Here is a 57,671-nt window from a genome sequence, read left to right on the forward strand (position 1 = left end):
AGGTCGGTGATGAGGGTCAGCTGGCCCTCGATGAGCGACTGGTTGCGGCGCGAGAGGTTGGTGAAGATCGCGTTGACGTTCCCCCGCAGCATCGCCTGCTCGGAGGCGAGCCGGACGGCCTCGCGGTGCACCTGGTCGAAGGCGCGGGCGACCTCGCCGATCTCGTCGCTGGTGTTGATCGGGATGGGCTTCACGCGGGTGTCGACCCGGCCCGGCTCGGTCCGCGACAGCTGGTCGACCAGCGACGGCAGACGCTGCTCGGCGACCTCGAAGGCGGCGGTACGCAGCCGGCGCATCGCCCGGCTCATCTGGCGGGCCATGAACCCGGCCACGACGAACGCGGCGAGCAGGGCGACGACGACGATCGAGGCGTTGACGATGGCGTCGGTCTTGGCGTCGGAGGAGATCTGCGCGGCCTCCTCCACCGCCTTGTCGACGAGCTCGTCCGTGACGGTGGCGTACCCCTCGAACTTCGCGGTGGCGGCGGCCGTCCAGGTCTCCGGGGTGATCCCCTTCGCCTTCAGCTCGGACGGCGACAGCCCCCGGCCGATCTGCGCGGCCATTCCGTCGAAGACGGAGCCGTCGACGCTGGGCGGGGTCACGAACGGAACCCCGGCCGCCTCGGCCTTCTCCTTGGCGGCCTTCAGCTGCGTGGCGCCCTCGGCGGCCTTGCCGACCATGACCTCCTTGAGGCGGTCGACGTCCGCCTGGGTACCACCGGAGTTGAACTCGCCGAGGGCGATCTGCTCCAGGTAGTTGTACGAGCCGAAGGCCTTGACCTGGGCGTTGAAGGTGTCCTCGTCCTCGCTCGGGCGCACCAGCAGGTGCAGGCCGATCGAGCGCTGGAGGGACTCCGCCGCCTGCGAGAGTTCGAGCGCGTAGACGGTGCGGCCGTAGCTGGTGACGTTGCCAGTACCCAGGCCGAGCTCGTTGGCGAACTCCATCAGCGAGTGCTGGATCTGGGTGTAGCCCTCCTCGGTCTTCACCGGGTCCAGGCTCTTCGTGTACGCGGCCTTGCGCAGCGCGGCGAGCTTCGGCTCCTCGCTCTTGAAGAGCTTCAGCCGGCGCTGGAGACCGGGGGTCTGCGGCATGCTCGCCACCGCGTCGGTGAACCCCGAGGCCGCGGTGTCGGTGGCGGCGCGGGTCTGCGTCACGGCCGAGGCGGTGGACTCCTTGGACAGGAGCGGCTGGGCGGTGAGGTCGCGCTCGTTCAGCAGCGCCTGTCCGTAGACGGAGGCCGACCTGACGATGAGGGCGGTCTTCTCCGCCTCCTGGGCCTCGTTCCAGGTGTCGATCGACCCCTTCACCTGGAAGCCGCCCATGGTGAGGCCCACCAGCGCGGGGATCAGGAGGATCGCGTTCAGCCGCGTCGCCACACGCCAGTTGCGCGGGGACAGCTTGCTCGTGCTGCCGACGGGCGATCCGTCGTCGGCCGCGTCCGCGCGGTCGGCGCGCTCCCCGGGGGATACAGCGGTGCGCGGCGGCGTGAAGTTGCCCCGCTCTGGCTGCGTCGGGGAGCCCTCGTTGCTTCGCCTCACTCGACCAACAACCTCTCGGCGTCGGCACCTACGTTGTGCCGGTAAATTCGTTCAGGGCCGTACTACTCGGGAGTTCGCCGCATTCCAGCATGGGGAGCTGCCGCGTTCCAAACACTCGGACCCGATCGGTCCGAGTGGTGCAAGCCTCAGATAAAACGGGCATAAAGAACGAGCCCCGCCAAAAGGCGAGGCTCACATGAGCGGAGCGGCACCGGGCGGATGCGTCGGGTGTCGGACCACGGGAAATTCTCTGTCGAAACGTTATGAACGCGGGGGCGGATCGTGTCGAAGGACACAGGGGCCACCCCCGCGTGACTACGGCAACTTGCCTATGCCAATACCGACTTATGCCTACTTCAGCCGGGCCATGAGGGCGTGCTCGACGAGGGTGATGAGGGCGCTCTTGGCGTCCGCGCGGTGGCGGGCGTCGGTGGTGAGGATCGGGGTGTCGGGTCCGATCTGGAGTGCTTCTCGTACTTCGTCGGGGGTGTAGGGCTGGTGTCCGTCGAAGCCGTTGAGGGCGATGACGAAGGGGAGGCCGCTGTTCTCGAAGTAGTCGACGGCGGGGAAGCAGTCGGCGAGGCGGCGGGTGTCGACCAGGACGACGGCGCCGATGGCGCCGCGTACGAGGTCGTCCCACATGAACCAGAAACGGTCCTGCCCGGGGGTGCCGAACAGGTACAGGATCAGGTCCTGGTCCAGGGTGATGCGTCCGAAGTCCATGGCCACCGTGGTGGTGGTCTTGTCCCCGGTGTGGGTCAGGTCGTCGATGCCCGCGGATGCGGACGTCATCACGGCCTCGGTGCGCAGCGGGCTGATCTCCGAAACGGCACCGACAAACGTGGTCTTACCCACGCCGAAGCCCCCTGCCACCACGATCTTCGCCGAGGTGGTGGAGCGGGCCGAACCGCCGCTAGAGCTTGCGAAGTCCACTGAGCACCCTTTCGAGCAGTGTCACATCCGGCGTTCCGCCGGCCTCTCCGTTGCCCGGCTGGTGGATGGCCACCATGCCGGCTTCCGCCAGGTCCGCGACCAGGATCCGGGCCACACCGAGCGGCATGGACAGCAGAGCCGAAACCTCGGCCACCGACTTGACCTCGCGGCAGAGGTGGCAGATCCGCTGGTGCTCGGGCAGCAGCGTTCCCAGGTGCGCGGGGTCGGCCGTCGTACTGACCAACGCCTCGATGGCGAGCTGGTAACGCGGTCGTGTCCGTCCGCCGGTCATGGCGTACGGACGAACCAGCGGCTGGTCGCCCTCCCCGTCGTACGACGCGTGGTGCAGAGCGCCGTACGGATCGGGTGAGGCGGGTGGCGGGGTCATGAATCCTCCGGGCGTGACAGCGAGGTGTCTACTCGCCGTCTGCAAGGGGCCGGTGGGGGCGGTGAGCGGCCGGACGAGTGAGGGTGGTGGGCAGTACCTGAGGAGATCTCGAGAGATCCCCACTGCGTGGCCGCCTAGTGGAGCAGACTTCCTTGGAGCTCGGCGCGCAGGTCGGGCGTGAGGACAGTGCCGGCACGGTCGACGAGCAGAGCCATTTCGTAACCGACGAGACCGATGTCGGCCTCGGGGTGGGCGAGGACGGCCAGCGACGAGCCGTCCGAGACCGACATCAGGAACAGGAAGCCGCGCTCCATCTCCACCACCGTCTGGCTGACGGCACCGCCCTCGAAGATCCGGGAGGCGCCGGCGGTCAGCGAGGTGAGCCCGGAGGCGACCGCGGCCAGCTGGTCGGCGCGGTCGCGCGGGAATCCTTCGGACATCGCCAGCAGGAGTCCGTCCGCCGACACCACCACCGTGTGCGACACCCCAGGGGTGTTGTCCACGAAGTTGGTGATCAGCCAGTTCAGATTCTGCGCGGCCTGACTCATGGGGCTCAACTAACGCTCCTGCTGGTGAGTGGGGCCGAGTTGGAAGCTTCCGGTCGACTGGCTGTTCGCCTGCCGACCCTGCTGGATGCCCCGGCGGAGATTGGTCAGACGCCCGCGCACGTCATCGGGCGCACGCGAAACCTGAGGTCCGGACTGGTGATTCTGCTGCTGAGCGGTACCCGGAACCAAATTGGCACGCGGAACCCGCCGGGGAAGCCCCGAAGTGGTGACACCGCCCGCGGCCGGCTTCTTGACCCGCTCGGCCTGACGTACGAGTTCGTCGTTGGGCGAAGGCCGCCACGGACCCGCCGGGCTCGCGTCGCCGGAGGAGCGCCGGGGCGCCGCCGGAGCCGGAATCCCACCGGGCTGTGAGGGAGCCGCCTCCTCCTGCGGCCGGCCGCCCTGCTGCGGACCGTGGAACCAGTTGGTCTCCAGCGTGTCGTACAGCGGGGTGCGGCCGTCGCCAGGACCGGCCGGCGGCAGCGCCTCGGGCGCGGACCGGCGCGGCGGCAGCGAACGCTGGGGCGGCTCGCCGGCCGGAGCCGGACGCGGCACACCCTGCTCGCCGCCGTTGCCGTACTGGCGCGGGGCGGGCAGTCCCTGGTCCGGAGCCCCGAAGTCGGGACGGGCGAACTGCGCGGTGCTCGCGGGGTCCTGCGGCTGCGGGACCTGCGGCGCCGAGAAGTCCGGGCGGGCGAACTCCGAGGTGGCACCGGGTCCCTGGCGGTCGTCGCCCGGAGTGCGCCGGTTCAGCGGGGAGTTGAAGTTCCGGTTCGGTACGGGGCCCGCCGGAGCGGGGAACTGGCCCGTGGCCTCGGCCTCTTCGTGCCCACGCGGCGCGTCGGCGGGCCCGCGGCGCTGCGCGCCCCGGTCCTCCATGCCCCAGGTGGTGGTCTGCGGCTGCGGGTGCTGCGGCTGCGGGTTGCCCCCGGGCAGCTCGGCCCGCGGACCGCCGGGCGGCGGCAGCTGACGGCCGGGCCCGGTGGGCTGCTGGAACCCGCGCTGACCCTGACCGCCCTGACCCGGACCGCCCTGGCCCCGCTGGGGCTGCATGCCCTGCTGGTTGCCCAGGCCCTGCTGGTTGCCGAGACCCTGGTTCGGGTTCTGGCCGAACGCCGGCCGGCCGCCCTGGCCCTGGTCCATGCCCTGGCCCTGGTCCATGCCCTGGCCGAACTGGCCGGCCGGAGCACCCTGGTTGCCCTGGATGGACTGGTTGCCCTGGTTGTTCTGGCCCTGCCACTGCTGCTGCGGCCCGGTGGAGCCGAACACGTCCTGCCGTACCGGACGGCCGCCCTGGTCCGGCCGGGTCATCGGGGCCTGCTGGGCCGGGGCGCCGTGCCCGAAGAGGTTCGTCTGGTCCTGCTCCGAACCGCCCTGCGCACCGCGTGCGCCCAGCCGGGCGCCACCGCCCTGCCGCTGCGGCTCGGGCCGCCCGAAGTCCTGCGGACCCTGCTGGCCCTGCGGCGCCTGCGGACGACCGGCCTGCGGTCCTCCCTGCGGTACGGACGGTCCGCCGGGCTGCCGCTGAGGCCCGCCGGCCTGCGGGCCGGACGCCTGAGGTCCGCGCGCGGCGGTGTCGCGCGAGGGCAGTGCCGCACGCGGACCGGAGCCCGCACCGACCTGGCCCCGGGCGGGAGCCGAAGGGCCGAGCCCCTTGGCACCGGCCTGCGGGCCGCCGAGACCGGCGCGCGGAGCACCGGCACCACCGAGCAGACCGCCGGGCGCGGCCCCCTGCTGGCCCGCACCCTGCTTGGACGGCGGCTGCTTGCCACCGTGCGCGACGTCCACGGGCAGCATGACGAGCGCCGTGGTGCCGCCGGAGTCGGAGGGCCGCAGCTGGATGCGGATGCCGTGACGGAGGGAGAGCCGGCCGACCACGAACAGACCCATGCGCCGGGAGACCGACACGTCCACGGTGGGCGGCGAGGCGAGTCGCTCGTTGATCGCCGCGAGGTCCTCGGGCGAGAGGCCGATACCGGTGTCGTGGATCTCGACGAGCACCCGTCCGTCCGGCAGGGCGTGACCGGTGACCCGGACCTTCGTCTGCGGCGAGGAGAACGACGTGGCGTTCTCCAGCAGCTCGGCGAGGAGGTGCACGAGGTCGTTGACGACCCGGCCGGCCACTTCGGTGGCGGGCACCGCGGCCAGTTCGATGCGCTCGTACTGCTCCACCTCGGAGGCGGCGGCGCGGAGCACGTCGACCAGCGGGACGGGGCGTGTCCAGCGGCGGCCCGGTTCCTCACCGGCGAGGACGAGGAGGTTCTCGCCGTTCCGGCGCATACGGGTCGCGAGGTGGTCGAGCTTGAAGAGCGAGGACAGCTGGTCCGGGTCGGCCTCGCGGGACTCCAGCTCGGAGATGAGCGAGAGCTGACGCTGGATGAGGCCCTGGCTGCGGCGCGAGAGGTTGGTGAACATCGCGTTGACGTTCCCTCGCAGGAGCGCCTGCTCGGCGGCGAGGCGGACGGCCTCGCGGTGCACGTCGTCGAAGGCCGCGGCCACCTGGCCGATCTCGTCACGGGAGTGGACGCCGACGGACTCGACGGAGGTGTCGACGTCCTGCGGGTCGGTCTCGGAGAGCTGACGGACGAGCTCGGGCAGCCGGTCCTGGGCGACCCGGGTCGCGGTGTCCTGGAGGCGGCGCAGCGAGCGGATCATGGACCGCGCCACGACGAAGGCGCCGACGAGCGAGACGCCGAGCACCAGCAGGATGATGGCGCCGTTGAGGATCGCCTCGCGCTGGGCGGACTCGCGCAGCTCGCGGGCCTTGCCCTCCATGTCGCTGAGGAGGGTCGCCTCGATGGTCTCCATCGCCTGGATCTTGGTGGAGCTCTGGTCGTACCAGTCGAGGTAGGAACGCGGCTTGCGCCCGCTCAGGCCGACCGTGGTGTCGAGCACCTGCTTGGCGTAGGTGTTGGCCGCCTGGATCTCGGGGTTGCCGCTGGTCAGCGGTGCCGTGAGGTCGGACGCGCTGTTCCCGGTGGCCGCGTAGATGGTCTCGAAGGAGTTCATCGCCAGGCTCTCCTTGCGGAGCGCGTTGCGGCCGAACTGCTTGTCGTTCTCACTGAGGTTGGTCTTCGTGCTGTTTCCGCCCGGCAGCGCGGCGGCGATGATCGCCCGCTGGACCGAGGCGTACTCCTTGGCGGAGGAGAAGGCCGCCAGCGCACGGGTGCGCTTGATCATCTCGGGGCTGGAGGTCGCCTGCGCCATGTCCTGGGAGAGGCTCAGCAGCGAGGTGATCAACTGGCTGTACTGGTCGATCGTGTTGACGCTCGGGGAGCCCTTGGCGTACGCGGTCTTGCGGATGTCGCGGATCTGCCCGAGCTGCGTCGCGATCATGTTGACGCTGGCGTGGATGCCTTCGAGGGCCTCGTCGCCATCGGTGTCCCCGATGGCCATGGTGGCGTCGAGGAAGGCGTCCTTCGCCCGGTCCGTCTTCTTCCGGGGTTCGGTGACCTTGTAGTTGGTCGCCTTCACGCCGTTGGAGAGCGGTCCCGCCGACTCGTCCCGCTCGACCTGCAGGGCCTGCGCGAGCGCGGTGGCCTGCTTGGTCATCTGCGTCAGCAGCTGCATGTGCTCCAGCTGCTGGATGTCGTTCATCGACTCGTTGATGCGGAGTCCGCCCAGCGAGGTCGCCGCGACCACGGGGAGTGCCAGGAGGGAGACCAGGCGGGTACTGATGCGCCAGTTACGCAGGGCTACGCGTGAACCCGTGCTCACCGGGTCCCGGGGTTTCGCCGCCGCTGCCGGTTCGGCACTTTCGCTCGTCGTGGAACCCGGGCGCGCGGTCTGCTCCGCGCCGTCGCCGGCGCCTGCCGACCCGGGGTTCTGGGCGTGCTGGGGCGAGGAACCGCGGTCGGTCCCGCCGCGCGGCTCCTGTTCCGCCGGAGCACTGCCATCCCTCTTGAAACGTCCCTGCACTAGCGTCGCAACCTCTGGACCAGGCGTCCCCCCGCATGCGCGGCGGTGACGGTGTCGGCGTCGTGGGGCGCTGGACGCGCCCCATGGTGGTCGTTGAACGACCGGCGTTCTTGAACCCCCTCCGCCGCCACTCGGCGCTGCGTTGCTGCGTTGCGCCCCTGCGCGCCGGTCTCTACCCGTGGCGGTGCGTGGAATTCCAGCACAGTGCCGGACCTCCAACAAGGCCCGTGGGTTCCCCATGGGTAGGTGTCACAGGGCGTGATGGCCGTGTGACCAGCCGTGCAGCGTGTTCATGCGGAAAGTGGATCATTACGGACAGGTCAGTCGGACGAGTGCGGTGTCCCAGTCCTGATGATCAGGAGCGGAATAGAACATTCAGTGACGCAATGTCCGTTTCCATATGCGTGATCATCATTCCGATATGCGGCATTTATGGTGCTGGTCGTGAGCAAACTCACATGATGATCGCCGTCTCATCCGGGGCAAGGCCGGGAATCCGATGTTTAGCCTGACGCTTTACTGGGATGGCGAACCCGACCAACTGGGCGCACCCCGGGGTGCGCCCCCGGCGACAAGGTCCCCACGGAAGATGAACACGACGCAGTCCCGCAGCCTCGCCAACCCCCGGCGCACCACGCTGGCGCACCTCACGGACGCCTCCACGCTGCGCGCCCCCGAGCTCTCCGAGCGGCCCGAGTACACCACCGCGCTGCCCACGCAGACGGCCAACCCGCGCCGCACCATCCTCAGGTAGGCACCCCCGCCGGGAGTCCGGCCGACCCGCCCGTCCCGCTGTCCGCACCTTCCGGAGGGACGGGCGACGATCCGCCGGACACTCCCCGGTCCCCGCACGGCGAGGCGATAGCCTGGAGCGTCAGTCTTCAGCCAGCCAGCAAGTGAGGGGCGACAGCATCCCGTGCGCATCGCCAGGTTCTCCATCGACGGCAATGTCGCCTTCGGCGCCGTCGAGGGTGAGGGCACCGTGGAATCCGGTGGCCTCGTCCTCGACATCATCAAGGGCATTCCGTACGCCGACTTCGAGCTCTCCGGCACCAAGGTCCCGCTGAGCAAGGTCAGGCTCCTGCCCCCCGTGCTCCCCAACAAGGTCGTGGCCATCGGCCGCAACTACGCGGAGCACGCCGCCGAACTGGGCAACGAGGTCCCGGACGTCCCGGTCGTCTTCTTCAAGCCCACCACCTCGGTGACCGGCTCCGGCGACGCCATCGAGTACCCCTCCTTCTCCGACGAGGTCCACTACGAGGCCGAACTGGCCGTGGTGATCGGCCGGATGTGCCGCGAGGTCCCCCGCGAGCGGGTCAAGGACGTCATCCTCGGCTACACCTGCGCCAACGACGTCACCGCCCGCGACGCGCAGAAGCGTGAGAAGCAGTGGGGCCGGGCCAAGGGCTTCGACACCTCCTGCCCGCTCGGCCCCTGGGTGGAGACCGACCTGGACCCGTCCGACCTGACGATCCAGACGACGGTCAACGGCGAACAGCGCCAGCTCGGCCGTACGAGCGAGATGATCCGCTCCATCGAGGACCTGATCGTCCACATCACCGAGGCGATGACGCTCCTCCCCGGCGACGTCATCCTCACCGGAACCCCCGCGGGGGTCGGCCCCCTGCACGTCGGCGACGAGGTCGCCGTCACCATCGAAGGCATCGGCACTCTCACCAACAAGGTGATCAAGCGTGGTTAACGGCTCCTCCCCCCGTGTCCGGTTCTGTCCCTCCCCGACCGGCAACCCCCACGTGGGCCTGGTCCGGACGGCCCTCTTCAACTGGGCCTTCGCCCGGCACAACGAGGGCTCGCTGGTCTTCCGCATCGAGGACACCGACGCGGCGCGCGACTCGGAGGAGTCGTACCAGCAGCTGCTCGACTCGATGCGCTGGCTCGGCTTCGACTGGGACGAGGGCCCCGAGGTCGGCGGCCCGCACGCCCCGTACCGCCAGTCGCAGCGGATGGACATCTACCGCGACGTCGCCGAGAAGCTGAAGGCCGGCGGATACGCGTACGACTGCTACTGCACCACCGAGGAGCTCGACGCCCGCCGCGACGCCGCCCGCGCCGCCGGCAAGCCGTCCGGGTACGACGGCCACTGCCGCGAGCTCACCGCCGGGCAGGTCGAGGCGTACGAGGCCGAGGGCCGCGCGCACATCGTGCGCTTCCGGATGCCCGACGTGCCGCAGACCTTCACCGACCTGGTGCGCGGCGAGCTGACCTTCCAGCCGGAGAACGTGCCGGACTACGGCATCGTCCGCGCCAACGGCGCCCCGCTCTACACGCTGGTCAACCCGGTCGACGACGCGCTGATGGAGATCACCCACGTCCTGCGCGGCGAGGACCTGCTCTCCTCCACCCCCCGCCAGCTCGCCCTGTACGCGGCCCTCACCGAGCTGGGCATCGCCAAGGCCACCCCGGTCTTCGGCCACCTCCCCTACGTCATGGGCGAGGGCAACAAGAAGCTGTCCAAGCGTGACCCGCAGGCCTCGCTCAACCTCTACCGCGAGCGCGGCTTCCTCCCCGAGGGGCTGCTCAACTACCTCTCGCTGCTGGGCTGGTCGATCGCCGAGGACCGCGACATCTTCTCGATCGAGGAGATGGTGGCGGCCTTCGACATCGCGGACGTCAACGCCAACCCGGCCCGCTTCGACCTCAAGAAGGCCGAGCACATCAACGCCGAGCACATCCGCCGGCTCGATGTGAAGGACTTCACCGACGCGTGCGGTCCCTGGCTGGTGGCGCCGTACGCGAACTGGGCCCCCGAGTCGTTCGACGCGGAGAAGTTCGCCGAGATCGCGCCGCACGCCCAGACCCGGGTGACCGTCCTCTCCGACATCACCGCCAACGTCGACTTCCTCTTCCTCGACGAGCCGGTCGAGGACGAGGCGTCCTGGACCAAGGCGATGAAGGAGGGCTCCGACGCCCTGCTGACCACCGCCCGCGCCAACCTGGCCGACGCCGAGTGGAACGCCGAGTCGCTGAAGAACGCCGTCCTCGCGGCGGGCGAGGCCCACGGCCTCAAGCTCGGCAAGGCCCAGGCCCCGGTGCGCGTCGCCGTCACCGGCCGCACGGTCGGCCTGCCGCTCTTCGAGTCCATGGAGATCCTGGGCCGCGAGAAGACCCTGTCCCGGGTGGACGCGGCTCTCGCGAAGCTCACCGCGTAGCGCGGCGCCGTACGCACGTCCCGAGGGGCGGACCACCGGAAGTCCGGTGGTCCGCCCCTCGGGCGTTCCCGGGCCTCCCAGGCCCCTTCGCGCGGGTCTCGCGCGGTCCCGCGCGGCTCTTTGGCCGGTTCTCGCCGAGTGGGGCCGGAGAAGCGCCGGTAGCGTGGCGTACATGCAGATCCGCGCGGTGCTCTGGGACGTCGACGACACACTCTTCGACTATTCCGGCGCCGACCGCGTCGCCATGGCGCGGCTGCTGGAGCTGGAGGGGCTGCCCGGCGGCTGGACCACCCCCGACGAGGCGCTGGACGGATGGAGGGCGCTCACCGCTCGCCACTGGGCGCGGTTCGCCGCGGGGGAGACGGACTTCGAGGGGCAGCGCAGGGACCGGGTGCGGGAGTTTCTGGGGCGGGACCTGGAGGACGCGGAGGCCGACGCGTGGTTCCGGCGGCACGCGACCCACTACGAGGCCGCCTGGAGCCTCTTCCCCGACGTGCTCCCGGTCCTCGACCTGCTGGGCGGCTACCGCCACGGAGTCCTGTCCAACGCCGGCGCCGTGCAGCAGGACCGCAAGCTGAGCGCGCTGGGCGTACGCCACCGGTTCGAGGCGCTGCTCTGCGCCGTGGAGCTCGGTGTCGCCAAACCCGATGCCGGCGCCTTCCACGCCGCCTGCGAGGCGCTCGCCCTGGAACCGCACGAGGTGGCGTACGTGGGGGACGAGCCCGACATCGACGCCGCCGGCGCGGTCGCGGCCGGGCTGACGGGGATCTGGCTGGACCGGGCGGAGCGGGGCGGCAGGGCCGATCTCGTACGGATCACGGGCCTCCACCAGCTGCCCGAGGTGCTGTCGCGGGATACCCGTTTTGGAGCGTCGGACACCTTCGGGTAATGTTCTTTCTGCGCCGCCCGAGCGGGCCGAAAGATCCGGCCGGGAAGCGCAGACAGAGACAAAACCTCCAGAGGTTGCGTTTCAGTGGGCTATGGTGTAATTGGCAACACTACGGTTTCTGGTACCGTCATTCTAGGTTCGAGTCCTGGTAGCCCAGCGCAAGACCGAAGTTCGCAAGACTTCAAGCAACAAGCCCCCGTTGTGTAGCGGCCTAGCACGCTGCCCTCTCACGGCAGTAGCGCCGGTTCGAATCCGGTCGGGGGTACAGATCCTTCCCGCGGGAACAATCCGGGTCGCACCCGATGTTCTTGATGCAGGATCGCTAGGGCCCCCGTTGTGTAGCGGCCTAGCACGCTGCCCTCTCACGGCAGTAGCGCCGGTTCGAATCCGGTCGGGGGTACGTACCACACCATGGGCTATGGTGTAATTGGCAACACTACGGTTTCTGGTACCGTCATTCTAGGTTCGAGTCCTGGTAGCCCAGCGCAAGACCGAAGTTCGCAAGACTTCAAGCAACAAGCCCCCGTTGTGTAGCGGCCTAGCACGCTGCCCTCTCACGGCAGTAGCGCCGGTTCGAATCCGGTCGGGGGTACAACTCGGCAGTAGAGAAAGGCCCTTCACTCCGGTGAAGGGCCTTTTTCGTGTACCCGGACGGCCCGGACCACCTGGCGACCTGGGGGACGTGGCGACCTGGGCGCTCCGGACGACCCGCACGCGGGACGCAGCGCGCAGGGCGCCCAACACCCCGTTCGTGCCCGGCCGTTCGTGCCCGGCCGTTCGTGCCCGGACATGAAAAAGGCCGCCACGACGCTGGGGCGGCCAGTGCGAACAAGAGCGGAAGCAGAGAAGCGGAAGCAGAGAAGCGGAAGCAGAAGCGGATGCGGTAACGCGGTAACGGCGGGCGGGGGGACGGTCGGTGGAGGCGGTCAGCCGCGGCGCAGGGCCTCGCTGAGACGGGCGGCCGAGTCGATGACCGCCTGCGCGTGCATCCGGCCCGGGTGGCGCGTCAGCCGCTCGATCGGCCCGGAGATGGAGACGGCGGCCACCACCCGGTTCGACGGTCCGCGCACCGGCGCGGAGACCGACGCGACGCCCGGCTCGCGCTCACCGATCGACTGGGCCCATCCCCTGCGGCGCACCCCGGAGAGGGCCGTCGCCGTGAACCGGGCGCCCTGGAGGCCGCGGTGGAGGCGCTCGGGCTCCTCCCAGGCCATCAGGATCTGCGCGGAGGAGCCCGCCTTCATGGTGAGCGTGGAGCCGACCGGCACGGTGTCCCTGAGCCCGGAGAGCCGCTCGGCAGCGGCGACACAGATACGCATGTCGCCCTGGCGGCGGTAGAGCTGGGCGCTCTCGCCGGTGATGTCGCGCAGGTGGGTGAGCACGGGTCCGGCCGTCGCCAGGAGGCGGTCCTCGCCGGCCGCCGCGGCGAGCTCGGCGAGCCGCGGGCCGAGGATGAACCGGCCCTGCATGTCCCGGGCCACCAGACGGTGGTGTTCGAGTGCCACGGCCAGTCGGTGGGCCGTGGGGCGAGCGAGACCGGTCGCCGCGACCAACCCGGCGAGGGTGGCCGGACCGGACTCCAGTGCGCTCAGTACGAGTGCAGCCTTGTCGAGAACGCCGACGCCGCTAGAGTTGTCCATACGACGATATTCGCGTCTCACTCTGTGAAACGCAAGTTCAATTTTCCGCAGAAGTTGCGAACCTGTACCGGCGGCCGTACGACGGCCCGCAGCCGCCGCCCCGATCGGGGGAGCCGTCCCGTACGGGACCGGGACGGTGGCGCACCGAATCTCTAGTTGGGCCGGCGAAGACGCCGGTCGGAGGGAAAGCGATGGGTAGGACACTCGCGGAGAAGGTCTGGGACGACCACGTCGTCCGGCGCGCAGAGGGCGAGCCCGACCTCCTCTACATCGATCTGCACCTGCTGCACGAGGTGACCAGCCCGCAGGCCTTCGACGGGCTGCGGCAGGCCGGACGCCGGGTCCGGCGCCTCGACCTCACCATCGCCACCGAGGATCACAACACCCCGACCCTCGACATCGACAAGCCGATCGCCGACCCGGTCTCCCGCGCCCAGCTGGAGACCCTGCGCAAGAACTGCGCCGAGTTCGGCGTCCGTCTGCACCCGCTCGGCGACGTCGAGCAGGGCGTCGTGCACGTGGTCGGCCCCCAGCTGGGTCTGACCCAGCCGGGCATGACCGTCGTCTGCGGCGACTCGCACACGTCGACCCACGGCGCCTTCGGCGGGCTGGCGTTCGGCATCGGCACCAGCCAGGTGGAGCACGTGCTGGCCACCCAGACGCTGCCCCTGGCCCGTCCGAAGACGATGGCCATCACCATCGACGGCGATCTCCCCGAGGACGTCACGGCCAAGGACCTCATCCTGGCGGTCATCGCCCGGATCGGCACCGGCGGCGGCCAGGGCTACATCCTCGAATACCGCGGCTCCGCCATCGAGAAGCTCTCGATGGAAGCCCGCATGACCATCTGCAACATGTCGATCGAGGCCGGTGCCCGCGCGGGCATGATCGCCCCGGACGAGACCACCTTCGCCTACCTCGAAGGCCGTGCCCACGCCCCCAAGGGCGAGGACTGGGACGCCGCCGTCGCGTACTGGAAGACCCTGCGCAGCGACGACGACGCCGTCTTCGACGCCGAGGTGGTCATCGACGCCGCCGGACTCGCCCCGTTCGTCACCTGGGGCACCAACCCCGGCCAGGGATCCCCGCTCTCCGCGAACGTCCCCGACCCGGCTTCGTACGAAGACGCGTCGGAGCGGCTCGCCGCCGAAAAGGCCCTGGAGTACATGGGGTTGACCGCCGGGCAGCCGCTCCGCGAGATCGGCGTGGACACCGTCTTCGTCGGGTCCTGCACCAACGGCCGCATCGAGGACCTGCGCAACGCCGCAGCCGTCCTGGAGGGCCGCAAAGTCGCCGACGGCGTACGGATGCTGGTCGTCCCCGGCTCGGTCCGGGTCGCCCTCCAGGCCGTCTCCGAGGGCCTGGACAAGGTCTTCACCGAGGCCGGAGCCGAATGGCGCCACGCGGGCTGCTCGATGTGCCTCGGCATGAACCCGGACCAGCTGGCGCCCGGTGAGCGCTCCGCCTCCACCTCGAACCGCAACTTCGAGGGCCGGCAGGGCAAGGGCGGCCGGACCCACCTGGTCTCCCCGCAGGTCGCCGCCGCCACCGCGGTGCTCGGCCACCTGGCCTCGCCCGCCGACCTGTCCGACGACCGCACGCCTGCCGGAGTCTGAGAACCATGGAAGCTTTCACCACGCACACCGGCCGGGCCGTCCCGCTGCGCCGCAGCAACGTCGACACCGACCAGATCATCCCCGCGCACTGGCTGAAGAAGGTCACCCGCGACGGGTTCGAGGACGGCCTCTTCGAAGCCTGGCGCAAGGACGAGAACTTCGTCCTCAACCGCCCCGAGCGGCAGGGTGCCTCGGTCCTGGTGGCCGGCCCCGACTTCGGTACCGGATCCTCCCGCGAGCACGCCGTCTGGGCCCTCCAGAACTACGGTTTCAAGACCGTGATCTCGGCCCGGTTCGCGGACATCTTCCGCGGCAACTCGCTGAAGAACGGCCTGTTGACCGTCGTTCTCGACCAGGCCGTCGTGGACGCGCTGTGGGAGCTGACCGAGGCCGACCCCACCGCCGAGGTCACCGTCGACCTGGAGGCCCGCCAGGTCCGGGCCGAGGGCATCGAGGCCGCCTTCGAGCTCGACGAGAACGCCCGCTGGCGTCTGCTGAACGGGCTGGACGACATCAGCCTCACCCTTCAGAACGAAGCGGACATCGCGGCATATGAGGTGGCAAGGCCGACCTTCAAGCCGCGTACAATTGAGGTCTGAGCAGCGCTTTTCCGGACTGCGCCCCCTGCCTTCGGGTAGGGGGCGCAGTCGCTTGTTGAGACCCTGTCGGGCGACAACTCGCCTCAGATGGCACAATCGGTGCATGGAAGGCGACAACCAACTCAAGCTCTATGGCCAAGTCGCCGACCAATTGAAGGAAGCGCACGGAAGGGTGCGCGCACTGCAAGTCCCGGAGGGCGTACGGATGGCGCTGTCCCGGAAGCTGTTGGCCGTCACGGCCACGGCGAAGCACGATCTCTCAGGCGCGGCAAGGCGCCTGGACCGGTTGATGAAGGACCTCGATGAGGGCCGATTCCCCGAAGGTGACTGACTCCGCGGAAGTCCGCATCAGTCGACTTCGTTGCGGCACTAGGGTGATTAGCCCGTTTCGTGTTTGATTTGCGGTATATATCTGCCTAACGTGCGAAAACGCTTGAACACTTTCGTTCTGGCAATGTCTCCGAAGGGGAAGACGTGAACAAGGCACAGCTCGTAGAAGCGATTGCCGAGAAGGTCGGCGGCCGTCAGCAGGCCGCGGACGCGGTGGACGCGGTACTGGACGCGATCGTCCGCGCCGTCGTGGCCGGAGACCGTGTCTCGGTCACCGGTTTCGGCTCGTTCGAGAAGGTCGACCGCCCGGCGCGGTACGCCCGCAACCCGCAGACCGGCGAGCGCGTCCGGGTCAAGAAGACCTCGGTGCCCCGCTTCCGCGCGGGTCAGGGCTTCAAGGACCTGGTGAGCGGCTCCAAGAAGCTCCCGAAGAACGACGTGGCCGTCAAGAAGGCCCCCAAGGGCAGCCTCTCGGGCGGTGCTTCCACCCGTACGACCACCAAGGCCGCGGCCAAGAAGGCCACCGCCCGCAAGGCGGCGACGGCGAAGAAGACCACCACCGCCGCCGCGACCACGGCGAAGAAGACCACCGCCACGCCCGCCAAGAAGGCGACCACCGCCGCAGCGGCGAAGAAGACCACGGCGGCCGCGAAGAAGGCGGCCACGCCGGCGAAGAAGACCGCCGCCGTCGCGAAGAAGACGGCCCCGGCCAAGAAGGCCACGGCCAAGAAGGCGCCCGCCAAGAAGACCACGGCGCGCACCACCACGGCCAAGAAGGCCACCGCTCGCAAGAAGTGAGACCGGGCACCCGCTCGTTCTCGCACGACGCGCCGGGCCGGGTTCCCCTCGGGGAGCCCGGCCCGCGGGCTGTCCGGGAGCCGGGCGGAGTCCCGGCGGGCACCCGCCCGTTCGGCCGAACGGGGCCCGCTCAGAAGGTCTGCAGGGTCACCAGGTCGATCCGGAGCGCGGCACCCTCGCCCGAACCCTCGATCCGCACCCGCTGACCGGGGCGGAGCAGCCGCAGGCCGCCCGCGTCGAACGCGGCCGCCGGGAAGTCCACCGGGGTGCCGTCGTCGAGCAGCACACTGCCGCTGCGGGTTTCGGGGTCGTACGTGTACGCGGTCGCCTGCATGGGCCGCAGCCTATCGCCCGGTGGGCGCCGACCGCGTGGGCCCGGCGGCCGGGCGGGGGACGGCCCCCAGCCGTACCGCGTCCCGCAGTTCCCCTGTACGCGGCCCCACGCCCAGGGCCAGCGCCACCAGCAGATCGTCCCCGGTGTCCACGTCCCGGCGGACCGAATCCAGCCCCTCGGGCGGCACCTCCCGTGCCCCCGACGCGAGATGCCGGGCGCGCGAAGGGCCGCCGAAAGCGGGACGCAATTCCACTCCGGGCTCGGCCGAGAGAAATGTCGTCCCGATTCCCGCGGCGTCCGAAAGGAATGTCCGGGGAAATCCGGAAGAGAATTCGAGGACCCGCGACAATTCCGAGGGGCGCAGCGCGGGGAGATCCGCGTTGAGCGCCGCGACCGGAGCCGACGGCCTGACGGCACGCACCAGCCCCGCACCGTACGCGAGCGCCGCGTTGAGACCGGCGGCCGGGAAGTCGGGTACGACACGGGCTCCCAGCGCGGCCAGACGGTCCGCCGCCACCGTGTCGTCCGTGACGACCACCACATCGCGTACGTCCGTACAGGAGAGCGCCGCCGCGACCGTGTCCTCGGCGAAGGCCAGGGCGAGTCGGGGCCGCAGCGCGTCGCCCAGCGCGTCCCGCAGCCTGCTCTTGGCGTACGCCAAGGGCTTCAGCGGGACGACCAGGGACCAGCGGCCGGCCGGGTCGGTGTTCGTGGCGATCTCCCCCTCCGTGAACGTCGGCCCCCATTCTCGCTCCCGGGTGCGACAGCCTGCCGGTCCGGTCCGGGGAGCGGGGCGTACGGTGTTCTCGACAGAGCAGGGGCCTGGGGCGGGACATGACCGTCCGTGGCCGCACCGCAGGTCAGGTCCGAGCGAAACCCGAGTGAAAGGTGTCCGAGTGTCCCGCCGCAGAATCGGCTTCTGGTACCGCCTGGCGGCGGTCATCGCCAAGCCGCCACTGGTGGTTCTCTTCAAGCGTGACTGGCGGGGAATGGAACACATTCCGGCCGACGGCGGATTCATCACGGCCGTCAACCACAACTCGTACCTGGACCCGCTCTCGTACGGGCACTTCCAGTACAACACCGGCCGGGTGCCGAGGTTCCTGGCGAAGGCCGCCCTCTTCCGGGCCCCGTTCGTCGGCATGATGCTGCGCGGCACCGGCCAGATCCCCGTCTACCGCGAGACCACCGACGCGCTGAACGCCTTCCGCGCCGCCGTGGCCGCGATCGAGGACGGCGAGTGCGTCGCCTTCTACCCCGAGGGCACCCTCACCCGCGACCCCGACATGTGGCCGATGAACGGCAAGACCGGCGCCGCCCGCGTCGCGCTGATGACCCGCGCGCCCGTCATTCCGGTCGCCCAGTGGGGCGCGAACCTCGCGATGCCGCCGTACGCCAAGGAGAACAAGTACCGGTTCTTCCCCCGGAAGACCCTCCGGGTGCAGGCCGGACCGCCCGTCGACCTCAGCCGCTTCTACGGCGCGGAGCCGACGCCCGAGGTACTGCGCGAGGTCACCGAGGTCATCATGGCCGCGATCACCGAGCAACTGGAGACCGTACGCGGCGAGAAGGCTCCCGCCGAGCCGTACGACCACCGCAAGGCCCGCGCGAACCAGCGGCGCCAGGCCGAAGAGAAGGGTTCCCAGTGACCGAACCGCGCAAAGTGGCCGTCTTCGGGGCGGGTTCCTGGGGCACCGCCTTCGCCGTGATCCTGGGTGACGCCGGCTGCGACGTCACTCTCTGGGCCCGCCGCGCCGAGGTCGCCGAGGACATCAACACCACCCGGACCAACCCCGGCTACCTCCCCGGCGCCGAACTGCCCAAGTCCGTCCGGGCCACCACCGACCCCGCCGAGGCGCTGCGCGGCGCCGAGTTCGCGGTGCTGGTGGTGCCCTCCCAGACGCTGCGAGCCAACCTCGCCGAGTGGGCCCCGCACCTGGAACCGGACACCGTCCTCGTCTCCCTGATGAAGGGCGTCGAGCTCGGCACCGCCAAGCTGATGAGCGAGGTGATCGCGGACGTGACGAAGGTCTCCGCCGAGCGCATCGCCGTCGTCACCGGCCCCAACCTCGCCGGCGAGATCGCCGAACGGCGCCCCGCTGCGGCCGTCGTGGCCTGCCAGGACGAGTCGGTGGCCCAGCGGCTCCAGGCCGCCTGCCACACCCCGTACTTCCGCCCGTACACCAACACCGACGTCGTCGGCTGCGAGCTCGGCGGCGCCGTCAAGAACGTCATCAGCCTGGCCGTCGGCATCGCGGACGGCATGGGCCTCGGCGACAACGCCAAGGGCTCGCTCATCACCCGCGGACTCGCCGAGACCACCCGACTGGGCCTCGCCATGGGCGCGGACCCGCTGACGTTCTCCGGACTCGCGGGCCTCGGCGACCTGGTGGCGACCTGCTCCTCGCCGCTCTCGCGCAACCACACCTTCGGCACCAACCTCGGCCGGGGCATGACGCTCCAGGAGGCGATCGCCGCCACCAGCCAGACCGCGGAAGGCGTCAAGTCCTGCGAGTCGGTGCTCGATCTGGCCCGCCGGCACGGGGTCGACATGCCGATCACGGAGACCGTCGTCGGGATCGTCCACGAGGGCAAGCCGCCCGCCGTCGCGGTCAAGGAGCTGATGTCGCGGAGCGCCAAGCCCGAGCGGCGCTGACTCCTTTCGGTACCAGCAGGTACGCTCATCGCGATATGAGCAGCGAGAACCTCCCCCAGAGCCCTGAGCGTCCGAAGAGCCCTGAGCAGCAGCGCCGCAAGCCGCGCGTGGCTGTCGTGTTCGGCGGACGCAGCTCCGAACACGGCATCTCGGTCGTCACGGCCGGCGCCGTCCTGAACGCCATCGACCGGACCGTCTACGACGTCCTGCCGATCGGCATCACCCAGGACGGCCGCTGGGCACTCACCGGCGACGACCCGGCCCGCATGGCGATCACCGACCGGCAGATGCCCGACGTGGACGCGCTCGCCGAGTCGGAGAAGGGCGGCGTGGTTCTCTCCGTGGACCCGGGCAGCCGCGAAGTCGTCCTCAGCGAGCCCGGATCGGTGCCCCGGGCCCTGGGCGAGGTCGACGTCGTCTTCCCCGTGCTGCACGGCCCGTACGGCGAGGACGGCACCCTCCAGGGCCTCCTGGAACTCTCCGGCGTCCCCTACGTCGGCGCGGGCGTCCTCGCCTCCGCCGTCGGCCAGGACAAGGAGTACATGAAGCGGGTCTTCATCTCCTTCGGCCTCGCCGTCGGCCCCTACCTGGTCGTCCGGCCCCGCGAGTGGGAGAACGACCCCTCCGCCGCCCGCAAGCGGATCGTCGACTTCGCCGGCGAGCACGGCTGGCCGCTCTTCGTGAAGCCCGCCCGCGGCGGCTCGTCGGTGGGCATCACCAAGGTCGACGGGCCCGACGGCCTGGACGAGGCGATCGAGGAGGCCCGCAGGCACGACCCCAAGTTCCTCGTCGAGTCGCTGCTGAGCGGTCGCGAGATCGAGTGCGGGGTGCTGGAGTTCGAGGACGGACCGCGCGCCAGCGTGCCGGCCGAGATCCCGCCGGTCACCGCGCACGACTTCTACGACTTCGAGGCCAAGTACATCGACGCGGCCGCCGGACTCGTGCCCGCCCCGCTCACCCCGGAGCAGACCGCCGAGGTCCAGCGCCTCGCGGTCGCCGCCTTCGAGTCCGTCTCCTGCGAGGGCCTGGTGCGCGCCGACTTCTTCCTCACGGACGAGGGCGAGTTCGTCATCAACGAGATCAACACCCTGCCCGGGTTCACGCCCATCTCGATGTTCCCGAGGATGTGGCAGGAGAGCGGCGTCGACTACCCGGAGCTGATCGACCGGCTCATCCAGGCGGCCCTGACCCGGTCCACCGGCCTGCGCTGACCGTGTGCCCCCCGCCGTCGGCCGGTGAAGAACCGGCCGGCGGGGCGGTGGCAGCGGTTCAGAGGCTGTCGGGGACCGTCTCGAGCACCGGCTTCGCGAACTCGGCGAGCGGGCTGGCGTCGTGGGCGAACCGCGTTCCCATGGAGACCTCGACATACGCCTTGCGGTACGTCGTGGTGAACCGGGGCCCCTCGTCCGGGCGTTGTTCCAGCAGCCAGTTGACACCGTCCGCGTCGATCCCCTTGGAGGCCGCGTCCGCCATGGCGGCGGGCCGGGGAACACCGCAGCGAAGTACGATCGCCCCGTCCCCCCAGCCGGCGGTCAGCTCCGACTCCGGTGCGGGATCGCTGCGTTCCAGCCCGGCCACGGTCTTCGGCAGTGCCTTGTGCAGCGCCGAACAGTACGCGGCCGCGTCCTTGGACGGAGTGGGTACCGCGACCGACGGCTGCGAGCCGCCGGAGCAGCCCGCCGCCAGCAGGAGCGCGGCGGCGGACGGCACGAGGAACGACGGGCTGAGCGACCGGCGGCGGGAAGACGTCACCGGACCAGCGTAGACGGGGGTCAGATGTGGACTACGGGGCAGGTCAGGGTCCGCGTGATGCCTTCCACCTGCTGGACCCGGGCGACCACCATGCGGCCGAGCTCGTCCACCGTGTCGGACTGGGCGCGCACGATCACGTCGTAGGGGCCGGTGACGTCCTCTGCCTGGATCACTCCCGGAAGTTTCGCGATGGTCTCGGCGACGATCGACGCCTTGCCCACCTCGGTCTGAATAAGGATGTACGCCTGTACCACGGAACCTCCAGGGCGGCCACGAGGATCATGTGGGGGAGAGGAACGCCACGTTATCGCGTCACCGGCGGGAGCGGGGAGACCCGGGGACCGGGAGCGGTCCGTAGCGTGGCGTACGGGCGACACGGAACGACGTGTCTCCCGACACTACAGACAGCGGTGACCGCCCGCTACCGCGGACCGGCCCGGCCCGGGGGAGGGCCGCGTCCGGTCCGCGGACACGTCGGAGCAGCCCGCACCGGACGCCCGGTGCGACGAACGAGAGGTGACACCCGGTGAAGGGAACCGTGGGTGAGTTGGGGGAGTTCGGGCTCATCAGAGAGCTCACCGCCCGCCTCACCACCACTCCGGCGGTACGGCTGGGGCCCGGCGACGACGCCGCGGTCGTGGCGGCTCCGGACCGCAGGGTCGTGGCCAGTACCGACGTACTGATCGAAGGACGCCACTTCCGCCGCGACTGGTCGACCGCGTACGACGTCGGGCGCAAGGCGGCGGCGCAGAACCTCGCCGACATCGCGGCGATGGGAGCCGTGCCCACCGCGCTCCTCCTCGGCCTCGTCGTCCCGGCGACCCTCCCGGTGACCTGGGCGACCGAACTCATGGACGGGCTCCGCGACGAATGCCAGGTCGCCGGGGCGGCCGTGGTCGGCGGCGACGTGGTCGGCGGGGACACCATCACCGTCGCGATCACCGCGCTCGGCGACCTCCGCAACCACGAACCGGTCACCCGGGGCGGCGCCCGGCCCGGGGACGTCGTCGCCGTCACCGGCTGGCTCGGCTGGTCCGCCGCCGGATTCGCCGTACTCTCCCGGGGATTCCGCTCGCCCCGCGCCTTCGTCGAAGCCCACCGGCGCCCCGAACCGCCGTACCACGCGGGCCCCGCGGCGGCCGGACTCGGCGCCACCGCGATGACCGACGTCAGCGACGGCCTGGTCGCCGACCTCGGACACATCGCCGAGGCCAGCAAGGTCCGCATCGACCTGCGTTCCGGCCTCATCGACATCCCGTCCCAGATGTCGGACATCGGACAGGCGGTCGGCGTCGACCCGCTCCAGTGGGTGCTCACCGGGGGAGAGGACCACGCGATCGTGGCGACCTTCCCGCCCGACGTGAAACTCCCCGCCCGCTGGAAGGTGATCGGCGAGGTCCTCAACCCGTCCGCCCTGCCCCAGGTCACCGTCGACGGCGCACCCTGGACCAGCAGGGGAGGCTGGGACCACTTCGGCGACGTCGAGGACGCCCCGTAGGGCGTGCCGTCGAAGCGGCGTCCGCCGGCCGCCTGTTCGCTGTCCGCCCGTCGGACCGCTCGCACGGGTGCCCGCGGCCCGAAGTAGATTTCGGTCCATGCCGACAACTGCCGCCGTACCGCCCCGTGTCCTCACCGTCGCCGGATCGGATTCCGGCGGCGGTGCCGGCATCCAGGCCGACCTCAAGACGATGCTGGCGCTCGGCGTGCACGGCATGAGCGTGCTCACCGCCGTGACCGCCCAGAACTCCCTCGGCGTGCAGGGCGCCTGGGAGCTGCCGCCCGAAGCGGTACGCGCCCAGTACCGCAGCGTCGTCGACGACATCGGCGTCCAGGCCGTGAAGACCGGCATGCTCGCGTCCGCCGCCCTGGTCGAGACCGTCGCCGCACTCCTCGCCGACACCGCCGCCCCGGTCGTCGTCGACCCGGTGGGGATCTCCAAGCACGGGGACGCGCTGCTCGCCGCCGAGGCCCTGGAATCCGTACGCACGAAGCTGCTGCCGCTGGCCACCGTCGCCACCCCGAACCTGGACGAGGTGGCGCAGCTCACGGGCGTGGAGGTCGCCGAGGAGCAGGACATGCGGCGGGCCGCCGCGGCCGTACTCGCCTTCGGCCCGCGCTGGGTGGTGATCAAGGGCGGCCATCTGCCCGGCGAGGCCGTCGATCTGCTCACCGACGGCAACAAGGAGCACTGGCTGCGTTCCCCGCGCCACGACAACCGGCACACCCACGGCACGGGCTGCACCCTCGCCTCGGCCATCGCCTGCGGCCTGGCCCGGGGCCAGAACGTGCCCACGGCGGTACGGAACGCGAAGACCTACATCACCGGGGCGATCGAGGCCGGATTCCCGCTCGGCGCCGGGATCGGCCCGGTCGACCACGCCTGGCGGAGCCGGCGTCCCTGAAGCCGCCCGACGCCGTCCCCGCAGCCGTCCCGCTGCCGTCCGCGCGGCCGGGACAGCTGCCGGCCCTCCGGCCCGGGGCCCGGGAGCGCCCCCGTCCGGGCACAGCAAAAAGCCGGTCCACCGAGGTGGACCGGCTTTTTGGGCAACCGGAAGGCTGCGCTACGACGGGAACGTCAGCGCGCGACCTTGCCGGCCTTGATGCACGAGGTGCAGACGTTGAGCCGCTTCGGCGTCCGACCGACCACGGCACGCACGCGCTGGATGTTGGGATTCCAGCGACGAGACGTACGGCGGTGCGAGTGCGAAATGTTGTTGCCGAAGCCCGGCCCCTTGCCGCAGACGTCGCAGTTGGCAGCCACGGGTCACTCCAAAGACTTCAGGTGCACTTACAGTGAATTCCGGCGCGCCGGAATCAGCGAACTGAAGTGACGGCACCGGAGGAATGGCCCGACTTTCATCGGGCAACCGAAACACCATACAACGGCTGCCTCGGTACAACGAAACTACCACGGTTCCGCAGGCCGCCCTCCCGCCCCCCTGCCCGGGGCCACTCACCGGCGGCCCGGGGTTAACCTGCGGTGCAGCCCGCCGTACACGGCCGCTTCAAGGAGGACCCAGGTGCCGCAACTCCCCGACGATTTCGACGCCGTCGCGGTACGCACCTGGTGCTCCCTGGCCCTCGAAGCCCTGGGCCGGGAGCGGGCCGCCATCGACGCGATCAACGTCTACCCGGTCCCGGACGGGGACACCGGCACCAACCTCTTCCTCACCCTGGAATCGGCGCGGGCCGCCGTCGAGGCCGTCTTCGCGGCCCACGGAACGGGCCCCTCGGAGCAGCACCCCACCGGCCCGGACTCCACCGGCCCGGCCGCCGCCGAGGCCGTACGCGCCATGGCGCACGGGGCGCTCATCGGGGCGCGGGGCAACTCCGGCACCATCCTGGCCCAGCTGCTGCGCGGGATGGCGGCCGTGCTCGCGGACGGCGGGGACGCGGACCACCTGGCCCGGTCGCTGGCACACGCCGCCGGCGCCGCCCGCCGGGCCGTCGCCCACCCCGTGGAGGGCACCATCCTCACCGTCGCCGCCGCGGCCGCGCGGGCCGCCGGGGCGGTCGCGGCCGGGAGCGGTCTGGCGGCCGTCGCGCAGGCGGCGCACGCGGGCGCCGCCGAGGCGCTGGAGGAGACCCCCGGGCGGCTGCCGGTGCTCGGCCGCGCCGGAGTCGTGGACGCCGGCGGGCAGGGCCTGGTGACCGTTCTGGGGGCGCTGCTGGAGACGGTGACCGGGCGGGCGCCCGTACACGTCCCCCGGCAGACGCCCGGACGGCTTCCCGTACCGGCCGGGAGCCCCGCCGCGCCCGCCGGGGAGTACGGCGGAGGGTGCGCGGCCCTCGCCGGCCCCGCTGACCCCGGGGACGGGGCGGTGCCCGGCGACGGGCCCGCGTTCGAGGTCATCTACCTGCTGGAGGCCGAGGACGAGGCGGTGGACCGGCTCCGCGACCGGCTCGACACCCTCGGCGACTCCCTCGTCGTGGTCGGCGGCGACGGGCTGTGGAACGTCCACGTGCACGTCGACGACGCCGGGGCGGCCGTGGAGGCGGGCGTGGAGGCGGGACGCCCGCACCGCATCCGGATCACCCACTTCGGCGCCGCACGGGTCCACCCGCGGACCGAACCCGCCCCGCGCTCCGTGGTCGTGGTCGTCCCCGGCGAGGAACTCCGCGGTCTCTGCGAGGAGGCCGACGCCGTCACCGTGCTCGCGCGCCCCGGGAAGCCGCCCGCCAGCGGCGAACTCGTCGAAGCCATCCGCCGCGCCCATGCCCGCGAGGTCGTCCTGCTCCCCAACGACGCGAACCTGCGCCATGTCGCGGCCGTCGCCGCCGAGCAGGTCAGGGCCGACGGCATCCGGGTCGCCGTCATCCCGACCCGTGCCGTCGTCCAGGGCATCGCCGCCCTCGCGGTCCACGAGGCGGGCCGCAGTTTCGACGAGGACGTCGTCGCCATGACCGCCGCCGCCGGAGCCACCCGCCACGCCGAACTCGCCGTCGCCGAACGGCAGTCGTGGACCACCGCAGGCATCTGCCAGGCCGGCGACATCCTCGGTCTGATCGACGGGGACGTGGCCGTCATCGGCGCGGACCTCCCCGGCACCGCGCGCACCGTCCTCGACCGGATGCTCGCCGCAGGCGGAGAGCTGGTCACCCTCGTCCTCGGCGAACACGTACCGGACACCCTCGGTGACGCCCTGGAGGCGTACGTACGCGAAGGGCACCTCGCCGTCGACACCACGGTCTACCGGGGCGGACACCCGGGGACCCCGCTGCTGATCGGCGTCGAATAGCCGCGCTCCCCGCCCCGGAGCCCGGCCGCCGGACACGCCCCGGGCACTCCCGCCGGACGACTGTCGGTGGCGTGGTGTGCAATGGAACCCGTGTCCGCGCTCGATGAACCCCTCAAGAAGCTGCTCGGCGGAGCCACCGCGAAGGTGATGGCCGAACACCTCGGCCTGCACACCGTCGGCGACCTCCTGCACCACTACCCGCGACGGTACGAGGAACGGGGCCGGCTCACCCCGCTCTCCGACCTCCCGCTGGACGAACACGTCACCGTGGTCGCCCAGGTCGCCGACGCGCGGGTGCTGGGCTTCAACAACGGGCGCGGCAAACGCCTGGAGGTCACGCTCACCGACGGCAGCGGCCGGCTCCAGCTCGTCTTCTTCGGCCACGGGGTGCACAAGCCGCACCAGGAACTCCTCCCCGGCCGCCGGGCGATGTTCGCGGGCAAGGTCGGCGTCTTCAACCGCAAGACGCAGCTCGCCCACCCCACGTACCAACTGCTCGACGCCGAAGCGCCCGAGGGCGAGGCCGGGGTGCGCGAGGCCGTGGACGCCTTCGCCGGCCGCCTGCTGCCCCTCTACCCCGCCTGCAAACAGCTCGACTCCTGGCGCATCGCCAAGGCCGTGGACACCGTGCTGCCCAGCGCCCAGGAGGCACTCGACCCGCTGCCCGCCGCGCTGCGGGACGGACGCGGCTTCGTTTCGCTGCCCGAGGCCCTGGTCAAGGTGCACCGGCCGCAGACCAAGGCGGACATCGAGGACGCCAGGGAGCGGCTGAAGTGGGACGAGGCGTTCGTCCTCCAGACCGCGCTGGCGCGCCGCCGGTACGCCGACACCCAGCTCCCCGCCGTCGCCCGCCGCCCCGCCCCGGACGGGCTGCTCGACGCCTTCGACGCCCGGCTGCCGTTCACCCTCACCGAGGGCCAGCGGAAGGTGTCCGGCGAGATCTTCGACGACCTCGCCACCGAACACCCCATGCACCGGCTGCTCCAGGGAGAGGTCGGCTCCGGCAAGACCATGGTCGCCCTGCGCGCGATGCTCGCCGTCGTGGACAGCGGTGGGCAGGCCGCGATGCTCGCCCCCACCGAGGTGCTCGCCCAGCAGCACCACCGCTCGATCACCGAGATGATGGGCGACCTCGCCGAGGGCGGGATGCTCGGCGGTTCCACGCTCGGCACGAAGGTGGTCCTGCTCACCGGCTCCATGGGGACGGCGGCCCGCCGCCGGGCGCTGCTGGACCTGACCACCGGCGAGGCCGGACTCGTCATCGGCACCCACGCGCTGATCGAGGACAAGGTGTCCTTCCACGACCTCGGACTCGTCGTCGTCGACGAACAGCACCGTTTCGGGGTGGAGCAGCGCGACGCCCTGCGCTCCAAGGGCAAGCAGCCGCCGCACCTGCTGGTGATGACCGCCACACCCATCCCGCGCACGGTCGCGATGACGGTCTTCGGCGACCTGGAGACGTCCGTCCTCGACCAGCTCCCCGCCGGGCGCTCCCCGATCGCCACCCACGTCGTGCCCGCCGCCGACAAACCGCACTTCCTCGCCCGCGCCTGGGAACGCGTCCGCGAGGAGGTGGAGGGCGGTCACCAGGCGTACGTGGTCTGCCCCCGGATCGGCGACGACCCGGAGGAGGCGACCGGAGCCAAGGGCGGCGCGAAGGCAGGGACGAAGACGGGCGCGAAGGCCGCCGCGAAGTCCGCCGAAGAAGCGGACGCGCCGGACGGCCAGGGCGCTCCGAGCGGCTCCGACGGCGACAAGCGGCCGCCGCTCGCCGTGCTCGACATCGCGGCCCGGCTGTCCGCCGGACCGCTCGCCGGGCTCCGGATCGAGGTGCTGCACGGGCGGATGAACCCGGACGACAAGGACGACGTGATGCGCCGGTTCGCCGCCGGCCAGGTCGACGTGCTGGTGGCCACCACCGTGATCGAGGTCGGGGTGAACGTCCCCAACGCCACCGCGATGGTGATCATGGACGCGGACCGGTTCGGCGTCTCCCAGCTCCACCAGCTCCGCGGCCGGGTCGGCCGGGGCTCCGCCGCCGGGCTCTGCCTGCTGGTCAGCGAGGCCCACGAGGCGAGCCCCGCCCGCGCCCGGCTCGGCGCGGTCGCCGCCACCCTGGACGGCTTCGAGCTCTCCCGGATCGACCTCGAACAGCGCCGCGAGGGCGATGTGCTCGGCCAGGCCCAGTCCGGGGTCCGCTCCTCGCTGCGGATGCTCACCGTCATCGACGACGAGGAGATCATCGCCGCCGCGCGCGCCGAGGCCACCCGGATCGTCGCCGCCGACCCGGAGCTGACCGGCCACCCGGAGCTGCGGACCGCCCTGGACGCGCTGCTGGACAAGGACCGTGAGGAGTTCCTCGACAAGGGGTGACCCGGTGGCCGGGGAGGTGCCCGGGTCCGTGGCGCCCGCACGCCATATCGTGGAACCAGGGTCTTTTCGTACGGACCGGGCTGCCGGTCCGTACGCGAGCCCCAGAGGCACGCGACCCCCCGCGTGCCGTCCCGCGACCCGAGGACCGACTCCCATGACCCGCGTGATCGCCGGCTCGGCCGGCGGACGCCGCCTGGCCGTACCGCCCGGCAACGGCACCCGCCCCACCTCCGACCGTGCGCGCGAGGGCCTCTTCTCGACCTGGGAAGCGCTGCGCGGCACCCTCGACGGCGTCCGGATCGCCGACCTGTACGCGGGCTCCGGCGCGGTCGGACTCGAAGCGCTCTCCCGGGGCGCGGTCCACGCGCTGCTCGTGGAGGCCGACCCCAAGGCCGTGCGCACCGTCCGCGAGAACGTCCGTGCCGTGGGCCTGCCCGGGGCCGAGGTCCGTACCGGCAAGGCCGAACAGACGGTTGCCGGACCGGCGCCCGCCGACCCGTACGACGTGGTTTTCCTGGACCCGCCCTACGTCGTCACCGACGACGATCTTCGGGAGATCCTCCTCACACTCGGCTCGCGGGGCTGGCTTGCCGAGGACGCACTCGTCACCGTGGAACGAGCCACCAGAGGCGGGGAATTCGGCTGGCCGGAGGGTTTCGAGCCGTTGAGGTCCCGCCGCTACGGCGAGGCGACCCTTTGGTACGGTCGCGCCGCCTCCACGTGCGAAGACGCACGATGACCGGACCCGGGAGCGAGGGAATCACGTTGCGCCGCGCCGTCTGTCCGGGGTCGTTCGACCCCATCACCAACGGACATCTCGACATCATTGGCCGAGCCTCGAAGCTGTACGACGTCGTACACGTCGCGGTGATGATCAACCAGTCCAAGAAAGGGCTGTTCACCGTCGACGAGCGGATCGAGCTGATCCGCGAAGTCACCTCCGGCTTCGGCAACGTCGAGGTCGAGTCCTTCCACGGCCTGCTGGTCGACTTCTGCAGGCAGCGGGAGATCCCCGCCATCGTGAAGGGGCTCCGGGCGGTCAGCGACTTCGACTACGAACTGCAGATGGCCCAGATGAACAACGGCCTCTCCGGTGTCGAGACGCTCTTCGTCCCCACCAACCCCACCTACAGCTTCCTGTCGTCCTCCCTGGTCAAGGAGGTCGCGACCTGGGGCGGGGACGTCTCCCACCTGCTGCCGCCGACCGTCCACGCGGCGCTGCAGGAGCGGCTGGAGCGGAAGTGACCGCCTGAGGGACCGTCACCCGGTGTCGGACGGGAGCCGACTGGCCTTACAGTCGTCCCGTCCGTCTCCAACAGCGGCAGAGAGTGGCGAGCACACGGTGGACGTGCAGAAGAAGCTCGACGAGATCGTCGAGGCGGTCGGGAACGCCCGGTCCATGCCCATGTCGGCCTCGTGCGTGATCAACCGCGCCGATCTGCTCGGGATGCTCGAAGAGCTCCGCGAAGCGCTGCCCGGCTCACTCGCCCACGCCGAGGAGGTCATCGGCGGCAGCGAGCAGCTCGTCGACCGGGCGCGCCAGGAAGCGGAACGCATCATCGAGTCCGCCCACGCCGAGCGCGGCTCGCTGATCTCCGGCACCGAGGTCGTCGTACGGTCCCAGGACGAGGCCGACCGCATCCTGGCCGAGGCCCGCCGCGAGGCCGCCGAGGTCAAGGCGGAGGCCGACGAATACGTCGACAGCAAGCTCGCCAACTTCGAGGTCGTCCTCACCAAGACCATCGGCTCCGTCGACCGCGGCCGCGAGAAGCTGCTCGGCCGGAGCGAGGGCGTCCTCGACGAGCAGGGCTACGAGGACCCCGACTTCGCCGAGGCCCCCGAGCGCAGCGCCGACCCGGAGACGCTCCGGCGCCGCGCCGACGAGTACGTCGACACCAAGCTCGGCGCCTTCGAGGCCGTCCTCGGCAAGACCCTGGAGGCGGTCGGCCGCGGCCGGCAGAAGCTGCACGGCCGGGTGGCCACCGACGACCTGGGCGCGCACATGGCCGCCCAGGACGCCGCGGGCGCCCAGGGCCACACCAGCGACGCCGACTACCTGGCCGGCCTCGCCGAGCTGGCCGACCCCGAGCCGCCGCAGGCCTCCCCGAACTACCCGGCGCGGCCCCAGTACGCCCAGACCGCCCAGGGCTACGACTACCCGCAGCCGGGCGGGCAGGACCCGTACGGCTACGAGCAGCCCCAGCAGGACGGCTATGACCAGCCCCAGCAGGACGTGTACGAGCAGCCCCAGCAGGACGTCTACGCCTACCAGCAGCAGGCGTACGACCCGGGCGCGTACCAGCCGCAGCAGGGGCAGATCGCGCAGACCGGCCAGCCCGAGTACGGCTGGGCCGACCAGCAGCCCCAGGCCCAGCTGCCCCAGCAGTCGCAGCCGGCGCTCGACGAGACCAGCTTCTTCGACACCAGCATGATCGACCTGGAGCAGCTGCGCCGGTACGAGCAGGGCCACTGACCGGCCACTGACCGGCCGCCGACCCGGGCGCCGCACGGCTCCCGCCGGCCCGACCGGTCCGGATTGGGTGCTGAGCGGTACGTCAAGTATCCTGGCTCCTCGGTCGCGCGTATCTCTCCGCGATCCCGGCTGCCCGTTTCGACTCCGGAACGGCCGGCCCCTCCCGACGCAGTGCGATGCACACGAATCCCGAAAGCAGGAGAAGCCCTGAACGGCCACCTCGACCACCGCAATCCTCTCGTGTTCGATACGCACGAGCTGGGTCGGCGTCCCGGTGCCCTGAAGCGGCTGACCCGCTCGGTGGAAGCACCGAGGGACCTGGGCATCGACGGAGTCATCGGAGTGCCGGAAGGCGCGCCGCTGGCGCTGGACCTCCGCCTCGAATCGGTCATGGAAGGGGTGCTCGTCACAGGCACCGCCCGTGCAACCGCCGAGGGGGAGTGCGTAAGGTGTCTGGAGCCGCTGACCTTCGAGGTCGAAGCGGACTTCCAGGAATTGTTCTCGTACCCTGACGCCGACGACCGGGGCCGCAGCAAGACGGCGGACCCGGCCGACGACGCCGAGGACGACGAGGACGAGTTTTTCCTTGAGGACGGCTTGTTCGACCTCGAAACGGTGCTGCGTGACGCGGTAGTGCTCGCACTGCCGATGCAGCCGGTGTGCACGGAGACCTGTGCCGGTCTGTGTTCCGAATGCGGAATCAGGCTGGACGAGAATCCTGGCCACCACCACGATGCCGCCGACCCCCGGTGGGCGGCACTGCAAGGACTCGCCGAGACCGTTCAGGACGGCGAGAAGGACAACATGGGCGGCGCCGAACCTGGCGTCGACGAGAAGCAGGAGAAGTAGCCGTGGCTGTTCCGAAGCGGAAGATGTCGCGCAGCAACACGCGCCACCGCCGGTCGCAGTGGAAGGCTGCGGTCCCCACCCTGGTTTCGTGTGAGCGTTGCCAGGAGCCGAAGCTCCAGCACATTGCGTGCCCGAGCTGCGGCACGTACAACAAGCGCCAGGTCCTCGAAGTCTGAGTGGCTGGTGAGAGGCCCGATGTCTGAGTTGTCCCACGCCAAGAAGCAGGCAGACAACGTCAACACAGCCTCGTCCCACACGCTTCTGGAAGGGCGGCTCGGGTATCACCTTGAGTCCGCCCTTCTGGTGCGTGCGCTGACCCACCGCTCGTACGCGTACGAGAACGGCGGTCTGCCCACCAACGAGCGGCTCGAATTCCTCGGGGATTCGGTGCTCGGCCTGGTGGTCACGGACACGCTGTACCGCACCCACCCCGACCTGCCCGAAGGCCAGCTGGCCAAGTTGCGGGCCGCGGTGGTCAACTCACGTGCACTCGCGGAAGTGGGCCGCGGCCTAGAACTCGGTTCCTTCATCCGGCTCGGCCGCGGTGAAGAGGGCACGGGTGGCCGGGACAAGGCTTCCATCCTCGCCGACACCCTTGAAGCGGTGATCGGCGCGGTCTATCTCGATCAGGGCCTCGACGCGGCCTCGGAGCTGGTCCACCGGCTCTTCGACCCGCTCATCGACAGGTCCTCGAACCTCGGCGCCGGCCTGGACTGGAAGACCAGTCTCCAGGAGCTCACCGCGAGCGAGGGTCTCGGAGTCCCCGAGTACCTCGTCACGGAGACCGGCCCGGACCACGAGAAGATCTTTACTGCTGCAGCTCGCGTCGGTGGTGTCTCGTACGGCACCGGCACCGGTCGTAGCAAGAAGGAAGCGGAGCAGCAGGCGGCCGAGTCCGCCTGGCGTGAAATCAGCGCCGCCGCCGAAGCGAGGGCGACCGCGGAGAAGTCCGCGGCCGACGCAGGGGCCGCCGACACCCCTGCCGACCCCCCGCAGAACACGGACGTCGCTCCGGCCTGACCCCGTTCGCGACCCCCCGGTGCCCCGTGCGCCGGGGGGTCGCGGCATTTCCCGCGCGGTTCGTGTGTTCCGGTACGGTCCGCGCGTTCTGTGCCCCTGGTCCCCTGGTGCCCCTGGAGGAGCGTCACCGTGCCCGAGCTGCCCGAGGTCGAAGTCGTACGCCGGGGTCTGGAGCGCTGGGTCGCCGGCCGGACCGTCTCCGAGGTGGAGGTCCTCCACCCGCGCGCGGTGCGCCGGCACCTCGCGGGCGGGGTGGACTTCGCGGCCCGGCTGCGCGGCATGCGCTTCGGCGCGGCGATGCGGCGCGGCAAGTACCTGTGGATCCCGCTGGAGGACGAGCCCGTCTCGCTCCTCGGCCACCTCGGCATGAGCGGTCAGCTGCTGGTGCGGCCCGACGACGCCCCGACCGAGAAGCACCTGCGGATCAGGATGCGGTTCGCCGACACCCTCGGCACCGATCTGCGCTTCGTCGACCAGCGCACCTTCGGCGGGCTCTCGCTGCACCCCACCACACCGGACGGGCTCCCCGACGTCATCGCGCACATCGCCCGCGACCCCCTCGACCCCGCCTTCGACGACGCGGCCTTCCACACCGCGCTGCGCCTGCGCCGTACGACCGTCAAGCGCGCGCTGCTCGACCAGTCGCTGATCAGCGGCGTCGGCAACATCTACGCGGACGAGGCGCTCTGGCGCGCGAAGCTGCACTACGACCGCCCCACCGCGACCCTCACCCGCCCGAAGTCCGCCGAGCTGCTCGGCCACGTCCGGGACGTGATGAACGCGGCGCTCGCCCAGGGCGGCACCAGCTTCGACAGCCTGTACGTCAACGTGAACGGCGAATCCGGCTACTTCGACCGCTCCCTGGACGCCTACGGCCGCGAGGGCGAGCCCTGCCACCGCTGCGGCACCCCGATGCGCCGCCGCCCCTGGATGAACCGCTCCAGCTACTTCTGCCCGAACTGCCAGCGGGTGCCCCGGGCGCGGTGAGCGGCGCGTACGGCTGCGGCGCCCACCGGCCAGTGGGCGCCGCAGCCGTACGGATCCGGTCGGACCGCCCGGGTCAGAAGCCGAAGAACTGATCCCCCGGCGTAGCGACCTGCGGCGCAGTGTCACTCAATGCCCCTGACTAGCGTCAAGGTCGGGGCATTGGTGGTTGTTGGTGGAGGTAGGTTGTCCTCGGACTGCCCACGGACGGCCCCGATCCGGTGCGGATGGGTGGACGCTGGGCCTACCGTCACGAGCGTCAAGCCGCACGCGGTCCGTGCAGCTTCCGTCCCCCTTTCGGTGCTATTTGGGCTCCTCCCGGTACGTGCTCGGCCGTCAGGGGCACCGTAGGGACTCTGTGCGTTGGGTCTCCGGGCTCTCGCGCGCACGTAGGGGTGCCTCCGGAAACCAGCTGGAAACCGCGCTACTCCGCGTAGACCCGCACGGCCGCACACCCACATACGGCGAATCCCTACGTCCTCGTGGTTTGCGGGTTCATCGCACACCACTACTGCACACGATGGCCGCGTGCCCCTGCAGGCGGAACTTCGGCCGCGCCACCGCCCCTCCTTCGCTACGCTGTGGACGGTCTGCGGCCAGGGGAGGCCGTTGTGAACGGGGGTTCTTCGTGGAGTTCAAGTTGTTCGGCCGGCACATCGCCGGGACCCCGTCGCCGCCGAAGGCGCCCCGGCCAGACCGGTACGCGCTGGCCGCGTACGAGCGGGGGCTGACGGTCTACTCGGTGACGATGTCGGCGGGGATCTTGAAGCACGATGTTGCAGTCTCCCGCATCGAGCTGGCGGGGTGGTCCCTCATGCATAAACAAGAGGTTCAGCGCCCGTCAGGCCGCCGTGTGGAGATGACCTTCCGCCGCTCGGGGCCTTGAAGCCTCGCCTCTCCGTGGGTCCGCATCCCGACAGGTCGGAGGAGTGATCGAGGTAGCGGAGGGGGAGCGGACCCGGGGGCAAAAGGCAGGCATAGGTAAAACCGGGCCGGGGCCCGTTGACTGGCGTTAAAGGCTGTCCCGCAACTCCTGGCCGGCGTGCGACGACAGCTGCGGCACCTCGCCGCGTTGTCGGAACGTCCGCATGCATCCAGTATGCGGACGTCCCTCCGTCTTGCGATGCACCGCATCTGACGCCGCACACCGATCCGTCAGGAGTTGCGGGATTAGGGCCACCGACGAACGGCGGTGAATCCGCACTCACTGCGCTCAAGACTCCCGGGGGAGGTCTATCAATGGCCAGTTTTGTCGCTTTGATATCTCGACGCCGCGTCAGGCGTCGCCAGGGTCTAGTAAATATGTCGCAGCGCCATGTGGAATATGCTCGTGATGCCGCACAAGAGATAGCTCATTACCTGACCATTCGCGCCCAAGTAAGCGTAGAGGAGAGTGCCTATAAATTCTATAGTAAAAGAACTAGCACCTCCGCCCCGATGGTCGTTGTGATGGCAATCCTCGCTCTGGACTACACGGCGCGGCGGGCGGGATTTTATGATCATTTGCGAAGGTCTCTTTCGGGACTAGTCCGCGCGGGCAACTCCTCATCATTTTCTGTCGGCGGTCTAGTCGCAGCTAGTTTGGTCGATTTGTGGGTTGCCTGGGCTCTCGTTGCTGCTATCCAAAATCGACACCCCCGACTCCGCCCACGCAAGAGACGTGCCGACTTGACGCCCTATCTAGCGTCTACAGTCGTCATCTGGTGCAGAATTGCGTGCATGGGATCGTCTGCTGATAGGCAGGACGCAGTGCTTATGGTTGACGGGTACGTAGGACTTCTGATGCGCAGCCTGCAGCGCCTAGCGAGGAATAACCATTTGTCCCTTCGCTTTCAACGTCGCGTATCTGTAGATGTCCACGCCCGCTTGGTCGCAGCTCTGCTGCAGCAGAAAGTTCGAGAGATAGACAAGGACCCGGGGCGTATTCTTAGAGAAATCGCGACGACCTGTATATCGATTTGCGAGCGCCACGCCGGTGGCCAGCTCGGAAGTCTCGTGGAGGAGTCCCACTTGGTGGGCATCACTCCCATCCATAGCCGCGATTGGGGCCGCCTTGCCCTGGCGGTTATCTTGACCGCAGCTGCCGCAGTTGGAATCTCTGTTGCCGGATTGCCGGACGCCGCGTTCCCAGTAGTGTTCGGCGGCATCGCTCTACTCACGTTCAGCAGCGTCCTGGGGGGCGGGTCGCCAAGGACATTGGAGCTGCTCGACTCCATGCGCGGGGTGCAACGCCCGTGACTTCCAATCCGACAGGGGCAAGGCCGTGACTCTCTTTTTTCCAGGCCCGCTACTTCCGCTACCGCGCAGGTCAGAGGCATGATCAAGGTAGCGGGTAGCGGACACGCGCTACCCGGCCCTTCCCTCTGAGGGTCCGCTACATCCGCTACGCCGCTACATCGCAGCTCAGGGGCATGATTTCTGTAGCGGGTCGGCCGCGTGAAGCGGATAGGTGCCGTTACGGGTGCCGGTCGGGAGCTCCCGGCTGCTGTCCCCCCTCTCCCCGCAGATCCGCAACGTCGGCCACGCCGCCACACCGCAGGTCAGAGCGTTGCGTTTGTGGCGGCAACCGAAACTGTGGCGGATAGCTCCCGCCACACCCCCCTTGGGAGGCGCTCGGATCCCCGCAGCAGAGGGTAAGAGGAGCACGCCGCGCCGGGGGCGCTCCTCTTACCCTTCGGCGGCGGCAGCCGCTTCGCAGTGGCCGCGTCTGAAGTGGGGAAGCTGCGTCATGTGCGTCATGCGGACGAGGAAACGGCGTACCCCGGCCGGAGTTGGTGGCGGAGGCACTGTGGACGCACATCGCGCAGTACCCGGCTCGTGAGGTCACCCTGCCGTGGAAGGGCCTGAACGGGCCGCTAGTGACAGCGACGCTCATTCTCTACGGGCCCGAGGGGCTGGCACTGAACCGCAACCGCTTCAACCACAGGGTGTGGAAACCCGCTTTCGAAGCCGTCGGCGTGCCGAGGATCCGCGACCACGGCACGCACGCGTTGCGGCACTTCTACGAGTCAGTGCTGCTGGACGCGGGGGAGTATCAAGGCGCTGAGCGAGTACCTGGGGCACCACGACCCCGGCTTCACGCTGCGGACGCACACCCACCTCATGCCCGCGAGCGAGACCCGCACCCGAGCGGCGGTGGACGGTGTTTTCAGGGGGTGCGGGGAGGCGTCACGGCCCTGACACGGCCCAGAGGAGAGGAAATGCCTCTGACCTGCGGGCTTCTCAGAAGCCGAAGTCCTGCGTCCACCACGGACCGCCGTCGGCGATGTAGACGCCGAGGCCCATGGTCGTGTAATCGCAGTTGAGAATGTTTGCTCGGTGGCCTTCGCTGTTCATCCAGCTGTCCATCACGGCCTGGGCGTCCGCCTGGCCGCGGGCGATGTTCTCGCCGCCGAGGTTGGTGATCCCGGCCGCTGCCGCGCGGTCCCAGGGGGTGTCGCCGTCGGGGTCCGTGTGGTCGAAGAAGTCACGGGCCGCCATGTCCTGGCTGAAGTTCTGGGCCAGCGAGGTCAGCGAGGAGCTGAGGGCCAGCGGGCTGCAGCCGACCTTCGCGCGCTCCTGGTTGACCAGGGTCAGCACCTGCGTCTGGACGGAGGTGCCGGCGGCCGGCTTCGGGTCCTCGGTCGCGGGGGACGCCGGGGTGGTGGGCGCCGGTGCCGCGGGGGCCGCGGACTTCGTCGGGGCCGGGGCGGCGGTCGTCTTCGTCACGGAGGGGGTGGGCGACGGCGTCGGGCTCGCGGTCTTCTCCGTGGGTGACGCCGAGGGGGAGGGCGAGGCCGGCTTCGAGGGGACCCCGGGGCGCTCGCTGCCCCGGCTCGCCGGGGTGGCGGCCGCGGTACGGCCCGCCGGGTCGGCGCTCGCGGTGCCCTGCGTGAGCAGGTCCGGGGCGCCTCCGGAGTCGGCGCGGTCGGCGTGCGAGCTGTCGCTCAGGCCGTACGTCGCCCCGCCCGGGAGCATGCCGGAGGCGGCTGCGACCGCGCCCACCGCCACCGCCGCGGTGACCCCGAGCAGCCCGGCGCGTACCGGCAGGGGTACCCGGCGCTTGGTCCGACGGGTACGGCCGCCGTGCCGTCCCCTGGAGGGCACCGGGGCGGTTTCGTCAGCGGCGGGGCCTGCGGCGGATCGTCGGTGGCGTCCCATGCGCTGTGCCTTCCTCATGCCGTTCGGGCCGCCTCCGAGGTCTCCGGGGGCGTCGCCGAGTCCGTGGTGCTCACCCGATGGGGTGAGGTCATTGCGACCGGACTGTACGCCATGACGGATCGGCCGCGAGGGGCTTCGGGCGGCCCGCTCCGGTTAGCGTTCCCGTATGAGCGAAGATGCACGACTCGTGGTGTGGGTACGCGGCCGAGTACAGCAAGTAGGGTTCCGCTGGTTCACCAGGGCAAACGCTTTGGAGATCGGCGGGCTGGTCGGCTTCGCCCTCAATCTGGACGACGGCCGGGTACAGGTCGTCGCCGAGGGAGCACGTGAGAATTGCCACCGTCTGCTGGAGTGGCTGCGCTCCGCCGACACGCCCGGCCGCGTGGACGGAGTCACTGAGATCTGGGACACCCCGCGCGGCGGCTACGACGGGTTCGCCATCCGGTGACCGGCGCGCGGAGTGTCGGGTCGGGTGCGCCCTCCGCACGGCGCCCGCGATGCTCCGCCGTCGTGCGTGCCGGGGCGGCGGCACCCGGAGTGACCTGCGGCGGAGTCCAGGGGCACCCGGCTGTTGCGGAAGGCTTCCGGGCGTGCGAAGCTACCCGGTTGACCAAGATCGCCGGGGCTCGGAGATCTCCCGGCGGCGGCGGCCGGGGTGATCGTCGGGCGGCCCGCCCCGGGGATGGCGGCGCCCACGGGGTGTGATCGTGTTGACCGTCAAACTTTTTGGTGAGACTCTGAAATCCCCGCGCACCTCAGCTGTTCGACAGGGCTGTTTCCGCAGCAACCGCAGTGATGATCAAGAGCACTGCCGGGCATCGCGGGTGCGATTCCCTCACGACCCACACCGCTTCGGTCGGTCACTCAGTGTGGAGGACCATCCATCATGGCAAAGGCGCTTCTCGGTTACGTCGGCGGTTCCGACCCGCGACTCCTCGCCGAGATGCGACGGCTCCAGAAGCGCGTCCAGGACCTGGAATCCGAGCTCGTACGGATCCAGGACGAGAACGACGCGCTCAACGCCGCCGCCCAGCACCAGTCGCTGCTCGACGGCATCGACATCGATGTACCCCAGGCAGAGCCCGCTCTGACCTGACCGGTCGCCCGCAAGGGGGCCGGCCGGGCCCGCACCTTCATCAGCGGCCCGGGAGCGTTTCTGGATCTCCTCACCGCGGATCGGCGGTACCGGACTTCGTGATCGCCCGCGATCACGGCCGTCCGGCCACTGGTCCGCAGTGCGGGACGGTCCGCGGACCTGAACCACGCGGGCCGCGCCCGGGCACGGGTTCGCAGACGCTCCACGCTCCACCAGGGACGCTTCGGCGTCCCTTCTTTCTTTCCCCCTCGCGCTTTCCCCCTCGCGTCGACGTGTGTCGGTGTCCGTCGACGTGCGTCGGTGTGTGCCGACCGGCGTCAACTCGCGTACGCCCGACCCCCCTGTCGCATCCCCCTGCCCCGCACCCCTTTTCCCCGGGTGATCAGTGGTGCGGTTAACGTCAGATGTGCCCTGCACCCTCAGCGGTGAAACCGTGTGCGAAAGGTAGAGTCCGGCGGCGTGCACCTCAAGGCCCTGACCCTGCGCGGTTTCAAGTCGTTCGCCTCCGCCACCACGCTGCGCTTCGAGCCGGGGATCACCTGCGTCGTCGGCCCCAACGGGTCGGGCAAGTCCAATGTGGTGGACGCGCTCTCCTGGGTCATGGGCGAACAGGGGGCCAAGTCGTTGCGCGGCGGCAAGATGGAGGACGTGATCTTCGCCGGGACGACCGGCCGCCCGCCGCTCGGCCGCGCCGAAGTCTCGCTGACCATCGACAACTCGGACGGCGCGCTGCCCATCGAGTACGCCGAGGTGACGATCACCCGGATCATGTTCCGCAACGGCGGCAGCGAGTACCAGATCAACGGCGACACCTGCCGGCTGCTCGACATCCAGGAACTCCTCTCCGACTCCGGCATCGGTCGCGAGATGCATGTCATCGTCGGACAGGGTCAGTTGGACTCCGTCCTGCACGCCGACCCGATGGGCCGCAGGGCGTTCATCGAGGAAGCGGCCGGAGTCCTCAAACACCGCAGGCGCAAGGAGAAGGCGCTGCGGAAACTCGACGCGATGGGCGCCAACCTCGCCCGCGTCCAGGACCTCACCGAGGAACTCCGCAGACAGCTCAAGCCACTCGGCCGGCAGGCCGCCGTCGCCCGGCGGGCCGCGGTCATCCAGGCCGACCTGCGCGACGCACGGCTGCGGCTGCTCGCGGACGACCTGGTGACCCTGCGGAACGCGCTGCGCGAGGAGATCGCCGACGAGGCGGAGCTGAAACGCCGCAAGGAGTCCGCCGAGGCGCGCCTCAAGGAGGCACTGGCCCGCGAGACCGGGCTGGAGGACGAGGTCCGCCGCCTCGCCCCGCGCCTCCAACGCGCCCAGCAGAGCTGGTACGAGCTGTCGCAACTGGCCGAACGCGTCAGGGGCACGGTCTCGCTCGCCGACGCCCGGGTGAAGAGCGCCGCCGCCGCACCCGAGGAGGAGCGGCGCGGACGGGACCCCGAGGAGCTGGAGCGCGAGGCCGCCCGGATCCGCGAGCAGGAAGCGGAGTTGACCGCCGCCCTGGAGGCCGCGGAACACGCGCTGGAGGACACCGCCGCCCACCGGGCCGAGCTGGAACGCGAACTGGCGTCCGAGGAGCGCCGGCTCAAGGACGCCGCGCGGGCCCTGGCGGACCGCAGGGAAGGCCTCGCCCGCCTCGGCGGCCAGGTCAACGCCGCCCGCAGCCGGGCCGCCGCCGCCCAGGCCGAGATCGACCGCCTCGCCGACTCCCGTGACGGGGCGCGCGAACGGGCCGCCGCGGCCCAGGAGGAGTACGAGCAGCTCAAGGCCGAGGTCGACGGACTCGACGCGGACGACGACCGGTTGGCCGAAGAGCACGCGAACGCGCGGCGGGACCTCGCGGCGGCGCAGACCGCGCACGGCGCGGCGCGCGACGCCGCGACCGAGGCGGAGCGGGGCCGGGCCGCCACCGCGGCCCGCCGCGACGCCCTCGCGCTCGGGCTGCGCCGCAAGGACGGCACCGGGGTGCTGCTCGGTGCGGGGGACCGGCTGGCCGGACTGCTCGGTCCGGCGTCCCGCCTCCTCGACGTGGAGCCCGGGTACGAGGTGGCGGTGGCCGCCGCACTCGGAGCGGCGGCCGACGCGGTCGCGGTGACCGGTACCGCCACGGCCGCCGAGGCGATCCGGTTGCTCCGCGCGCAGGACGCGGGCCGCGCCGCACTGCTGCTCGGGGGCACGGAGCCGCTCGCGGACCCGGAGGCGCCCGGTGGTGCGGACGGGGACGCCGGGCGGGTTCCGGCGCAGGGCGGCGACCACGCGCCGGGACGCCCGGCCGGAGTTCCCCCGCAGGCCGTCGCCGCCGCGTCGGCCGTCCCCGTGTCCGTATCCCCCGGTGAGCCGGACGGCGGCGCGGGCACCGGTACGGGTACGGCGGGTGCGGGGGCGTACGACACCGGCACGGGGGTCCGTACCGGCACCGCCCGGCCGCTCGCCGGGCTCGTGCGCGCGCCGGGCGGGCTCATGGACGCCGTACGGACGCTGACCCGGGACATGGTCGTGGTGGCGACGCTGGAGGACGCCGAGCGGCTCGTCGCCGCCGAACCGGGACTCACCGCCGTCACCGGCGAGGGCGATGTGCTCTCCGCCCACTTCGCGCACGGCGGTTCAGCCGGGGCGCCCAGCCTGCTGGAGGTGCAGGCATCCGTCGACGAGGCGGCCGCCGAGCTGGACGCGCTCGTCGTGCGCTGCGAGGAACTCGCCGAGGCCCAGCGCCTGGCGGGCGAGCGGCGGAAGGAAGCAGCCGCCCGCGCCGAGGCGCTGGAGGAGCGCCGCAGGACGGCTGACAGGGAGAAGTCCCAGGTGGCCCAGCAACTCGGCCGGCTCGCCGGACAGGCGCGGGGCGCGGCGGGCGAGGCCGAACGGACCGCCTCCTCCGCCGCCCGCGCCCAGGAAGCGCTGGAGCGGGCCACCGAGGAGGCCGAGGTGCTGGCCGAACGGCTGCTGGTCGCCGAGGAGACGCCCCTGGAGGAGGAACCGGACACCGCGCGGCGCGACCGGCTCGCGGCGGACGGCGCCAACGCCCGCCAGACCGAGATGGAGGCCCGCCTCCAGGTCCGTACCCACGAGGAGCGGGTGAAGGGCCTCGCGGGCCGGGCCGACTCCCTCGACCGGGGAGCCAGGGCCGAACGCGAGGCCCGCGTCCGCGCCGAGCAGCGCCGCGCCCGGCTCCGCCACGAGGCGTCGGTGGCCGCTGCCGTGGCCTCGGGTGCCCGCCAGTTGCTCGCGCACGTCGAGGTGTCCGTCGTACGGGCGCAGGAGGAGCGGGCGGCGGCCGAGGCGGCGAAGGCCGAGGGGGAGAACGCCCTCTTCGCCGCCCGCGCCGAGGGCCGGGACCTCAAGGGGGAGCTGGACAAGCTCACCGACTCGGTCCACCGGGGCGAGGTTCTGGGCGCCGAGAAGCGGATGCGCATGGAGCAGCTGGAGGCGAAGGCGCTGGAGGAGCTGGGGGTGGAGCCGACGGCGCTGGAGGCCGAGTACGGCCCCGACCAGCCGGTGCCCCCGTCACCCCCGGCCGAGGGCGAGGAGCTGCCCGAGGACCCGGAACACCCGCGCAACCAGCCCCGTCCCTTCGCCCGGGCCGAGCAGGAGAAGCGGCTGAAGTCGGCCGAACGGGCGTACCAGCAACTCGGAAAGGTGAACCCGCTCGCGCTGGAGGAGTTCTCCGCGCTGGAGGAGCGGCACCAGTTCCTCGCCGAGCAGCTCGACGACCTGAGGAAGACCCGGGCCGACCTCCTCCAGGTCGTGAAGGAGGTCGACGAGCGGGTCGAGCGGGTCTTCACCGAGGCGTACCGGGACACCGCCCGCGAGTTCGAGGGCGTCTTCTCCCGGCTCTTCCCGGGCGGTGACGGACGGCTGATCCTCACCGATCCCGAGCACATGCTCACCACCGGCGTGGACGTGGAGGCCCGCCCGCCGGGCAAGAAGGTGAAGCGTCTGTCGCTGCTCTCCGGCGGTGAGCGTTCCCTGACGGCGGTGGCCCTGCTGGTCGCCATCTTCAAGGCCAGGCCGAGCCCGTTCTACGTCATGGACGAGGTGGAGGCGGCTCTCGACGACACCAATCTCCAGCGGCTCATCCGCATCATGGAAGAGCTCCAGGAAAGCTCCCAGCTGATCGTGATCACGCACCAGAAGCGGACGATGGAGGTCGCCGACGCGCTGTACGGGGTTTCCATGCAGGGTGACGGTGTATCGAAAGTCATCAGTCAGCGTCTTCGCTGAATCTTCACGTAATTCCCCGGGCTGCTTCACGCGAATGGAGGATACCCGGGTAGGTGTCGACTTTCGTACGAGCCCGAATTCAATGAGTGAACGGATGATCTCCGGCGCATCCCCTGCGTATTCAAGTGGTGGCGAACGGTTTCGTATGCGCCACTTAAAGGGCTCATCCGTCCACGTCTGACATTGCGGGCAGGCACCAGGAGTTCATGTGACCAGCAGAGTGCAAGGACCGGAGTCCGGAGCCAGGGGGGCTCACCCGGACCACATCGGGCACGTCATCTTCATCACGGCCGCCGCCGCGATGGGCGGTTTCCTGTTCGGCTACGACAGTTCGGTGATCAACGGGGCCGTCGAGGCCATCCGTGACCGGTACGACATCGGGTCGGGAACCCTCGCCCAGGTCATCGCCATCGCGCTGATCGGCTGTGCCATCGGTGCCGCGACGGCGGGACGCATCGCCGACCGCATCGGCCGTATCCGGTGCATGCAGATCGCCGCGGTGCTCTTCACGGTCAGCGCGGTGGGTTCGGCGCTCCCCTTCGCGCTCTGGGACCTGGCGATGTGGCGCATCATCGGCGGCTTCGGCATCGGCATGGCCTCCGTCATCGGCCCCGCCTACATCGCCGAGGTCTCGCCGCCCGCCTACCGCGGCCGTCTCGGCTCCTTCCAGCAGGCCGCGATCGTCATCGGCATCGCCATCTCGCAGCTGGTCAACTACGGCATCCTCCAGATCGCCGACGGCGACCAGCGCGGCAAGATCGGCGGGCTGGAGGCATGGCAGTGGATGCTCGGCGTGATGGTGGTGCCCGCGGTCCTGTACGGGCTGCTCTCCTTCGCCATCCCGGAGTCGCCCCGCTACCTGATCTCGGTCGGGAAGAAGGAACGGGCCCGCAAGATCCTCTCCGAGGTGGAGGGGAAGAACGTCGACCTGGACGCCCGCGTCACCGAGATCGAGACGGCGATGCACCGCGAGCACAAGTCCTCCTTCAAGGACCTGCTGGGCAGCCGCTTCGGCTTCCTGCCCATCGTCTGGGTCGGTATCGGACTGTCGATCTTCCAGCAGCTCGTCGGCATCAACGTCGCCTTCTACTACTCGGCGACGCTGTGGCAGTCGGTCGGCATCGACCCGACGGACTCGTTCTTCTACTCGTTCACGACCTCGATCGTGAACATCATCGGTACGGTCATCGCGATGGTCCTGGTCGACCGGGTCGGCCGCAAACCGCTCGCCCTCACCGGCTCCGTCGGCATGGCCATCGCCCTTGCCTTCGAGGCGTGGGCCTTCTCCGCCAAGCTGGTCGACGGGAAGCTGCCCAACACCGAAGGCACCGTGGCGCTGATCGCCGCCCACGTCTTCGTGCTCTTCTTCGCCCTCTCCTGGGGTGTCATCGTCTGGGTCTTCCTCGGCGAGATGTTCCCCAACCGCATCCGTGCGGCGGCACTGGGCGTCGCGGCGTCCGCGCAGTGGATCGCCAACTGGGCGATCACCGCGAGCTTCCCGAGCCTGGCGGACTGGAACCTCTCGGGGACGTACATCATCTACACCTGCTTCGCCGCCCTCTCGATCCCCTTCGTGGTGCTGTTCGTGAAGGAGACCAAGGGCAAGGCCCTGGAGGAGATGGGCTGACCGCCCGCACCGTCTTCCCCACGGGGCACCCGCCCGCACCGTCCTCCCGACGGCTGCCCCGTCCGTACCGCCCGCCCGCCCGCCCCCGCTGCCCCGGCTCCGGCCGGGGCAGCGGCGTTCCCGGGGCGTTCCCGGGGCCGTGTCCCCGCTCACCCCATGACGGCCAAAAGGTGCAAAGTGGGGCATCGGCTGCGAAGGGGGCGTCCGAGGCAGCTCCCGTGCCCCGACCGTGGCCGATACTGGACGGGTTATGGAAATCCTCATCCTTGCTGTAGTCATCGCCCTGGTCGCTGTCGGCCTGATCAGCGGGCTCGTGGTCAGCAGCCGCAAGAAGAAGCAGCTGCCGCCCTCGGCGCCGTCGAGCACGCCGACCATCACTCCTCCCGCCGAACCCCGTGTCGGTGAGGAGTCCGAGGCGCCGCGCGACGAAGCGCGGCGCACCATCGAGGAGGCCGGAACCCCGGACACCGGGGCCCCCGCCGAGGAGGCCCCGTCCGCCGCCGAGGAGGCCCCCGCTCTCGACGTCCCCGAGCCCACCGCGGGCCGTCTCGTACGGCTCCGGGCCCGGCTCGCCCGCTCGCAGAACTCCCTCGGCAAGGGGCTGCTCACGCTCCTGTCCCGGGACAACCTCGACGAGGACACCTGGGAGGAGATCGAGGACACCCTCCTCACCGCCGACGTCGGCGTCACTCCCACCCAGGAGCTCGTCGAGCGGCTGCGCGAACGCGTCCGGGTGCTCGGTACCCGTACGCCCGAGGAGCTCCGCGCGCTGCTGCGTGAAGAGCTGATCACCCTGCTGGGCCCCGACTTCGACCGTGAGGTCAAGGCCGAGGGCGGCGCCGAGACCCCGGGCGTCGTCATGGTCGTCGGCGTCAACGGCACCGGCAAGACCACCACCACCGGCAAGCTCGCCCGCGTGCTCGTGGCGGACGGCCGCAGCGTGGTCCTCGGCGCGGCCGACACCTTCCGTGCCGCCGCCGCCGACCAGCTCCAGACCTGGGGCGAGCGCGTGGGAGCGCGTACGGTACGCGGCCCCGAGGGCGGCGACCCCGCGTCGATCGCCTTCGACGCCGTGAAGGAAGGCATCGCCGAGGGCGCGGACGTCGTGCTCATCGACACGGCCGGCCGGCTGCACACCAAGACCGGCCTGATGGACGAGCTCGGCAAGGTCAAGCGCGTCGTGGAGAAGCACGGCCCGCTCGACGAGATCCTGCTGGTGCTCGACGCCACCACCGGCCAGAACGGCCTGGTCCAGGCCCGGGTCTTCGCCGAGGTCGTGGACATCACCGGCATCGTCCTGACCAAGCTCGACGGCACCGCCAAGGGCGGCATCGTCATCGCCGTCCAGCGTGAGCTGGGCGTCCCGGTGAAGCTCATCGGGCTCGGCGAGGGTCCGGACGACCTGGCCCCGTTCGAGCCGGGCGCCTTCGTGGACGCGCTGATCGGCGACTGACCGCTCTCCGTATCCCGCACGCACGCCGATGGGCGGCGGCCCCGACCGGGGACCGCCGCCCATCGGCGTTTCCTGGTGGCTTCAGGTGCGGTGGCAGCTGTACGCCAGGGTGCCCAGCAGCAGCCGGGCCGGCGGGGGAGCGGCCGCCGTGTCCAGGGCCGGGGGGCGCAGCCAGCGCACCGGGCCGAGGCCGCCGAGGTCGCAGGGCGGCGCGGTGATGTGGGTGCCCGGCCCGAGGGCGCGCAGGTCCAGCGGGGCGTCGTCCCAGCCCATCCGGTACAGCAGCTCCGGAAGCTGGGCGGCGGCTCCGGGGGCGACGAAGAACTGGGCCCGGCCGTCCGGGGTCACCGCCACCGGGCCGAGCGGCAGCCCCATCCGCTCCAGCCGGACCAGCGCCCGCCGGCCGGCCGCCTCCGCCACTTCCAGGATGTCGAAGGCGCGGCCCACCGGCAGCATCATCGAGGCTCCCGGAACCTCGGCCCAGGCGCACGCCGCGTCGTCCAGGGAGGCTCCGGCGGGAACTTCGCGGGCGGACTCCAGCGGATGGGCGCCGGGTGCGGCGCAGCGCCGGTCGCCGCAGGAGCAGGAGCCGGTCCGTGCGCGGGCCCCGGGGCGTACGGCCCATCCCCACAGTCCCGTGTACTCCGCCACGGCCGTGCTCCCGGCCGTACGGTCGCGTCGCCGCGACCCGGACCGCCGCTCGCGGATGCCGCCGATCGTGAAGCCCATGCCCCCTCCAACGGGTCCGACGCGCCGATGGTTACGTGACGGCGGGTCCCGCGATCCGGCAGCCCGCCCGTGGTCGCCCCGAATGGGCGGCGCACTGGAGCGCTCGGTGGTGGTGCGAGCCGATCCGCACCACCCTGAACACTCCTTCGCGCCCCTGTTGTTCGGCGCCTGTCAAGTCAAGCGCGCCTTGCCCCGGACGGGTTCGAGCGAGGGGGTGGCGAATGGTGGCGTTTCTGAATTCGCCCTCGCGATGAGGGTGATCGTAGGATTACCGTCGGTACACGGACTCTGGAAGTATGAGCACCCACGGGTATGCCGGTGGCAACCCGATTTCTTGTTCGATGACGGGCAACTTCCGTACGGGCGGTACCGGGTTACGGCATTCTGGGACAGCCCTTTGCTGGGCAGAGGTTCGCGCGAAGAGGTTTCGGCGAGAGTGGGGGCGTACCGGTGAGTGGCAGTGGCGCAGGCGATACGAATGCCGGAAAGCGCCCCAACGGGCAATTGGGATCATGGTTCGTGCGCAGCGGCTGGTCCAAGGGCGAGCTCGCGCGCCAGGTCAACCGGCGGGCCCGCCAGATGGGCGCCCACCACATCAGCACCGACACCTCGCGCGTGCGGCGCTGGCTCGACGGCGAACAGCCCCGCGAGCCGATCCCCCGCATCCTGTCCGAGCTCTTCTCGGAGCGCTTCGGCAGCGTCGTCGCCGTGGAGGACCTCGGACTGAGGACCGCCCACCAGTCGCCCTCCGTGTCGGGGGTGGACCTGCCCTGGGCGGGCCCGCAGACCGTCGCCCTGCTCAGTGAGTTCTCCCGCAGCGACCTGATGCTCGCCCGCCGCGGCTTCCTCGGCTCCTCGCTCCAGCTCGCCGCGGGACCGTCGCTGATCGAGCCCATGCAGCGCTGGCTGGTGCCCGTCACCCCCGTCGGACAGGCCGAACCCGAATCGCCCGCGGCCGCCCGCCGCCCGTCCCGCCTCTCCAAGCCCGAACTCGACCTGCTGGAGTCCACCACGGCGATGTTCCGCCAGTGGGACGCGCAGTGCGGCGGCGGACTGCGCCGCAAGGCCGTCGTCGGTCAACTCCACGAGGTAACCGACCTGTTGCAGGAACCCCAGCCGGCCGCCACCGCCGTCCGGCTCTTCAGATGCGCGGCCGAACTCGCCGAACTGGCGGGCTGGATGAGCTACGACGTCGGTCTCCAGCCCACCGCCCAGAAGTACTTCGTCCTCGCCCTGCACGCGGCGAAGGAGGCCGGTGACAAGTCGCTGGGCTCGTACATCCTCTCCAGCATGAGCCGCCAGATGATCCACCTCGGCCGCCCGGACGACGCCCTGGAGCTCATCCACCTCGCCCAGTACGGCAGCCGTGAATGCTCCACGGCCCGCACCCAGGCGATGCTGTATGCGATGGAGGCCCGCGCCTACGCCAACATGGGCCAGCCCGGAAAGTGCAAGCGCGCGGTCCGCATGGCCGAGGACACCTTCCTCGACGCGGGTCTGGACGGCGAGCCCGAGCCCGACTGGATCAAGTTCTTCTCCGAGGCCGAACTCAACGGCGAGAACGCCCACTCCTACCGTGACCTGGCCTATGTCGCCGGCCGCAGCCCCACGTACGCCTCGCTCGCCGAACCCGTCATGGCCAGGGCCGTCAAGTACTTCTCCGAGGACGACGAGCACTACCGCAGTTACGCGCTCAACCTCATCGGCATGGCCACCGTCCATCTGCTCCAGCGCGAGCCCGAGCAGGCCACGGTGCTGGCCGGCCAGGCGCTGGAAGTCGCCAAGCGGGTCCGCTCCGAGCGCGTCAACACCCGTCTGCGCAAGACCGTCGACGCCGCTGCCAGGGACTTCGGTGACGTGGCCGACGTCGCGCACCTCACCGAGGTGCTCAGCGAGCAGCTGCCGGAGACCGCCGAAGCGGTCTGACCAGGGATCGAGCCGGAAAAAGTGCCGTCCGCCCGGAGGGCGGGCGGCACTTTCGGCACACGCTCCGGACCCCGCGCCCACCGGCCGCGGCGACCACTCCGCACCACCGGCCGGGCTCTTCCGCGCCAGGCCGGAGGGGTCCGCCGTGGCCGGTTCGCGTGTCGCGGGACTTCAACCGCACCGTATGCGGCATGGACCGCATGGTAGGCGGGACACCGGTTACGTCGCTCCGGGTTCATGCCGACGTAACACTCCCGGCGGCTTCGTCACTGCGGCGAAACACCGAGCGGCATCCGTGGAAACGGCGCTCCGCCAATCTCATGGCGCATAAGGCCCGCACCTTTTCCCAGTGGTCCCGCAGCCTTCCCCCGCACGCCGCGGCCGCTCCGACGACGAGGAGACGCCGATGCCCCCAGGCATCACGACGCTTGCCGCAGACACCCCTCAGCTGTCTGCCGCCAACACCGGGTTCATGCTCATCTGCTCGGCCCTGGTGATGCTCATGACCCCGGCCCTGGCCTTCTTCTACGGAGGCATGGTCCGCGTCAAGAGCAGCCTGAACATGCTGATGATGAGCTTCATCAGCCTCGGGATCGTGACGATCCTGTGGGTGCTCTACGGATTCAGCCTCGCGTTCGGCACCGACTCCGGCTCCATCATCGGCTGGTCCTCCGACTACGTCGGACTCAGCGGCATCGGTCTGACCGAGCTCTGGGACGGCTACACCATCCCGGTGTACGTCTTCGCCGTCTTCCAGCTGATGTTCGCCATCATCACCCCCGCACTGATCAGCGGCGCCCTCGCCGACCGCGTGAAGTTCACCGCCTGGGCGCTCTTCATCACCCTCTGGGTCACCGTGGTCTACTTCCCGGTCGCCCACTGGGTCTGGGGCGCCGGCGGCTGGCTCTTCGAGCTGGGCGTCATCGACTTCGCCGGCGGTACGGCCGTCCACATCAACGCCGGTGCCGCGGCCCTCGGCGTGATCCTCGTGATCGGCAAGCGCGTCGGCTTCAAGCGTGACCCGATGCGCCCGCACAGCCTGCCGCTCGTCATGCTCGGCGCCGGTCTCCTGTGGTTCGGCTGGTTCGGCTTCAACGCCGGCTCCTGGCTCGGCAACGACGACGGCGTGGGCGCCGTGATGTTCGTCAACACGCAGGTCGCCACCGCCGCCGCGATGCTCGCCTGGCTCGGATACGAGAAGCTGCGCCACGGCTCCTTCACCACCCTCGGTGCCGCCTCCGGCGCCGTCGCCGGCCTCGTCGCCATCACCCCCTCGGGCGGTGCGGTCAGCCCGCTCGGCGCCATCGCCGTCGGTGCGATCGCCGGTGTCCTGTGCGCCATGGCGGTCGGCCTGAAGTACAAGTTCGGCTACGACGACTCGCTCGACGTCGTCGGCGTCCACCTCGTCGGCGGTGTCGTCGGCTCGCTGCTCATCGGCTTCTTCGCCACCGGCGGCGTCCAGTCCGACGCCAAGGGGCTCTTCTACGGCGGCGGTCTCGACCAGCTCGGCAAGCAGGCCGTAGGAGTCTTCTCGGTCCTGGCCTACTCTCTGGTGGTGTCCGCGGTCCTCGCCTTCCTCGTCGACAAGACGATCGGAATGCGGGTCCCCGAGGACGACGAGATCTCCGGCATCGACCAGGTCGAGCACGCCGAGACCGCGTACGACTTCAGCGGAGCCGGCGGCGGCGCGGCCTCCCGTACCGCCGCCCCGGTCCTGGACACCCCGGCAGCTCCGAACAAGAAGGTGGACGCATGAAGCTCATCACGGCGGTCGTGAAGCCCCACCGGCTGGACGAGATCAAGGAGGCCCTCCAGGCCTTCGGCGTCCAGGGGCTGACGGTGACCGAGGCCAGTGGCTACGGACGCCAGCGCGGCCACACCGAGGTCTACCGCGGTGCCGAGTACACCGTCGACCTCGTACCGAAGATCCGCATCGAGGTCCTGGTCGAGGACGAGGACTCCGAAGAACTCATCGACGTCGTCGTGAAGGCCGCACGGACCGGCAAGATCGGTGACGGCAAGGTCTGGAGCGTGCCGGTCGACACGGCGGTCCGGGTACGGACCGGCGAACGCGGCCCGGACGCTCTCTGACACCGACGCCCGTGGAACGGAAGGCAACTGGGTGACGAGTACCGAAGTGACCACCGAATCCGAAGACTCGGGACCCAGCGGCTATGCGGCGGCCCGGCTGCGCCTCCTCCAGCAGGAGACGCGGTCCGGGCCGCCGCGCCGTTCGGCCCTGGCCGGCCTCACCGACGACTGGCTGAACGCCCTCTTCGCCGCCGCCGCCGAACACGCGGGGGTACGCGGCGCCGCCCTCGTCGCGGTCGGCGGCTACGGCCGGGGCGAACTCTCCCCGCGCAGCGACCTCGACCTCCTCCTGCTGCACGACGGTTCGGCCGACGCCGCGGCCGTCTCCGCCCTGGCGGACCGCATCTGGTACCCCGTCTGGGACCTGGGCCTCGCGCTCGACCACTCCGTACGCACCCCGGCGGAGGCCCGCAAGGCCGCCGCCGACGATCTCAAGGTCCACCTCGGCCTGCTGGACGCCCGCGCGGTCGCCGGCGACGTCGGCCTCGTCACCGCCCTGCGCACCCACGTCCTCGCCGACTGGCGCAACCAGGCCCCCAAGCGGCTGCCCGCCCTCCACGAGCTCTGCCAGGAACGGGCCGAACGCATGGGCGAGCTCCAGTTCCTCCTCGAACCCGACCTCAAGGAGGCCCGCGGCGGCCTCCGCGACGCCACCGCCCTGCGCGCCGTCGCCGCCTCCTGGGTGGCCGACGCCCCACGCGAAGGGCTCGTCGAAGCCCGCCGCGTCCTCCTCGACACCCGCGACGCCCTGCACCTCGTGACCGGCAGGGCCACCGACCGGCTCGCCCTCCAGGAACAGGACCAGGTCGCGGCCGCGCTCGGCCTGCTCGACGCCGACGCCCTGCTCCGCCAGGTGTACGAGGCCGCCCGCACCGTCAGTTACGCCTCCGACGTCACCTGGCGCGAGGTCGACCGCGTCCTGCGCGCCCGCTCGATGCGCCCCCGGCTCCGCGCCATGCTCGGCGGCGCCAGGCCCGCCCCCGAACGCACCCCGCTCGCCGAAGGGGTCGTCGAGGCGGACGGCGAGGTCGTCCTCGCCCGCTCGGCGCGCCCCGAGCGCGACCCCGTGCTGACCCTGCGGGCCGCGGCCGCCGCCGCCGAGTCCGGGCTCCCGCTCTCCCGCCACCTCGTACGCCACCTCGCCGGAGCGGCGGCGCCCCTCTCCGTACCCTGGCCCCCCGAGGCCCGCGAGGAGCTGGTCACCCTGCTCGGCGCGGGCGAGGCGACCGTCGGGGTGTGGGAGGCGCTCGAAGCCGAGGGCATCGTCACCCGGCTGCTGCCCGACTGGGAACGGGTCCACTGCCGGCCCCAGCGCAACGCCGTCCACACCTGGACCGTCGACCGCCACCTCGTCGAGACCGCCGTCCGCGCCGCCTCCCTGACCCGCCGGGTCGGGCGCCCCGACCTGCTGCTGGTCGCCGCCCTGCTGCACGACATCGGCAAGGGCTGGCCCGGGGACCACTCCGTGGCCGGTGAGGTCATCGCCCGCGACATGGCCACCCGCATCGGCTTCGACAAGGCCGACGTCGCCGTCGTCGCCACCCTCGTACGGCAGCACCTGCTGCTCATCGAGACCGCGACCCGCCGCGACCTGGACGACCCCGACACCGTCACCGCGGTCGCCGAGGCGGTCGGCTCCCTCTCCACCCTGGAACTGCTCCACGCGCTCACCGAGGCCGACGCGCTGGCCACCGGCCCGGCCGCCTGGAGCACCTGGCGCGCCTCCCTCGTCGACGACCTCGTCGGACGGGTGGCCGCCGTACTGGCCGGAGAGGCACCCGCCGACCCCGGCCCCGCCGTCCCCGACGCCGAACAGGAACGCCTCGCCGTCGAGGCGCTGCGCACCCGCGAGCCCGTCCTCGCCCTGCACACCCAGCCCGAACCGCCCTCCGAGTCGGGCGAACCGGGCCCGGTCGGCGTCGAACTCCTCATCGCGCTGCCGGACCGGCCCGGCGTTCTGCCCGCCGTCGCGGGGGTGCTCGCCCTGCACCGCCTCACCGTCCGCGCCGCCGACCTGCGCGCCGTCGAGCTCCCCACCGAGCTGGGCGAGTCCGCCGACCTGCTGCTGCTGAGCTGGCGGGTGGCCGCCGAGTACGGCTCGCTGCCGCAGGTCTCCCGCCTCCGCGCCGACCTGCTGCGGGTGCTCGACGGGGCGCTCGACATCCAGGCCCGCCTCGCCGAACGGGAGTCCGCCTATCCCCGGCGGCGCGGCATCAAGGCCCCGCCGCCCCGGGTCACGGTCGCGTCCGCCGCCTCCCGGCAGGCCACGGTCATCGAGGTCCGCGCGCAGGACGCCCCGGGGCTGCTGCACCGGATCGGCCAGGCGCTGGAGGACAGCGCGGTACGGGTGCGCTCGGCCCACGTCGCGACGCTCGGCGCCAACGCGGTGGACACCGTCTACGTCACGCGTACCGACGGGACGGTCCTCTCCGACGAGGAGGCCGCCACGGTGGCGAAGTCGCTGGAGGCCGCCCTGCGCTGAGCTGCGGCGGCCCCCGGGCGGGGCACGCCCCGTCTGGGGGCACGCCCCGCCCGCGAGCCCTGCCCGCCGGCCCCTGCTCCGTACCGATCGCCACCGGCGAGGACGGCCGCTCGTCCGGGCCGGATACTCTAGTAGGCGACCTGCCACGCCCCCGACCCTGAGGACCGACGAGCGCCGTGTTCGATACTCTCTCCGACCGCCTTGCCGCGACTTTCAAGAACCTCCGGGGCAAGGGCCGCTTGTCCGAGGCGGACATCGACGCCACGGCTCGCGAGATCCGTATCGCCCTGCTCGAAGCGGACGTCGCGCTTCCGGTGGTCCGTGCCTTCATCGCCAACGTCAAGGAGCGGGCGCGCGGCGCCGAGGTCTCCGGCGCGCTGAACCCGGCCCAGCAGGTCGTCAAGATCGTCAACGAGGAGCTCGTCTCCATCCTCGGCGGGGAGACCCGGCGGCTGCGGTTCGCGAAGAACCCGCCCACCGTGATCATGCTCGCGGGCCTCCAGGGTGCCGGTAAGACCACCCTCGCCGGAAAGCTCGGCCTCTGGCTCAAGGGGCAGGGACACTCCCCGCTCCTCGTCGCCTGTGACCTCCAGCGCCCCAACGCCGTCAACCAGCTGAGCGTCGTCGCCGAGCGCGCGGGCGTCGCCGTGTACGCGCCGGAGCCGGGCAACGGCGTCGGCGACCCGGTGCAGGTGGCGAAGGACTCCATCGAGTTCGCCAAGAACAAGGTCCACGACATCGTCATCGTCGACACCGCGGGCCGCCTCGGTATCGATCAGGAGCTGATGCGCCAGGCCGCGGACATCCGCGACGCCGTCAGCCCGGACGAGATCCTCTTCGTCGTCGACGCGATGATCGGTCAGGACGCGGTCAACACCGCCGAGGCCTTCCGTGACGGCGTCGGCTTCGACGGCGTGGTGCTCTCCAAGCTCGACGGCGACGCCCGCGGTGGTGCCGCCCTGTCGATCGCCCACGTCACGGGCAAGCAGATCATGTTCGCGTCCAACGGCGAGAAGCTCGACGAGTTCGACGCCTTCCACCCGGACCGCATGGCCTCCCGCATCCTCGACATGGGTGACCTGCTCACCCTCATCGAGCAGGCGGAGAAGACGTTCAGCCAGGAAGAGGCCGCCAAAATGGCCTCCAAGCTGGCGTCGAGCAAGGGCAAGGACTTCACGCTCGACGACTTCCTGGCGCAGATGGAGCAGGTCCGCAAGATGGGCTCCATCTCCAAGCTGCTCGGCATGCTGCCCGGCATGGGGCAGATCAAGGACCAGATCGCCAACATCGACGAGCGCGACGTCGACCGCACCGCCGCGATCATCAAGTCGATGACGCCCAAGGAGCGCGCCGAGCCGACCATCATCAACGGCTCGCGCCGGGCCCGTATCGCCAAGGGCTCGGGCGTCGAGGTCTCCGCGGTGAAGAACCTCGTGGAGCGCTTCTTCGAGGCCCGCAAGATGATGTCGCGGATGGCCCAGGGTGGCGGCATGCCCGGAATGCCGGGGATGCCCGGCATGGGTGGCGGCCCCGGCCGTCAGAAGAAGCAGATCAAGCAGGCCAAGGGCAAGCGCAAGAGCGGCAACCCGATGAAGCGCAAGGCCGAGGAGCAGGCCGCCGCGGAGCGCCGCGAGCAGGCGGCCGCCCAGGGCAACGCCTTCGGTGTGCCGGACCAGGGTGCGCCGGGCAAGGACTTCGAGCTGCCGGACGAGTTCAAGAAGTTCATGGGCTGACCGCTGCGGGGCGCCCGTCTCCCGGGCGCCGGCAGTACGTGAGGAGGGGCGCGCACCACGACGGTGCGCGCCCCTTCGGCGTGCCGCGTACGGGCCCTTCGGGGCGTCGGGTGCGGCCCTTCGGTGTGCCGCGTACGGCCCATGGAGTGGACTCTCCGGAAGCTTCGGCGCGTTTTCTCACCTAATGTCGCGAATATCGCCACTCACGGTCGTCGGCAGAGGAGAGCGTGTGACCACCCCCGTACCTCCCCGCGATCGTCCCGACCAGCCCTGGCGCTCCGAGGGGGCGCCCCCGCCCCCGCCGCAGCGGCGGAAGATGCCGGGCGGCTGGGGGCGGCTGCTGCTCACCGCGCTGATCGTCTACCTCCTCGCCAACCTGGTGCTCTCCTTCTTCAACGGCGACGACGAGCCGACCATCGCGTACACCGAGTTCACCAAGCAGGTCGGCGCCGGGAACGTCTCCAAGATCTACTCCAAGGGCGACGCCATCCAGGGCGAGCTGAAGAAGAAGGCGAAGGTCCCCGGCGAGGACACCGAATACACCAAGTTCACCACCCAGCGGCCGGCCTTCGCCGACGACAACCTCTGGGACGAACTGGTCGACGACGACGTCACCGTCACCGCCGAGCCGGTCGTCCAGCAGCGCAGCTTCCTCGCCAACCTGCTGATCTCGCTCGCGCCGATGCTGCTCCTCGTCCTGCTCTGGGTGTTCATCGCCCGGCGGATGTCGCGCGGCGGCCCCGGCGGCGGCATGGGCGGCTTCGGACGCAAGGCCCCGCCCAAACCGGTCGCCCTGGAGAGCGGCACCCGCACCACCTTCGCGGACGTGGCCGGCATCGACGAGGTGGAGGGCGAGCTCAACGACGTCGTCGACTTCCTGAAGAACCCGGACGCCTACCGGAAGATGGGCGCCCGCATGCCCGGCGGGGTCCTCCTCGCCGGACCGCCCGGCACCGGCAAGACGCTCCTGGCGCGCGCCGTCGCGGGGGAGGCCGGGGTGCCGTTCTTCTCCGCGTCCGCCTCCGAGTTCATCGAGATGATCGTCGGCGTGGGCGCCGGCCGGGTGCGCGAGCTCTTCGCCGAGGCCCGCAAGGTCGCGCCCGCCATCGTCTTCATCGACGAGATCGACACCATCGGCCGGGTCCGCGGCGGCGGCGCCGGCATGGGCGGCCACGACGAACGCGAGCAGACCCTCAACCAGATCCTCACCGAGATGGACGGCTTCTCCGGCTCGGAGGGCGTGGTCGTGCTGGCCGCGACCAACCGGGCCGACGTCCTCGACCCCGCCCTCACCCGGCCTGGCAGGTTCGACCGCATCGTGCAGGTCAGCCCGCCGGACCGGGGCGGCCGCGAGGCCATCCTGAAGATCCACACCCGGCAGATCCCGCTCGCCGACGACGTCGACCTGTCCCGGGTGGCCCGCTCCACCCCCGGCATGACCGGCGCCGAGCTCGCCAACCTCGCCAACGAGGCGGCGCTGCTCGCCGTCAAGCGCAAGGGAGCCGAGGTGGAGCAGACGGACCTCTCCCAGGCCCTGGAGAAGGTCCAGCTCGGTGCCGAACGCCCCCTGGTCATGCCGGAGGAGGAGCGCCGCAGGACCGCGTACCACGAGAGCGGCCACGCCCTGCTCGGCATGCTCCAGCCGGGCGCCGACCCGGTGCGCAAGGTCACCATCGTGCCGCGCGGCCGGGCCCTGGGCGTGACGCTCTCCACCCCGGACGCCGACAAGTACGCGTACACCGAGGACTACCTGCGCGGCCGGATCATCGGCGCCCTCGGCGGCATGGCCGCGGAGCACGTGGTCTACGACGTGATCACCACGGGCGCCGAGAGCGACCTGGAACAGGTCACCAGCCTGGCGCGCGGCATGGTCGGACGCTGGGGGATGAGCCACCGGGTCGGCCGCCTCACGGCCATCCCGGCCGACGCCCAGCAGGCGTACGGGCTGTCGGCGGCGCCCGCCACGCTGGACGCGATCGACGAGGAGATGCGGCGCATCGTCGACGAGTGCTACGAGGACGCCTGCCGGCTGCTGCGGGAGAACCGCGACCGGCTCGACTCGCTCGCCGAGGCGCTGCTGGCGGACGAGACGCTGGAGGAGGCGGAGGCGTACCGCGCGGCGGGGATCACCCGGCTGGAGAAGCCGCATCCGGCGTGAGGGGCTCCGCACACACAGGAGCGCGTGCGCGGGGCGGGCCGTCGCGGCCCGTACACAGGCATGCGAGCGCGTCCCGGCCCGCACACAGGAGCGTGCGAGGGGCGGGCCGTCTCGTCCGTCCCTCGCACGCCCGGTGCCGGGAGCGGATCTCAGCAGACGCAGACTAGGTAGCGGAAGACGTTCGGCATCCACACCGTGCCGTCGGACCGCCGGTGCGGATGGAGTGCCTCCGCGACCTCTTTGGCGACCTGTCCGCAGTCCGTCGCCGCCACCGCGGCGTCGAAGAGCCCCGTCGAGAGCAGCCCGCGGACCGCGCTGTCCAGGTCCGCGTAGCCGAACGGGCAGGACACCCGGCCCGAGCCGTCCGGTTTCAGCCCCGCCCGGGAGGCGACCTCCTCCAGATCGTCCCGCCGCGCCGGGCGCCGGGTGCCGGAGCGCCCGCCGCCGGACGGGTTCGCCAGCCGGTCCGCC

At 71.0% G+C, this 57,671-nt stretch carries 47 protein-coding genes and 5 tRNA genes (2 of these 52 cut by a window edge); 38 read left to right on the plus strand and 14 right to left on the minus strand.

All coding sequences use genetic code 11. The features are described from left to right. The 5 genes from ACWCWD_RS14235 to ACWCWD_RS14255 all read right to left on the minus strand — a co-directional run. A protein-coding gene (locus ACWCWD_RS14235) for a nitrate- and nitrite sensing domain-containing protein (RefSeq protein ID WP_450772860.1) crosses the window boundary here: on the minus strand, window positions 1-1,538 show its beginning. The gene continues 1,774 nt to the left of window position 1, outside the view; the window shows 1,538 of its 3,312 coding nt (coding positions 1-1,538); it begins with the start codon at window positions 1,536-1,538; the stop codon falls past the left edge of the window. Between the two features lie 351 nt (window positions 1,539-1,889). Beyond that, a complete protein-coding gene (locus ACWCWD_RS14240) occupies window positions 1,890-2,471 on the minus strand; it encodes a GTP-binding protein (protein ID WP_450772861.1) in 582 nt (193 codons plus the stop codon). Beyond that, a complete protein-coding gene (locus tag ACWCWD_RS14245; protein WP_266709549.1) occupies window positions 2,452-2,859 on the minus strand; it encodes a DUF742 domain-containing protein in 408 nt (135 codons plus the stop codon). Before ACWCWD_RS14245 ends, ACWCWD_RS14240 begins: the two co-directional genes overlap by 20 nt. A 134-nt stretch (window positions 2,860-2,993) precedes the next feature. After that, complete coding sequence (locus ACWCWD_RS14250) at window positions 2,994-3,407, minus strand: roadblock/LC7 domain-containing protein (protein WP_323180487.1); 414 nt, start codon at window positions 3,405-3,407, stop codon at window positions 2,994-2,996. 9 nt (window positions 3,408-3,416) lie between these two features. Continuing rightward, on the minus strand, window positions 3,417-7,325 hold the full coding sequence (locus ACWCWD_RS14255) for a nitrate- and nitrite sensing domain-containing protein (protein ID WP_450772863.1): 3,909 nt from the start codon (window positions 7,323-7,325) through the stop codon (window positions 3,417-3,419). A 589-nt stretch (window positions 7,326-7,914) separates the two neighbouring features. Here ACWCWD_RS14255 and ACWCWD_RS14260 point away from each other — a divergent pair. The 9 genes from ACWCWD_RS14260 (at window position 7,915) to ACWCWD_RS14300 (ending at window position 11,976) form a co-directional block, all read left to right on the plus strand. Continuing rightward, window positions 7,915-8,079, plus strand: a complete 165-nt coding sequence (locus ACWCWD_RS14260; protein ID WP_450772865.1) for a hypothetical protein — start codon at window positions 7,915-7,917, stop codon at window positions 8,077-8,079. A gap of 162 nt (window positions 8,080-8,241) precedes the next feature. Further along, the gene (locus ACWCWD_RS14265; RefSeq protein ID WP_450772866.1) at window positions 8,242-9,027 is read left to right on the plus strand and encodes a fumarylacetoacetate hydrolase family protein; all 786 of its coding nucleotides are present in this window, start codon (window positions 8,242-8,244) and stop codon (window positions 9,025-9,027) included. After that, window positions 9,020-10,495 (plus strand): glutamate--tRNA ligase, encoded by a 1,476-nt coding sequence (gene gltX / locus ACWCWD_RS14270; RefSeq protein WP_450772867.1) that lies wholly within the window; start codon window positions 9,020-9,022, stop codon window positions 10,493-10,495. The genes ACWCWD_RS14265 and gltX overlap by 8 nt, the downstream gene beginning before the upstream one ends. Window positions 10,496-10,667: 172 nt before the next feature. Beyond that, window positions 10,668-11,384, plus strand: a complete 717-nt coding sequence (locus ACWCWD_RS14275; protein ID WP_450772869.1) for an HAD family hydrolase — start codon at window positions 10,668-10,670, stop codon at window positions 11,382-11,384. A gap of 85 nt (window positions 11,385-11,469) precedes the next feature. Next, a tRNA-Gln gene (locus ACWCWD_RS14280) sits at window positions 11,470-11,541 on the plus strand. Window positions 11,542-11,576: 35 nt separating this feature from the next. Continuing rightward, window positions 11,577-11,649: transfer RNA gene (locus ACWCWD_RS14285), tRNA-Glu, on the plus strand. Between the two features lie 62 nt (window positions 11,650-11,711). Beyond that, window positions 11,712-11,784 (plus strand) — tRNA-Glu (locus ACWCWD_RS14290). 12 nt (window positions 11,785-11,796) lie between these two features. Continuing rightward, window positions 11,797-11,868: transfer RNA gene (locus ACWCWD_RS14295), tRNA-Gln, on the plus strand. A 35-nt stretch (window positions 11,869-11,903) separates the two neighbouring features. Next, window positions 11,904-11,976 (plus strand) — tRNA-Glu (locus ACWCWD_RS14300). Between the two features lie 334 nt (window positions 11,977-12,310). Here ACWCWD_RS14300 and ndgR read toward each other — a convergent pair. Beyond that, window positions 12,311-13,024 carry an IclR family transcriptional regulator NdgR gene (ndgR, locus tag ACWCWD_RS14305; RefSeq protein ID WP_275491887.1) on the minus strand — a complete coding sequence of 238 codons (714 nt, stop codon included), beginning with the start codon at window positions 13,022-13,024 and terminating at the stop codon, window positions 12,311-12,313. Between the two features lie 191 nt (window positions 13,025-13,215). Here ndgR and leuC point away from each other — a divergent pair, with 191 nt between their 5' ends. The 4 genes from leuC to ACWCWD_RS14325 all read left to right on the plus strand — a co-directional run bounded on the left by leuC (window position 13,216) and on the right by ACWCWD_RS14325 (window position 16,367). Then, window positions 13,216-14,640, plus strand: a complete 1,425-nt coding sequence (leuC, locus tag ACWCWD_RS14310; RefSeq protein WP_450772871.1) for a 3-isopropylmalate dehydratase large subunit — start codon at window positions 13,216-13,218, stop codon at window positions 14,638-14,640. Window positions 14,641-14,645: 5 nt separating this feature from the next. Continuing rightward, window positions 14,646-15,239 (plus strand): 3-isopropylmalate dehydratase small subunit, encoded by a 594-nt coding sequence (gene leuD, locus ACWCWD_RS14315; protein ID WP_390962442.1) that lies wholly within the window; start codon window positions 14,646-14,648, stop codon window positions 15,237-15,239. Window positions 15,240-15,342: 103 nt separating this feature from the next. Next, window positions 15,343-15,570, plus strand: a complete 228-nt coding sequence (locus ACWCWD_RS14320) for an SCO5555 family protein (protein ID WP_327178200.1) — start codon at window positions 15,343-15,345, stop codon at window positions 15,568-15,570. A gap of 143 nt (window positions 15,571-15,713) precedes the next feature. Beyond that, entirely contained in the window at window positions 15,714-16,367 is a 654-nt protein-coding gene (locus ACWCWD_RS14325) for an HU family DNA-binding protein (protein ID WP_327178201.1), read from the plus strand. Between the two features lie 130 nt (window positions 16,368-16,497). Here the strand turns inward: ACWCWD_RS14325 and ACWCWD_RS14330 are convergent, their stop codons facing one another. Further along, window positions 16,498-16,701 (minus strand): hypothetical protein, encoded by a 204-nt coding sequence (locus ACWCWD_RS14330; protein WP_450772872.1) that lies wholly within the window; start codon window positions 16,699-16,701, stop codon window positions 16,498-16,500. A gap of 10 nt (window positions 16,702-16,711) precedes the next feature. Continuing rightward, window positions 16,712-17,419: a 2-phospho-L-lactate guanylyltransferase gene (cofC, locus tag ACWCWD_RS14335; RefSeq protein ID WP_450773044.1), complete on the minus strand. Its 708-nt coding sequence runs from the start codon at window positions 17,417-17,419 to the stop codon at window positions 16,712-16,714. Window positions 17,420-17,597: 178 nt separating this feature from the next. Here cofC and ACWCWD_RS14340 point away from each other — a divergent pair, with 178 nt between their 5' ends. From ACWCWD_RS14340 to ACWCWD_RS14350, 3 genes are read left to right on the plus strand one after another with little or no spacing between them, the layout of a single operon-like run. Beyond that, window positions 17,598-18,350: a lysophospholipid acyltransferase family protein gene (locus ACWCWD_RS14340; protein ID WP_450772874.1), complete on the plus strand. Its 753-nt coding sequence runs from the start codon at window positions 17,598-17,600 to the stop codon at window positions 18,348-18,350. Further along, window positions 18,347-19,357 carry an NAD(P)H-dependent glycerol-3-phosphate dehydrogenase gene (locus tag ACWCWD_RS14345; protein WP_450772876.1) on the plus strand — a complete coding sequence of 337 codons (1,011 nt, stop codon included), beginning with the start codon at window positions 18,347-18,349 and terminating at the stop codon, window positions 19,355-19,357. Before ACWCWD_RS14340 ends, ACWCWD_RS14345 begins: the two co-directional genes overlap by 4 nt. 35 nt (window positions 19,358-19,392) lie before the next feature. Further along, complete coding sequence (locus ACWCWD_RS14350) at window positions 19,393-20,568, plus strand: D-alanine--D-alanine ligase family protein (RefSeq protein ID WP_450772878.1); 1,176 nt, start codon at window positions 19,393-19,395, stop codon at window positions 20,566-20,568. A gap of 58 nt (window positions 20,569-20,626) precedes the next feature. Here the strand turns inward: ACWCWD_RS14350 and ACWCWD_RS14355 are convergent, their stop codons facing one another. Next, window positions 20,627-21,109 carry a DUF3515 domain-containing protein gene (locus ACWCWD_RS14355; RefSeq protein WP_450772880.1) on the minus strand — a complete coding sequence of 161 codons (483 nt, stop codon included), beginning with the start codon at window positions 21,107-21,109 and terminating at the stop codon, window positions 20,627-20,629. Window positions 21,110-21,129: 20 nt separating this feature from the next. Continuing rightward, complete coding sequence (locus ACWCWD_RS14360; protein ID WP_450772881.1) at window positions 21,130-21,363, minus strand: Lrp/AsnC ligand binding domain-containing protein; 234 nt, start codon at window positions 21,361-21,363, stop codon at window positions 21,130-21,132. Between the two features lie 272 nt (window positions 21,364-21,635). Between ACWCWD_RS14360 and ACWCWD_RS14365 the strand changes: the two genes are divergently transcribed. Together ACWCWD_RS14365 and thiD are read left to right on the plus strand one after the other, a co-directional pair. Further along, a complete protein-coding gene (locus ACWCWD_RS14365) occupies window positions 21,636-22,607 on the plus strand; it encodes a thiamine-phosphate kinase (RefSeq protein ID WP_390962434.1) in 972 nt (323 codons plus the stop codon). A 97-nt stretch (window positions 22,608-22,704) separates the two neighbouring features. Continuing rightward, on the plus strand, window positions 22,705-23,511 hold the full coding sequence (gene thiD / locus ACWCWD_RS14370; RefSeq protein ID WP_450772883.1) for a bifunctional hydroxymethylpyrimidine kinase/phosphomethylpyrimidine kinase: 807 nt from the start codon (window positions 22,705-22,707) through the stop codon (window positions 23,509-23,511). Between the two features lie 173 nt (window positions 23,512-23,684). On the opposite strand, the gene rpmB is transcribed toward thiD, so the two are convergent. Next, complete coding sequence (gene rpmB / locus ACWCWD_RS14375) at window positions 23,685-23,870, minus strand: 50S ribosomal protein L28 (protein WP_030928661.1); 186 nt, start codon at window positions 23,868-23,870, stop codon at window positions 23,685-23,687. Between the two features lie 259 nt (window positions 23,871-24,129). Here rpmB and ACWCWD_RS14380 point away from each other — a divergent pair, with 259 nt between their 5' ends. The 9 genes from ACWCWD_RS14380 (at window position 24,130) to mutM (ending at window position 33,550) form a co-directional block, all read left to right on the plus strand. Continuing rightward, a complete protein-coding gene (locus ACWCWD_RS14380; RefSeq protein WP_450772885.1) occupies window positions 24,130-25,848 on the plus strand; it encodes a DAK2 domain-containing protein in 1,719 nt (572 codons plus the stop codon). 81 nt (window positions 25,849-25,929) lie between these two features. Next, entirely contained in the window at window positions 25,930-28,221 is a 2,292-nt protein-coding gene (recG, locus tag ACWCWD_RS14385; protein ID WP_450772886.1) for an ATP-dependent DNA helicase RecG, read from the plus strand. A gap of 154 nt (window positions 28,222-28,375) precedes the next feature. Then, a complete protein-coding gene (rsmD, locus tag ACWCWD_RS14390) occupies window positions 28,376-28,960 on the plus strand; it encodes a 16S rRNA (guanine(966)-N(2))-methyltransferase RsmD (protein ID WP_450772888.1) in 585 nt (194 codons plus the stop codon). 26 nt (window positions 28,961-28,986) lie between these two features. Next, on the plus strand, window positions 28,987-29,466 hold the full coding sequence (gene coaD, locus ACWCWD_RS14395; protein WP_450773046.1) for a pantetheine-phosphate adenylyltransferase: 480 nt from the start codon (window positions 28,987-28,989) through the stop codon (window positions 29,464-29,466). Between the two features lie 97 nt (window positions 29,467-29,563). Further along, complete coding sequence (locus ACWCWD_RS14400) at window positions 29,564-30,694, plus strand: cell division initiation protein (protein ID WP_450772890.1); 1,131 nt, start codon at window positions 29,564-29,566, stop codon at window positions 30,692-30,694. Window positions 30,695-30,934: 240 nt separating this feature from the next. Continuing rightward, window positions 30,935-31,543 (plus strand): YceD family protein, encoded by a 609-nt coding sequence (locus ACWCWD_RS14405; RefSeq protein WP_450772891.1) that lies wholly within the window; start codon window positions 30,935-30,937, stop codon window positions 31,541-31,543. 2 nt (window positions 31,544-31,545) lie between these two features. Beyond that, a complete protein-coding gene (gene rpmF, locus ACWCWD_RS14410) occupies window positions 31,546-31,719 on the plus strand; it encodes a 50S ribosomal protein L32 (RefSeq protein WP_003965982.1) in 174 nt (57 codons plus the stop codon). Between the two features lie 19 nt (window positions 31,720-31,738). Then, window positions 31,739-32,563: a ribonuclease III gene (gene rnc / locus ACWCWD_RS14415; RefSeq protein WP_386886188.1), complete on the plus strand. Its 825-nt coding sequence runs from the start codon at window positions 31,739-31,741 to the stop codon at window positions 32,561-32,563. A gap of 129 nt (window positions 32,564-32,692) precedes the next feature. After that, window positions 32,693-33,550 (plus strand): bifunctional DNA-formamidopyrimidine glycosylase/DNA-(apurinic or apyrimidinic site) lyase, encoded by an 858-nt coding sequence (gene mutM / locus ACWCWD_RS14420; protein ID WP_450772893.1) that lies wholly within the window; start codon window positions 32,693-32,695, stop codon window positions 33,548-33,550. A gap of 3,219 nt (window positions 33,551-36,769) precedes the next feature. Here the strand turns inward: mutM and ACWCWD_RS14425 are convergent. Then, a complete protein-coding gene (locus tag ACWCWD_RS14425) occupies window positions 36,770-37,687 on the minus strand; it encodes a CAP domain-containing protein (protein ID WP_450772894.1) in 918 nt (305 codons plus the stop codon). A gap of 166 nt (window positions 37,688-37,853) precedes the next feature. Here ACWCWD_RS14425 and ACWCWD_RS14430 point away from each other — a divergent pair, with 166 nt between their 5' ends. The 5 genes from ACWCWD_RS14430 (at window position 37,854) to ftsY (ending at window position 46,081) form a co-directional block, all read left to right on the plus strand. Next, entirely contained in the window at window positions 37,854-38,135 is a 282-nt protein-coding gene (locus ACWCWD_RS14430) for an acylphosphatase (RefSeq protein WP_450772896.1), read from the plus strand. Window positions 38,136-38,573: 438 nt separating this feature from the next. Next, the gene (locus ACWCWD_RS14435; protein WP_266709608.1) at window positions 38,574-38,783 is read left to right on the plus strand and encodes a hypothetical protein; all 210 of its coding nucleotides are present in this window, start codon (window positions 38,574-38,576) and stop codon (window positions 38,781-38,783) included. A gap of 459 nt (window positions 38,784-39,242) precedes the next feature. Next, window positions 39,243-43,001 (plus strand): chromosome segregation SMC family protein, encoded by a 3,759-nt coding sequence (locus ACWCWD_RS14440; RefSeq protein ID WP_450772897.1) that lies wholly within the window; start codon window positions 39,243-39,245, stop codon window positions 42,999-43,001. Between the two features lie 208 nt (window positions 43,002-43,209). After that, window positions 43,210-44,628, plus strand: coding sequence for a sugar porter family MFS transporter (locus tag ACWCWD_RS14445; RefSeq protein WP_450772899.1), 1,419 nt, complete (start codon window positions 43,210-43,212; stop codon window positions 44,626-44,628). A 250-nt stretch (window positions 44,629-44,878) separates the two neighbouring features. Then, on the plus strand, window positions 44,879-46,081 hold the full coding sequence (ftsY, locus tag ACWCWD_RS14450; protein ID WP_450772900.1) for a signal recognition particle-docking protein FtsY: 1,203 nt from the start codon (window positions 44,879-44,881) through the stop codon (window positions 46,079-46,081). A gap of 81 nt (window positions 46,082-46,162) precedes the next feature. Here ftsY and ACWCWD_RS14455 read toward each other — a convergent pair whose 3' ends face one another. After that, window positions 46,163-46,810: a bifunctional DNA primase/polymerase gene (locus tag ACWCWD_RS14455; RefSeq protein WP_450772902.1), complete on the minus strand. Its 648-nt coding sequence runs from the start codon at window positions 46,808-46,810 to the stop codon at window positions 46,163-46,165. 450 nt (window positions 46,811-47,260) lie between these two features. Between ACWCWD_RS14455 and nsdA the strand changes: the two genes are divergently transcribed. The 6 genes from nsdA to ftsH all read left to right on the plus strand — a co-directional run bounded on the left by nsdA (window position 47,261) and on the right by ftsH (window position 57,200). Next, the gene (gene nsdA, locus ACWCWD_RS14460) at window positions 47,261-48,736 is read left to right on the plus strand and encodes a transcriptional repressor NsdA (RefSeq protein ID WP_450772904.1); all 1,476 of its coding nucleotides are present in this window, start codon (window positions 47,261-47,263) and stop codon (window positions 48,734-48,736) included. 406 nt (window positions 48,737-49,142) lie between these two features. After that, window positions 49,143-50,492: an ammonium transporter gene (locus ACWCWD_RS14465; protein ID WP_450772906.1), complete on the plus strand. Its 1,350-nt coding sequence runs from the start codon at window positions 49,143-49,145 to the stop codon at window positions 50,490-50,492. Beyond that, window positions 50,489-50,827 carry a P-II family nitrogen regulator gene (locus tag ACWCWD_RS14470; RefSeq protein ID WP_450772908.1) on the plus strand — a complete coding sequence of 113 codons (339 nt, stop codon included), beginning with the start codon at window positions 50,489-50,491 and terminating at the stop codon, window positions 50,825-50,827. The genes ACWCWD_RS14465 and ACWCWD_RS14470 overlap by 4 nt, the downstream gene beginning before the upstream one ends. A 31-nt stretch (window positions 50,828-50,858) precedes the next feature. Further along, entirely contained in the window at window positions 50,859-53,309 is a 2,451-nt protein-coding gene (locus tag ACWCWD_RS14475; RefSeq protein WP_450772910.1) for a [protein-PII] uridylyltransferase, read from the plus strand. 176 nt (window positions 53,310-53,485) lie between these two features. Next, entirely contained in the window at window positions 53,486-55,042 is a 1,557-nt protein-coding gene (ffh, locus tag ACWCWD_RS14480; RefSeq protein WP_327178228.1) for a signal recognition particle protein, read from the plus strand. A gap of 229 nt (window positions 55,043-55,271) precedes the next feature. Further along, window positions 55,272-57,200, plus strand: a complete 1,929-nt coding sequence (ftsH, locus tag ACWCWD_RS14485) for an ATP-dependent zinc metalloprotease FtsH (RefSeq protein ID WP_450772912.1) — start codon at window positions 55,272-55,274, stop codon at window positions 57,198-57,200. A 149-nt stretch (window positions 57,201-57,349) separates the two neighbouring features. Here ftsH and ACWCWD_RS14490 read toward each other — a convergent pair whose 3' ends face one another. Continuing rightward, on the minus strand, window positions 57,350-57,671 hold the 3' portion of the coding sequence (locus ACWCWD_RS14490; protein WP_450772914.1) for a class I SAM-dependent methyltransferase. Its footprint extends 560 nt past the window's final position; the window shows 322 of its 882 coding nt (coding positions 561-882); the start codon falls outside the window, past its right edge; the stop codon is at window positions 57,350-57,352.

The organism is Streptomyces sp. NPDC001493 (assembly GCF_053597235.1).

Bases quoted from the DNA above. Each gene is read 5' to 3' on its own strand.
- rsmD (WP_450772888.1), top strand. From the start codon at position 28,376: ATGACCCGCGTGATCGCCGGCTCGGCCGGCGGACGCCGCCTGGCCGTA.
- thiD (WP_450772883.1), top strand. From the start codon at position 22,705: ATGCCGACAACTGCCGCCGTACCGCCCCGTGTCCTCACCGTCGCCGGA.
- ACWCWD_RS14425 (WP_450772894.1), bottom strand. From the start codon at position 37,687: ATGGGACGCCACCGACGATCCGCCGCAGGCCCCGCCGCTGACGAAACC.
- ACWCWD_RS14470 (WP_450772908.1), top strand. From the start codon at position 50,489: ATGAAGCTCATCACGGCGGTCGTGAAGCCCCACCGGCTGGACGAGATC.
- leuC (WP_450772871.1), top strand. From the start codon at position 13,216: ATGGGTAGGACACTCGCGGAGAAGGTCTGGGACGACCACGTCGTCCGG.
- ACWCWD_RS14260 (WP_450772865.1), top strand. From the start codon at position 7,915: ATGAACACGACGCAGTCCCGCAGCCTCGCCAACCCCCGGCGCACCACG.
- ndgR (WP_275491887.1), bottom strand. From the start codon at position 13,024: ATGGACAACTCTAGCGGCGTCGGCGTTCTCGACAAGGCTGCACTCGTA.
- leuD (WP_390962442.1), top strand. From the start codon at position 14,646: ATGGAAGCTTTCACCACGCACACCGGCCGGGCCGTCCCGCTGCGCCGC.
- rnc (WP_386886188.1), top strand. From the start codon at position 31,739: ATGTCTGAGTTGTCCCACGCCAAGAAGCAGGCAGACAACGTCAACACA.
- ACWCWD_RS14245 (WP_266709549.1), bottom strand. From the start codon at position 2,859: ATGACCCCGCCACCCGCCTCACCCGATCCGTACGGCGCTCTGCACCAC.
- recG (WP_450772886.1), top strand. From the start codon at position 25,930: ATGGAACCCGTGTCCGCGCTCGATGAACCCCTCAAGAAGCTGCTCGGC.
- ACWCWD_RS14330 (WP_450772872.1), bottom strand. From the start codon at position 16,701: ATGCAGGCGACCGCGTACACGTACGACCCCGAAACCCGCAGCGGCAGT.
- ACWCWD_RS14435 (WP_266709608.1), top strand. From the start codon at position 38,574: ATGGCAAAGGCGCTTCTCGGTTACGTCGGCGGTTCCGACCCGCGACTC.
- ACWCWD_RS14275 (WP_450772869.1), top strand. From the start codon at position 10,668: ATGCAGATCCGCGCGGTGCTCTGGGACGTCGACGACACACTCTTCGAC.
- ACWCWD_RS14430 (WP_450772896.1), top strand. From the start codon at position 37,854: ATGAGCGAAGATGCACGACTCGTGGTGTGGGTACGCGGCCGAGTACAG.
- ACWCWD_RS14320 (WP_327178200.1), top strand. From the start codon at position 15,343: ATGGAAGGCGACAACCAACTCAAGCTCTATGGCCAAGTCGCCGACCAA.
- ACWCWD_RS14455 (WP_450772902.1), bottom strand. From the start codon at position 46,810: ATGGGCTTCACGATCGGCGGCATCCGCGAGCGGCGGTCCGGGTCGCGG.
- ACWCWD_RS14350 (WP_450772878.1), top strand. From the start codon at position 19,393: ATGAGCAGCGAGAACCTCCCCCAGAGCCCTGAGCGTCCGAAGAGCCCT.
- ACWCWD_RS14465 (WP_450772906.1), top strand. From the start codon at position 49,143: ATGCCCCCAGGCATCACGACGCTTGCCGCAGACACCCCTCAGCTGTCT.
- ftsY (WP_450772900.1), top strand. From the start codon at position 44,879: ATGGAAATCCTCATCCTTGCTGTAGTCATCGCCCTGGTCGCTGTCGGC.
- ACWCWD_RS14250 (WP_323180487.1), bottom strand. From the start codon at position 3,407: ATGAGTCAGGCCGCGCAGAATCTGAACTGGCTGATCACCAACTTCGTG.